This window comes from Rhodococcus sp. X156 (assembly GCF_004006015.1).
Classification (GTDB): Bacteria; Actinomycetota; Actinomycetes; order Mycobacteriales; family Mycobacteriaceae; genus X156.
The window spans coordinates 2,701,525-2,759,195 of sequence record NZ_CP034766.1; the positions used below are offsets into that span (position 1 = coordinate 2,701,525).

The 57,671-nt window shown below is 70.1% G+C and carries 48 protein-coding genes, 1 tRNA gene, 3 rRNA genes and 2 pseudogenes (2 of these 54 only partly in view); 15 read left to right on the forward strand and 39 right to left on the reverse strand.

Features of this window, described 5'->3' with window-relative positions; translation table 11 throughout:
• The 12 genes from steA to murA form a co-directional block, all read right to left on the reverse strand.
• Window positions 1-621: the 5' portion of a putative cytokinetic ring protein SteA gene (gene steA / locus ELX43_RS12780; protein WP_127783762.1), read on the reverse strand. Its footprint begins 564 nt before the window's first position; 621 of the gene's 1,185 nt are visible here — the first part of the coding sequence; it begins with the start codon at window positions 619-621; its stop codon lies beyond the left edge, outside the window.
• 78 nt (window positions 622-699) lie between these two features.
• Window positions 700-2,451 (reverse strand): DNA repair protein RecN, encoded by a 1,752-nt coding sequence (gene recN / locus ELX43_RS12785; RefSeq protein ID WP_127783763.1) that lies wholly within the window; start codon window positions 2,449-2,451, stop codon window positions 700-702.
• Between the two features lie 30 nt (window positions 2,452-2,481).
• Window positions 2,482-3,399: an NAD kinase gene (locus ELX43_RS12790; RefSeq protein WP_127784885.1), complete on the reverse strand. Its 918-nt coding sequence runs from the start codon at window positions 3,397-3,399 to the stop codon at window positions 2,482-2,484.
• Between the two features lie 53 nt (window positions 3,400-3,452).
• Window positions 3,453-4,283 (reverse strand): TlyA family RNA methyltransferase, encoded by an 831-nt coding sequence (locus ELX43_RS12795; RefSeq protein WP_127783764.1) that lies wholly within the window; start codon window positions 4,281-4,283, stop codon window positions 3,453-3,455.
• Window position 4,284: 1 nt separating this feature from the next.
• Window positions 4,285-4,491, reverse strand: a complete 207-nt coding sequence (locus tag ELX43_RS12800) for a hypothetical protein (RefSeq protein WP_127783765.1) — start codon at window positions 4,489-4,491, stop codon at window positions 4,285-4,287.
• A 38-nt stretch (window positions 4,492-4,529) separates the two neighbouring features.
• Window positions 4,530-5,525: an HAD-IIA family hydrolase gene (locus ELX43_RS12805; RefSeq protein WP_127783766.1), complete on the reverse strand. Its 996-nt coding sequence runs from the start codon at window positions 5,523-5,525 to the stop codon at window positions 4,530-4,532.
• A complete protein-coding gene (locus tag ELX43_RS12810) occupies window positions 5,522-6,412 on the reverse strand; it encodes a tetratricopeptide repeat protein (RefSeq protein WP_241248944.1) in 891 nt (296 codons plus the stop codon). The genes ELX43_RS12805 and ELX43_RS12810 overlap by 4 nt, the downstream gene beginning before the upstream one ends.
• Before the next feature lie 107 nt (window positions 6,413-6,519).
• Window positions 6,520-6,636, reverse strand: a 5S ribosomal RNA gene (rrf, locus tag ELX43_RS12815).
• Window positions 6,637-6,729: 93 nt separating this feature from the next.
• Window positions 6,730-9,873, reverse strand: a 23S ribosomal RNA gene (locus tag ELX43_RS12820).
• A gap of 314 nt (window positions 9,874-10,187) precedes the next feature.
• Window positions 10,188-11,706, reverse strand: a 16S ribosomal RNA gene (locus ELX43_RS12825).
• The 16S, 23S and 5S rRNA genes sit together here, the layout of an rRNA operon.
• Before the next feature lie 506 nt (window positions 11,707-12,212).
• Window positions 12,213-14,231: a protein meaA gene (locus ELX43_RS12830; protein ID WP_127783767.1), complete on the reverse strand. Its 2,019-nt coding sequence runs from the start codon at window positions 14,229-14,231 to the stop codon at window positions 12,213-12,215.
• Between the two features lie 156 nt (window positions 14,232-14,387).
• Window positions 14,388-15,644, reverse strand: a complete 1,257-nt coding sequence (gene murA / locus ELX43_RS12835; protein ID WP_127783768.1) for a UDP-N-acetylglucosamine 1-carboxyvinyltransferase — start codon at window positions 15,642-15,644, stop codon at window positions 14,388-14,390.
• A gap of 67 nt (window positions 15,645-15,711) precedes the next feature.
• Between murA and ELX43_RS12840 the strand changes: the two genes are divergently transcribed.
• The gene (locus ELX43_RS12840; RefSeq protein WP_127783769.1) at window positions 15,712-16,284 is read left to right on the forward strand and encodes a cob(I)yrinic acid a,c-diamide adenosyltransferase; all 573 of its coding nucleotides are present in this window, start codon (window positions 15,712-15,714) and stop codon (window positions 16,282-16,284) included.
• A gap of 126 nt (window positions 16,285-16,410) precedes the next feature.
• Here the strand turns inward: ELX43_RS12840 and ELX43_RS12845 are convergent, their stop codons facing one another.
• From ELX43_RS12845 to argS, 22 genes are all read right to left on the reverse strand, one after another.
• On the reverse strand, window positions 16,411-16,821 hold the full coding sequence (locus ELX43_RS12845; RefSeq protein ID WP_127783770.1) for a DUF2550 domain-containing protein: 411 nt from the start codon (window positions 16,819-16,821) through the stop codon (window positions 16,411-16,413).
• A 55-nt stretch (window positions 16,822-16,876) separates the two neighbouring features.
• The gene (locus ELX43_RS12850) at window positions 16,877-17,260 is read right to left on the reverse strand and encodes a F0F1 ATP synthase subunit epsilon (protein ID WP_127783771.1); all 384 of its coding nucleotides are present in this window, start codon (window positions 17,258-17,260) and stop codon (window positions 16,877-16,879) included.
• Between the two features lie 24 nt (window positions 17,261-17,284).
• Window positions 17,285-18,736: a F0F1 ATP synthase subunit beta gene (gene atpD / locus ELX43_RS12855; protein ID WP_127783772.1), complete on the reverse strand. Its 1,452-nt coding sequence runs from the start codon at window positions 18,734-18,736 to the stop codon at window positions 17,285-17,287.
• 13 nt (window positions 18,737-18,749) lie between these two features.
• Window positions 18,750-19,775 carry a F0F1 ATP synthase subunit gamma gene (locus tag ELX43_RS12860; protein ID WP_127783773.1) on the reverse strand — a complete coding sequence of 342 codons (1,026 nt, stop codon included), beginning with the start codon at window positions 19,773-19,775 and terminating at the stop codon, window positions 18,750-18,752.
• Window positions 19,776-19,784: 9 nt separating this feature from the next.
• Window positions 19,785-21,443 carry a F0F1 ATP synthase subunit alpha gene (gene atpA, locus ELX43_RS12865; RefSeq protein WP_127783774.1) on the reverse strand — a complete coding sequence of 553 codons (1,659 nt, stop codon included), beginning with the start codon at window positions 21,441-21,443 and terminating at the stop codon, window positions 19,785-19,787.
• Between the two features lie 81 nt (window positions 21,444-21,524).
• Window positions 21,525-22,325 carry a F0F1 ATP synthase subunit delta gene (locus ELX43_RS12870; protein ID WP_127783775.1) on the reverse strand — a complete coding sequence of 267 codons (801 nt, stop codon included), beginning with the start codon at window positions 22,323-22,325 and terminating at the stop codon, window positions 21,525-21,527.
• A gap of 52 nt (window positions 22,326-22,377) precedes the next feature.
• A complete protein-coding gene (locus ELX43_RS12875; RefSeq protein ID WP_127783776.1) occupies window positions 22,378-22,926 on the reverse strand; it encodes a F0F1 ATP synthase subunit B in 549 nt (182 codons plus the stop codon).
• 5 nt (window positions 22,927-22,931) lie between these two features.
• On the reverse strand, window positions 22,932-23,186 hold the full coding sequence (locus ELX43_RS12880; protein ID WP_127783777.1) for an ATP synthase F0 subunit C: 255 nt from the start codon (window positions 23,184-23,186) through the stop codon (window positions 22,932-22,934).
• Window positions 23,187-23,278: 92 nt separating this feature from the next.
• Window positions 23,279-24,076 carry a F0F1 ATP synthase subunit A gene (atpB, locus tag ELX43_RS12885; protein ID WP_127783778.1) on the reverse strand — a complete coding sequence of 266 codons (798 nt, stop codon included), beginning with the start codon at window positions 24,074-24,076 and terminating at the stop codon, window positions 23,279-23,281.
• A 163-nt stretch (window positions 24,077-24,239) separates the two neighbouring features.
• Window positions 24,240-24,692, reverse strand: a complete 453-nt coding sequence (locus ELX43_RS12890) for a hypothetical protein (protein ID WP_127783779.1) — start codon at window positions 24,690-24,692, stop codon at window positions 24,240-24,242.
• Between the two features lie 45 nt (window positions 24,693-24,737).
• Window positions 24,738-25,913, reverse strand: a complete 1,176-nt coding sequence (locus tag ELX43_RS12895; protein WP_127784887.1) for an MraY family glycosyltransferase — start codon at window positions 25,911-25,913, stop codon at window positions 24,738-24,740.
• Between the two features lie 27 nt (window positions 25,914-25,940).
• Window positions 25,941-27,227, reverse strand: coding sequence for a serine hydroxymethyltransferase (gene glyA, locus ELX43_RS12900; protein ID WP_127783780.1), 1,287 nt, complete (start codon window positions 27,225-27,227; stop codon window positions 25,941-25,943).
• Window positions 27,228-27,344: 117 nt separating this feature from the next.
• Window positions 27,345-28,001: an L-threonylcarbamoyladenylate synthase gene (locus ELX43_RS12905; protein ID WP_127783781.1), complete on the reverse strand. Its 657-nt coding sequence runs from the start codon at window positions 27,999-28,001 to the stop codon at window positions 27,345-27,347.
• A gap of 42 nt (window positions 28,002-28,043) precedes the next feature.
• Window positions 28,044-28,919 carry a peptide chain release factor N(5)-glutamine methyltransferase gene (gene prmC, locus ELX43_RS12910; RefSeq protein ID WP_127783782.1) on the reverse strand — a complete coding sequence of 292 codons (876 nt, stop codon included), beginning with the start codon at window positions 28,917-28,919 and terminating at the stop codon, window positions 28,044-28,046.
• Between the two features lie 73 nt (window positions 28,920-28,992).
• Window positions 28,993-30,063 (reverse strand): peptide chain release factor 1, encoded by a 1,071-nt coding sequence (gene prfA, locus ELX43_RS12915; protein ID WP_127783783.1) that lies wholly within the window; start codon window positions 30,061-30,063, stop codon window positions 28,993-28,995.
• Between the two features lie 132 nt (window positions 30,064-30,195).
• Entirely contained in the window at window positions 30,196-30,429 is a 234-nt protein-coding gene (rpmE, locus tag ELX43_RS12920) for a 50S ribosomal protein L31 (protein WP_127783784.1), read from the reverse strand.
• Between the two features lie 191 nt (window positions 30,430-30,620).
• Entirely contained in the window at window positions 30,621-32,912 is a 2,292-nt protein-coding gene (gene rho / locus ELX43_RS12925) for a transcription termination factor Rho (RefSeq protein ID WP_241249919.1), read from the reverse strand.
• Window positions 32,913-33,385: 473 nt separating this feature from the next.
• The gene (thrB, locus tag ELX43_RS12930; RefSeq protein WP_127783786.1) at window positions 33,386-34,309 is read right to left on the reverse strand and encodes a homoserine kinase; all 924 of its coding nucleotides are present in this window, start codon (window positions 34,307-34,309) and stop codon (window positions 33,386-33,388) included.
• 5 nt (window positions 34,310-34,314) lie between these two features.
• Window positions 34,315-35,403, reverse strand: coding sequence for a threonine synthase (gene thrC / locus ELX43_RS12935; RefSeq protein ID WP_127783787.1), 1,089 nt, complete (start codon window positions 35,401-35,403; stop codon window positions 34,315-34,317).
• Window positions 35,400-36,722, reverse strand: a complete 1,323-nt coding sequence (locus ELX43_RS12940; protein WP_127783788.1) for a homoserine dehydrogenase — start codon at window positions 36,720-36,722, stop codon at window positions 35,400-35,402. Before ELX43_RS12940 ends, thrC begins: the two co-directional genes overlap by 4 nt.
• Window positions 36,722-38,107, reverse strand: coding sequence for a diaminopimelate decarboxylase (lysA, locus tag ELX43_RS12945; RefSeq protein ID WP_241249920.1), 1,386 nt, complete (start codon window positions 38,105-38,107; stop codon window positions 36,722-36,724). The genes ELX43_RS12940 and lysA overlap by 1 nt, the downstream gene beginning before the upstream one ends.
• 59 nt (window positions 38,108-38,166) lie before the next feature.
• The gene (argS, locus tag ELX43_RS12950) at window positions 38,167-39,819 is read right to left on the reverse strand and encodes an arginine--tRNA ligase (protein WP_127783790.1); all 1,653 of its coding nucleotides are present in this window, start codon (window positions 39,817-39,819) and stop codon (window positions 38,167-38,169) included.
• A 133-nt stretch (window positions 39,820-39,952) separates the two neighbouring features.
• Between argS and ELX43_RS12955 the strand changes: the two genes are divergently transcribed.
• The 11 genes and pseudogenes from ELX43_RS12955 (at window position 39,953) to ELX43_RS18055 (ending at window position 51,854) form a co-directional block, all read left to right on the forward strand.
• Complete coding sequence (locus tag ELX43_RS12955; RefSeq protein ID WP_127783791.1) at window positions 39,953-40,897, forward strand: DUF3105 domain-containing protein; 945 nt, start codon at window positions 39,953-39,955, stop codon at window positions 40,895-40,897.
• Between the two features lie 140 nt (window positions 40,898-41,037).
• Window positions 41,038-41,682 (forward strand): DUF305 domain-containing protein, encoded by a 645-nt coding sequence (locus tag ELX43_RS12960; protein WP_241249921.1) that lies wholly within the window; start codon window positions 41,038-41,040, stop codon window positions 41,680-41,682.
• Window positions 41,683-41,772: 90 nt separating this feature from the next.
• Window positions 41,773-41,844 (forward strand) — tRNA-Arg (locus ELX43_RS12965).
• A 48-nt stretch (window positions 41,845-41,892) separates the two neighbouring features.
• Entirely contained in the window at window positions 41,893-42,846 is a 954-nt protein-coding gene (locus ELX43_RS12970) for an ATP-binding cassette domain-containing protein (RefSeq protein ID WP_164860659.1), read from the forward strand.
• Complete coding sequence (locus ELX43_RS17665) at window positions 42,843-43,727, forward strand: hypothetical protein (RefSeq protein ID WP_164860660.1); 885 nt, start codon at window positions 42,843-42,845, stop codon at window positions 43,725-43,727. Before ELX43_RS12970 ends, ELX43_RS17665 begins: the two co-directional genes overlap by 4 nt.
• 240 nt (window positions 43,728-43,967) lie before the next feature.
• Window positions 43,968-47,780 carry a multifunctional oxoglutarate decarboxylase/oxoglutarate dehydrogenase thiamine pyrophosphate-binding subunit/dihydrolipoyllysine-residue succinyltransferase subunit gene (locus ELX43_RS12980; protein ID WP_127783794.1) on the forward strand — a complete coding sequence of 1,271 codons (3,813 nt, stop codon included), beginning with the start codon at window positions 43,968-43,970 and terminating at the stop codon, window positions 47,778-47,780.
• Between the two features lie 24 nt (window positions 47,781-47,804).
• Window positions 47,805-48,012 (forward strand): annotated as a pseudogene (locus ELX43_RS18050) (DUF6104 family protein).
• A gap of 306 nt (window positions 48,013-48,318) precedes the next feature.
• Window positions 48,319-49,469 (forward strand): annotated as a pseudogene (locus ELX43_RS12990) (ATP-binding cassette domain-containing protein).
• Window positions 49,466-50,170 carry an ABC transporter permease subunit gene (locus ELX43_RS12995; protein WP_346773852.1) on the forward strand — a complete coding sequence of 235 codons (705 nt, stop codon included), beginning with the start codon at window positions 49,466-49,468 and terminating at the stop codon, window positions 50,168-50,170. Before ELX43_RS12990 ends, ELX43_RS12995 begins: the two are co-directional and overlap by 4 nt.
• Entirely contained in the window at window positions 50,167-50,910 is a 744-nt protein-coding gene (locus tag ELX43_RS13000) for an ABC transporter permease (RefSeq protein ID WP_127783795.1), read from the forward strand. The genes ELX43_RS12995 and ELX43_RS13000 overlap by 4 nt, the downstream gene beginning before the upstream one ends.
• Entirely contained in the window at window positions 50,907-51,854 is a 948-nt protein-coding gene (locus tag ELX43_RS18055; RefSeq protein WP_127783796.1) for a glycine betaine ABC transporter substrate-binding protein, read from the forward strand. Before ELX43_RS13000 ends, ELX43_RS18055 begins: the two co-directional genes overlap by 4 nt.
• A gap of 119 nt (window positions 51,855-51,973) precedes the next feature.
• On the opposite strand, the gene ELX43_RS13010 is transcribed toward ELX43_RS18055, so the two are convergent.
• Together ELX43_RS13010 and ELX43_RS13015 are read right to left on the reverse strand one after the other, a co-directional pair.
• The gene (locus ELX43_RS13010) at window positions 51,974-52,360 is read right to left on the reverse strand and encodes an excalibur calcium-binding domain-containing protein (protein WP_127783797.1); all 387 of its coding nucleotides are present in this window, start codon (window positions 52,358-52,360) and stop codon (window positions 51,974-51,976) included.
• 262 nt (window positions 52,361-52,622) lie between these two features.
• On the reverse strand, window positions 52,623-53,837 hold the full coding sequence (locus ELX43_RS13015; protein ID WP_241248945.1) for a malic enzyme-like NAD(P)-binding protein: 1,215 nt from the start codon (window positions 53,835-53,837) through the stop codon (window positions 52,623-52,625).
• 264 nt (window positions 53,838-54,101) lie between these two features.
• On the opposite strand from ELX43_RS13015, the gene rfbC reads away from it, so the two are divergent.
• A complete protein-coding gene (rfbC, locus tag ELX43_RS13020) occupies window positions 54,102-54,707 on the forward strand; it encodes a dTDP-4-dehydrorhamnose 3,5-epimerase (protein ID WP_127783799.1) in 606 nt (201 codons plus the stop codon).
• Here the strand turns inward: rfbC and ELX43_RS13025 are convergent.
• Window positions 54,704-55,039 carry a S26 family signal peptidase gene (locus ELX43_RS13025; RefSeq protein WP_346773853.1) on the reverse strand — a complete coding sequence of 112 codons (336 nt, stop codon included), beginning with the start codon at window positions 55,037-55,039 and terminating at the stop codon, window positions 54,704-54,706. The genes rfbC and ELX43_RS13025 overlap by 4 nt on opposite strands.
• Before the next feature lie 81 nt (window positions 55,040-55,120).
• On the opposite strand from ELX43_RS13025, the gene sodN reads away from it, so the two are divergent.
• Window positions 55,121-55,537 (forward strand): superoxide dismutase, Ni, encoded by a 417-nt coding sequence (gene sodN, locus ELX43_RS13030; RefSeq protein ID WP_127783801.1) that lies wholly within the window; start codon window positions 55,121-55,123, stop codon window positions 55,535-55,537.
• 119 nt (window positions 55,538-55,656) lie between these two features.
• Here sodN and ELX43_RS13035 read toward each other — a convergent pair whose 3' ends face one another.
• The gene (locus tag ELX43_RS13035; protein WP_127783802.1) at window positions 55,657-56,700 is read right to left on the reverse strand and encodes a zinc-dependent alcohol dehydrogenase family protein; all 1,044 of its coding nucleotides are present in this window, start codon (window positions 56,698-56,700) and stop codon (window positions 55,657-55,659) included.
• 127 nt (window positions 56,701-56,827) lie between these two features.
• On the opposite strand from ELX43_RS13035, the gene ELX43_RS13040 reads away from it, so the two are divergent.
• A complete protein-coding gene (locus ELX43_RS13040; protein WP_127783803.1) occupies window positions 56,828-57,466 on the forward strand; it encodes an acid phosphatase in 639 nt (212 codons plus the stop codon).
• Window positions 57,467-57,491: 25 nt separating this feature from the next.
• Here the strand turns inward: ELX43_RS13040 and ELX43_RS13045 are convergent, their stop codons facing one another.
• Window positions 57,492-57,671, reverse strand: partial view of a hypothetical protein gene (locus ELX43_RS13045; RefSeq protein WP_241248946.1) — the 3' portion only. It continues 327 nt past the right edge of the window; only the last 180 of its 507 coding nucleotides appear in the window; the start codon falls outside the window, past its right edge — the gene reads right to left on this strand; the stop codon is at window positions 57,492-57,494.

Consider the following 57,671-nt stretch of genomic DNA (forward strand, 5'->3'; position numbering starts at 1 on the left):
GCCGTACTCCTTGATGAACGGCTTGAGCCGCTTGAGGTCCTCGGCGTGGTCGTAGCCGTTGCTGACCACCACCACGTGCCGGTCACGCATCTCCACCTGGATCTCGGGCACACCGACGCCGTCCAGCAGCAGCGAGCTCTCCCGGCGGATGAACTCGATGGTGTTGCCGGAGAACGCCTCCAGCTGGTCGACCAGGCCGGTCTTGGCCTCGACCATCAGGTCGGCCACCGACTCCTGGCTCTGCTCGGAGCCCTGCGCCAGCTCCTTCTCGCCGGCGTAGAGCGAGCCCTCGTTCAGGCGCAGCTTGGCGCCGTCCTTGACCCGCCGGAACACCTCGCCGCCCACGCTGTCCACCAGCGGGATGCCCGCCCCCACCAGCACCTCGGGCCCGAGGTTGGGGTAGCGGCCAGAGATGGAGGGCGCGGCGTTGACCACCCCGGCGACCTCGGCGTTGACCAGCGCGTCAGCGGTGGCCCGGTCCAGGTCCATCTCGTCGAGGACGGCGATGTCACCCGGTCCGATCCGACGCAGCAGCCGCGGGGTGTTTCGGTCGATCCTGGCCACTCCTTCGACGCCCGGTAGGACCTCCTGGGAGCGACTGAGCAGGCCGGTGATCTTCATGACCTTGATGATGACTGGCCACTATGGCCTGCCGGTGGAGGCGCGCCGCAGCGGCAGGCCCCGCCCGACCGGCGGTTCTCAGGCGTCGCGGGCCGCGGCCGCGGTGGCCAGCAGCTCCTCCGCGTGTGCCTTGCCGGTCTCGGTGTCCTCAAGCCCGGCAAGCATTCTCGCCAGCTCGGCCACCCGCTCCGGCTGGTCGAGGGTGCGCACTCCGCTGACGGTGACGGTGCCGCCCCTGGTCAGCTTGTCCACCACCAGGTGCCGGTCGGCGAAGGCGGCCACCTGCGGCAGGTGGGTCACCACGATCACCTGGTGGGTGCGGGCCAGGCGGGCCAGCCGCTTGCCCACCTCCACCGCGGCGCGGCCACCGACGCCGGCGTCCACCTCGTCGAAGACCAGGGTGGCGGTGGTGTCGGCCTTGGCCAGCACCACCTCCAGGGCCAGCATCACCCGGGAGAGCTCGCCGCCGGAGGCGCTGCGCCCGATGGGCAGCGCGGGGGCGCCCTGGTGGGCGGCCAGCCGCAGCTCCACCTCGTCCACGCCCGAGTCCCCGGCGTGCACCCGGGCCCCGTCCACCACCAGCGCGGCCGGGTCGTTGTCGGCGGCGGGGCGCACCCCGACGTGCACGTGCAGCTCGGCCTGACCCATGGCCAGCCCGGTGAGCTCGGTGGAGACCGCCTTGGCCAGCTTGGTGGCGGCCTTGCGGCGGGCGGCGCTGAGCTTGGCCGCCGCAGCGGTCACCTCCGCGGCCAGCTCGTCGCGGCGCCGCGCCAGCTCGGTGAGGGTGTCCTCGGAGACGTCCACCTCCGACAGCCGCCGGGTGGCCTGCTCGGCCCACTCCAGCACCCCGTCCACGTCGGCGGCGTACTTGCGGGTGAGCGCCTTGAGCTGGGCCTGGCGGGTGAGCACCGTGTCCAGCTCGCCGGGGTCGGCGGGCAGCTCGGCCAGGTAGGCGCTGAGCTCGCCGCCGATGTCGGTGAGCACGGCCTGCACCGCGTCCAGCCGCTGCGCCTGGGCCTGCAGCACCTCGTCCTCGCACGCGGCCATCCGGGCGCGGGCCTGCCCGATCAGCCCCAGGGCACCGCCGGACTCGCCGTCGTCGCTGCCCATCAGTGCCGCCTGCGCGTCGGCCGAGCCCTCCCGGAGCACGTCCAGGTCGCCCAGGCGGCGCACCGCGCGGCTGAGCTCGACGTCCTCGCCGGGGCTGGGCGCGACGTCGGCGATCTCGGCCAGGCCCATCCGCAGCTGGTCGGCCTCGCGGGCGAGCTCGCGGGAGCGGCTGGTGCGCTCGGCCAGCTCGCTGCTCACCTGCAGCCACTCGGTGCGCAGCGCCCGGTAGGTCTTGAGCAGCGGTGCCACCGTGCTCTCCGCCGATCGGTCCAGGGCGGCGCGCTGCTGGTCGCTGCGCTGCAGCCGCAGCTGGTCGTTCTGCCCGTGCACCGCCAGCAGCGGCTCGGTGAAGGAGCTGAGCACCCCGGCGGGCACGCTGCGCCCGCCGAGGTGGGCGCGGGAGCGGCCGTCGGCACTGACCGTGCGCACCGCGATCACGCTGCCGTCGTCGTCGGAGTCGGCCCCGGCGCCCTCGGCGACCTCGGCGGCAGCGGCTCCGGCGGCCTCGGTGAGCAGGAAGCGGCCCTCCACCACCGCCTTGGGCGTGTCGGTGCGCACCCGGGAGGGATCGGCGCGGGCACCGCTGAGCAGGTGCAACCCGGTGACCACCATCGTCTTGCCGGCCCCGGTCTCACCGGTGAGCACCGTCAACCCCGGGTGCAGCTCCACGCTGGCCTCGGCGATGACGCCAAGGCCCTGGATACGCATCTCCGCCAGCACGCGCCCACCCTAGCCCGCGGCACCGACAGCTCAGCCCTGGTGACGTCCGCGCCAGCTCTGCACCGGCAGGCTGAACTTGTGCACCAGGCGGTCGGTGAACGAGGCGTCGTCGAAGCGGACCAGCCGCAGCGGGCGCTCGCCGCGCACCACCTCCACCCGCGCACCGGCGGGCAGCGGCAGGATGCGGCGGCTGTCGAAGCACAGCACCGCGGGCGGACCGCCGGCGTCCACCTCCAGGGCCACCACCGAGGTGGGGCTGACCACCAGCGGCCGGGCGAACAGGGCGTGGGCGTTGCTGGGCACCACCAGCAGCGCCTCCACGTCCGGCCACATCACCGGGCCGCCGGCGGAGAAGGCGTAGGCGGTGGAGCCGGTGGGGGTGGAGAAGAGCACGCCGTCGCAGCCGAAGCCGGACACCGGACGGTCGTCCACCTCCAGGACCACGTCCAGGATGCCGCCGCGGGTGGTCTTCTCCACGCTGGCCTCGTTCAGCGCCCAGCTGCGGCTGACCACGACGCCCTCCACGATGACGGCGGCGTCGAGGGTCATCCGCTCCTCCACGCGGTAGCTGCGGGAGACCACCGCGTCCAGCGCGGTCTCCAGGTCGTCGGGGTCGGCCTCGGCGAGGAAGCCGACGCGGCCGAGGTTGATGCCCAGCACGGGCACGCCCACCGACCGGGCCAGCTCCGCGGCGCGCAGGATGGTGCCGTCACCGCCGAGCACCAGCACCAGCTCCACCCCGGCGGCGGCGGTCTCCCCCGCGGCGACGGCGTGGGCGCCGAGCACGCTGGGCAGCGCCAGGTCCTCGGTCTCCTCCACCAGCACGCGGATGTGGATGCCGGCCTCGGTCAGCCGGGCTGCCACCCGTTCGGCGGGGCCGGTGGTCTCGGCGCGGCCGGTGTGCACCACCAGCAGCACCTCGCGCTCCGCGGCCGGCTCCGGCCGCAGCTGCGCGGCACCCTCCACCGTCCGCACCGCCGAGGTGCTCGCTGGGGAGGTGCTCACTGGGGGCCTGCCGCTACAGCCTGTCGCACCATGGTTTCCACCGCGTCAGTATCGACGGTGGTGGCAGCATCGGTGCAAGCGGCATGCAACCACAGGAAGAACTCCACGTTTCCCGACGGCCCGGGCAGGGGGCTGGCCACCACTCCCTTGGTCTGCAGCCCGAGGCCGGCGGCCGTGCGCGCCACGTCCAGCACCGCCTCGGTGCGCAGCTCAGGGTCGCGCACCACCCCACCGGCACCCACCCGGTCCTTGCCCACCTCGAACTGGGGCTTGACCATGGGCAGCAGGTCAGCGCCGGGGTGCACGCAGGCGACCAGCGCGGGCAGCACCAGCTTGAGCGAGATGAAGGACAGGTCAGCCACCACCAGGTCCACGCCGCCGCCGATCTGGTCGGGGGTGAGGCTGCGGACGTTGGTCCGGTCGTGCACGTGCACGCGGTCGTCGCTCTGCAGCCGCCACACCAGCTGGCCGTAACCGACGTCGACGGCGACCACCTCGCGGGCGCCGCGCTGCAGCAGCACGTCGGTGAACCCCCCGGTGGAGGCCCCGGCGTCCAGGCAGCGGCGACCCTCGATGGTCAAGCCGGCGGGGGTGAACGCCTCCAGCGCACCGAGCAGCTTGTGCGCACCACGGGAGGCCCACTGCTGCTCGTCGGCCACCTCGGTGACCAGCAGCGGGGTGCCCGCCTCCACGGCGGTGGCGGGCTTGGTGGCCACGGTGCCGGAGATGCGGACCCGGCCGGCGTTGATCAGCTCCACCGCGTGCTCGCGGGAGCGGGCCAGACCGCGCCGTACCAGTTCGGCGTCCACTCGGGCGCGCCGGGCCACGTCAGGCCTTGTCGATCGTGGCGAGGGCGGCGGCGAGGCGCTGGTGCAAAGCCTCCAGCTCGTGCAGCTGCGCCGCCGCGGGCGAGGAATCCTCGGGTGCGTGCGGCCCGTCCGGGCGAGGCTGGGAGGCGAGCACCGCATCCACGTCCGCCGTGATGGCTGCGGGGTCTACCCGGCTCGGACCGGGGCGTGGAGCCGTGCTGTTCACCGCGTCCACGCTATCGGATGGCTCTGACCGCCGACGGGCTAGGCGGTGGTGACGCCCCACGCTCGCAGCGCTGCCTCGGCGCCGGCTCCCTCGGCAGTGACGGTGACGACCGCGCCACCCTGCCAGGCCACCGGGCACGCCGCGCGGAGCCCGTCCCAGGGGTCAGCATCGGGGTCGTCGCAGGCCACGACGAGGGAGTCGCCCTCGAGGCGGGCAGCCCAGCCGTCGACCGGGCCGACGGCCGCGTCGGTGGCCGGACGGTCCAGCGCGGACAGGTCACCGGCGAGGTAGTCCGGGCGTTCCGTGGCGTCGGCGCGCAGCACGTCCAGCGCGGTGCTCACCCCGGTCATCACCAGCAGGGTGGGCAGCTCGGCGGCGCGCCCGCCGGCGATGTCGGTGTCCAGCCGGTCGCCGATCACCAGGGGGTGCTGGGCACGGGCACGTGCCACCGCGTCGCGCATGATCGGCGGGGCAGGCTTGCCCGCCACCTGGGGCTCGGTGTCGGTGGCCGAGCGCAGCACCGCGACCATCGAGCCGTTGCCGGGCAGCAGGCCGCGGTCGGAGGGCAGCGTGGGGTCGAGGTTGGCAGCCACCCACACCGCGCCGCCCCGGATGGCCAGCGCCGCCTCGGCCAGGATCGGCCAGGCGGTCTCCGGGGAGTGCCCTTGCACCACGGCTGCGGGGCCGGCGGCCAGCTCGCGCACGGGTACCAACCCCCGCTCGCGGATCTCCGCGGCCAGTGCCTCGGTGCCCACCACCAGCACGGCGGCACCGGCGGGCAGCTGCTCGGCGAGCAGACCGGCCGAGGCCTGCGCGCTGGTCACCACGTCGGCGTCCTCGGCGGGCAGGCCCAGCTCGCGCAGGTGCTCAGCCACGTCGCCCGGGGCCCGGCTGGCGTTGTTGGTGACGTAGAGGACTCGCTGCTCGCTCTTGCTCAGCGCGTCCACCGCGCCGGGAATGGCGGTGGGACCGGCGTAGACCGTGCCGTCCAGGTCGACCAGCAGGGCGTCGAAACCCGACCGCAGGGTGCTCACTGGTCCTCGTCCCCCTCCAGGTCCCCGATCTTCTCGCCGGATCCGGCGCCCTCGCCGCCCGCGCCCAGCGCAGCAGCGCGGTCCTCGGCATCGGTCTCGCCGTCCTCGTCCGCGGTGGCCGCCTGCATGAACCAGCGGATGGCGTCGTCGGTGCGACCGGCAGCCAGCAACGCGTCGGCGTAGGCGTAGAACAACCGCGCTGCTGCCGAACCCGTGCGGGTGGGATCAAGCTCCGGGGTCTGCAGCATCACCACCGCGGCGTCGAGCTGACCCAGGTCACGACGGGCACCGGCGGCCACGATGCGCAGCTCCTCGGCGGCCTCCCCAGTCAGCTGACGGGCCTCGTCGGAGCGGGCCAGCTCCAGTGCACGCTCGGGCCGCCCCAGGGCACGCTCGCAGTCGGCGAGGACGGCAACCAGGCCGGGACCGCCAGCCATGCGTCGGGCAGCGCGCAGCTCGGCGATCGCCTCGGCCCACTCCCCCGCGTGGTACGCGGCGATGCCGGCGGCCTCCCGCACCACGGCCACGCGGCCGGCCCGGCCGCGCGCGGCACGGGCGTGCAGCAGGGCTCGCTCGGGATCCTCGTCCACGAGCGTGCCTGCCATCACCAGGTGCATGGCGACCTTTTCCGCGTTGGACTTGTCCAGGCTGAGCAGGTCGCGGCGCACGTCGGGGTCGAGCAGCTTCACGTCGACGTCCTCGGGCAGCGGAGGCTCGGGGGGACGGGGGGTGCGGCGCTCGTCGGAGCCCGATCCCGGGCGTGGACGGGCGCCCCGGTCGTGGCGGGCGCCGCCTGAACCGGTGGGCCGGCCGGACGTGGACCGGTCACGACCTCCCCGCGGGCCGTCGAACGAGCGGCGTCCCGAGCTGTCGGGCGTGTTTCCCACGAGGGATTCCTTCCTGACTGTGAAACATGCGCTGTGCAGATGAGGGTCGTGAACGCACGAAAGGGGACCCCGGTTATGGGGTCCCCTTTCGTGGTGGTGCAAATGATGTTCGGCGGCGTCCTACTCTCCCACACCCTGTCGGGTGCAGTACCATCGGCGCTGGAGGGCTTAGCTTCCGGGTTCGGGATGGGACCGGGCGTTTCCCCTCCGCTATGACCGCCGTAACTCTGTGAAACAGCCACCTCGACCAACCCCGCCAAGTTGGGGTTGGGTGGTGTGTTGTCTCAGATACCGCACAGTGGACGCGTAGCATTTTTGTGGTAAGTCCTCGGCCTATTAGTACCAGTCACCTGCACACCTTGCGGTGCTTCCAGTTCTGGCCTATCAACCCAGTGGTCTGCTGGGGGCCTTACCCCCTCAAGGGGGTGGGAAACCTCATCTTGGAACGAGCTTCCCGCTTAGATGCTTTCAGCGGTTATCCCTTCCGAACGTAGCTAACCAGCCGTGCCCCTGGCGGGACAACTGGCACACCAGAGGTTCGTCCGTCCCGGTCCTCTCGTACTAGGGACAGCTTTCCTCAAGTTTCCTGCGCGCGCGGCGGATAGGGACCGAACTGTCTCACGACGTTCTAAACCCAGCTCGCGTGCCGCTTTAATGGGCGAACAGCCCAACCCTTGGGACCTACTCCAGCCCCAGGATGCGACGAGCCGACATCGAGGTGCCAAACCATCCCGTCGATATGGACTCTTGGGGAAGATCAGCCTGTTATCCCCGGGGTACCTTTTATCCGTTGAGCGACACCGCTTCCACTTGCCGGTGCCGGATCACTAGTCCCGACTTTCGTCCCTGCTCGACCTGTCAGTCTCACAGTCAAGCTCCCTTGTGCACTTGCACTCAACACCTGATTGCCAACCAGGCTGAGGGAACCTTTGGGCGCCTCCGTTACATTTTGGGAGGCAACCGCCCCAGTTAAACTACCCACCAGGCACTGTCCCTGATCCGGATCACGGACCGAGGTTAGACATCCAATTCGATCAGAGTGGTATTTCAACGATGACTCCACAACCACTGGCGTGGCCGCTTCACAGTCTCCCACCTATCCTACACAAACCGAACCGAACACCAATACCAAGCTGTAGTGAAGGTCCCGGGGTCTTTCCGTCCTGCCGCGCGTAACGAGCATCTTTACTCGTAGTGCAATTTCGCCGAGTCTATGGTTGAGACAGCTGGGAAGTCGTTACGCCATTCGTGCAGGTCGGAACTTACCCGACAAGGAATTTCGCTACCTTAGGATGGTTATAGTTACCACCGCCGTTTACTGGGGCTTAAATTCTCAGCTTCACCACCGAAGTGGTTGACCGGTCCTCTTAACCTTCCAGCACCGGGCAGGCGTCAGTCCGTATACATCGTCTTACGACTTCGCACGGACCTGTGTTTTTAGTAAACAGTCGCTTCCCACTGGTCTCTGCGGCCACACCACGCTCCCACCGAGAAAGTGTTCACGTGTCATGGCCCCCCTTCTCCCGAAGTTACGGGGGCATTTTGCCGAGTTCCTTAACCATAGTTATCTCGATCGCCTTAGTATTCTCTACCTGACCACCTGTGTCGGTTTGGGGTACGGGCCGTGTGAGAGCTCGCTAGAGGCTTTTCTCGGCAGCATAGGATCACCACATTCACCTCAATCGGCTATGCATCAAGTCTCAGGATGTGTGTGCCCCGGATTTACCTAGGACACTCCCTACACTCTTACACCAGTACTACCACTCACTGGCGCGGCTACCTTCCTGCGTCACCCCATCGCTTGGCTACTACCAGATCGGGTCCCGCGCTCCACGATCCCCGCAACCCCCCTAAGGGAGCGCTAAAGACCGCTTCGGGCGGTTAGCATCACTGGATTCACCATGGGCGCGCTCACACGGGTACGGGAATATCAACCCGTTGTCCATCGACTACGCCTGTCGGCCTCGCCTTAGGTCCCGACTCACCCTGGGCGGATTAACCTGCCCCAGGAACCCTTGGTCATTCGGCGGGGGAGTTTCTCACTCCCCTTTCGCTACTCATGCCTGCATTCTCACTCGTGTGGCCTCCACCCCTGGATCACTCCGGAGCTTCCCTGGCCACACGACGCTCCCCTACCCATCCACACGACTGCACAACACCCCATGAGGTGAAGTGAATCTATTGTGCGAATGCCACGGCTTCGGCGGTGTGCTTGAGCCCCGCTACATTGTCGGCGCAGGATCACTTGACCAGTGAGCTATTACGCACTCTTTCAAGGGTGGCTGCTTCTAAGCCAACCTCCTGGTTGTCTTCGCGATCCCACATCCTTTCCCACTTAGCACACGCTTAGGGGCCTTAGCCGGTGATCTGGGCTGTTTCCCTCTCGACTACGAACCTTATCGCCCGCAGTCTCACTGCCGCGCTCTCACTCACCGGCATTCGGAGTTTGGTTGATTTCGATAAGCTTGTTGGCCCTCTAGACCATCCAGTAGCTCTACCTCCGGTGAGAAACACGCGACGCTGCACCTAAATGCATTTCGGGGAGAACCAGCTATCACGGAGTTTGATTGGCCTTTCACCCCTACCCACAGCTCATCCCCTCAGTTTTCAACCTAAGTGGGTTCGGGCCTCCACGACGTCTTACCGTCGCTTCACCCTGGCCATGGGTAGATCACTCCGCTTCGGGTCTAGAGCATGCGACTGTATCGCCCTATTCGGACTCGCTTTCGCTACGGCTTCCCCTCGACGGGTTAACCTCGCCACACACCACTAACTCGCAGGCTCATTCTTCAAAAGGCACGCTGTCACAGGCAACACACCAAAGTGTTCACCCGCTCCAACGGATTGTAAGCGCACGGTTTCAGGTACTATTTCACTCCCCTCCCGGGGTACTTTTCACCTTTCCCTCACGGTACTAGTCCGCTATCGGTCACCAGGGAGTATTCAGGCTTATCGGGTGGTCCCGACAGATTCACAGCGAATTTCACGGGCTCGCTGCTACTTGGGTATTCATCAAGGGAGGTGACAGGTTTTCACGTACGGGAGTCTCACCCTCTACGCCGCGCCGTTCCAGACGACTTCCGCTAACCACATCACTTTCTTACTCCCCGCCAACATGACAGTGTCGACAAGACAAACCCCACAACCCCACAAGTGCAACGCCTGTCAGCTATCACACACCCATGGTTTGGCCTCATCCGCTTTCGCTCGCCACTACTCACGGAATCACTGTTGTTTTCTCTTCCTGTGGGTACTGAGATGTTTCACTTCCCCACGTTCCCTCCACACGCCCTATATATTCAGGCGTGGGTGACCCCACATCACTGGGGCCGGGTTTCCCCATTCGGAAATCCTCGGATCACAGCTCGGTTGACAGCTCCCCGAGGCTTATCGCAGCCTCCTACGTCCTTCATCGGCTCCTGGTGCCAAGGCATCCACCGTGCGCCCTTAAAAACTTGGCCACAAAGATGCTCGCGTCCACTGTGCAGTTCTCAAACAACACACGACAACCACCACGTACCTGTGCCACCAACACCCCCGAAGGAGCTGATGTGAGCACCGTGATGACTTCGCGACCAAGAAAACCCGCTCACGCGTGTTCTCTCAGGACCCAACAGTGCACCGATTTGACCCCGCACCCACCACTGAGGGTGTGTGCGGCATCCGAAGTGTCAGCGTTCCACCCTTGAGCAAACCCCGCGCCACACGCATGGTGACGACCGGGGCCACGACCACCCACACCCGAAGGCGACAGGTGGTGCTGTGAGCTCCTTAGAAAGGAGGTGATCCAGCCGCACCTTCCGGTACGGCTACCTTGTTACGACTTCGTCCCAATCGCCGATCCCACCTTCGACAGCTCCCTCCCACAAGGGGTTGGGCCACTGGCTTCGGGTGTTACCGACTTTCGTGACGTGACGGGCGGTGTGTACAAGGCCCGGGAACGTATTCACCGCAGCGTTGCTGATCTGCGATTACTAGCGACTCCGACTTCACGGGGTCGAGTTGCAGACCCCGATCCGAACTGAGACCGGCTTTAAGGGATTCGCTCCACCTCGCGGCTTAGCAGCCCTCTGTACCGGCCATTGTAGCATGTGTGAAGCCCTGGACATAAGGGGCATGATGACTTGACGTCGTCCCCACCTTCCTCCGAGTTGACCCCGGCAGTCTCTTACGAGTCCCCACCATTACGTGCTGGCAACATAAGACAAGGGTTGCGCTCGTTGCGGGACTTAACCCAACATCTCACGACACGAGCTGACGACAGCCATGCACCACCTGTACACCGACCTTGCGGGGCACCTATCTCTAGGTGTTTCCAGTGTATGTCAAACCCAGGTAAGGTTCTTCGCGTTGCATCGAATTAATCCACATGCTCCGCCGCTTGTGCGGGCCCCCGTCAATTCCTTTGAGTTTTAGCCTTGCGGCCGTACTCCCCAGGCGGGGCGCTTAATGCGTTAGCTACGGCACGGATCCCGTGGAAGGAAACCCACACCTAGCGCCCACCGTTTACGGCATGGACTACCAGGGTATCTAATCCTGTTTGCTACCCATGCTTTCGCTCCTCAGCGTCAGTATTTGCCCAGAGACCCGCCTTCGCCACCGGTGTTCCTCCTGATATCTGCGCATTTCACCGCTACACCAGGAATTCCAGTCTCCCCTGCAATACTCAAGTCTGCCCGTATCGCCTGCAAGCTCATGGTTGAGCCATGAGTTTTCACAGACGACGCGACAAACCGCCTACGAGCTCTTTACGCCCAGTAATTCCGGACAACGCTTGCACCCTACGTATTACCGCGGCTGCTGGCACGTAGTTGGCCGGTGCTTCTTCTCCTGCTACCGTCACTTTCGCTTCGTCACAGGTGAAAGAGGTTTACAACCCGAAGGCCGTCATCCCTCACGCGGCGTCGCTGCATCAGGCTTCCGCCCATTGTGCAATATTCCCCACTGCTGCCTCCCGTAGGAGTCTGGGCCGTGTCTCAGTCCCAGTGTGGCCGGTCGCCCTCTCAGGCCGGCTACCCGTCGTCGCCTTGGTAGGCCATTACCCCACCAACAAGCTGATAGGCCGCGGGTCCATCCTTCACCACTAAACGCTTTCCACCCCCCACCATGCAGCAGGAGGTCATATCCGGTATTAGACCTCGTTTCCAAGGCTTATCCCAGAGTGAAGGGCAGGTCACCCACGTGTTACTCACCCGTTCGCCGCTCGTGTACCCCGAAGGGCCTTACCGCTCGACTTGCATGTGTTAAGCACGCCGCCAGCGTTCGTCCTGAGCCAGGATCAAACTCTCCGTAAGTTTCCATACAGAAACAATGATCCAGCAAATTCAAAACTCACTGACACCCCAACAAACACAACCCGAAGGTCACGAATGAAGGAGCCAAAACAAAATAAATTGGCACTGACATTCATCGGCACACTGTTGAGTTCTCAAAGAACACACGCTCACCTGCTCCGCCAAGCTGTTCGCTTGACCTCGCCGGGGCAACCACTCTAGGTTACCAGGACCACCCCGGGGGGTGCAACTCGGTCCCGATCGAGATGATCAGATCCGGTTGAGGCAACCGTTCTAGCCTACCCGAACCGCCTGGCCTAGTGCAACCTGGCCGATCCGGGCCCCCCGGTCGTCCTCGTCCGGCCGTGACTGCACCAGATGATTTCTTGCGGGGGTGGCACCTACGTCGATGGGACAGGATCTGGGCCGTGGCCCGGAGCTTGTCGCTCTGTCGTGCGGTGCATGGAGAAAACTACGCGGCCCGCCGGGCCCCAGTCAAATCTGCTGGTCAGGGGCCCGGCGGGGGTTTACTCCGCGTTCTGCGCCGCCAGGACCACGTCCACGATCTGGTCCATGATCTCGGTCATCGCGTAGTCCTTCGGTGTGAATACCTGAGTAACGCCCTTGGCGCGCAGGATCTTTGCGTCCTCCGGCGGGATGATGCCACCCACCACCACAGGGATGTCCCCTGCTCCGGCAGCGGCGAGGCCGTCCACCACGGCGGGCACGACCTCCAGGTGTGAGCCCGACAACACGGACAGTCCGACCACGTGCACCCCCTCCTGCACCGCGGCCGCGACGATCTGGGCGGGGGTCAGTCGGATGCCCTGGTAGATCACCTCGAAGCCGCAGTCGCGGGCGCGCACCGCGATCTGCTCGGCGCCGTTGGAGTGCCCGTCCAGGCCCGGCTTGCCCACCAGCATGCGCAGGCGGCCACCGACGATGTCCTCGGCGGCCTTCACGTGCTCGCGCACCTTGGCGATCTCCGCACCGGCCTCACCGCCGGTGGAGGCCGCGGCGACTCCCGTGGGAGCGCGGTACTCACCGAAGACCTCGCGCAGCGCGCCGGCCCACTCCCCCGTGGTGACCCCGGCCCGGGCGCAGGCCATGCTCGCCGGCATCAGGTTGTCCCCGGTCTTGGCGGTGTCCCGCAGGGACTGCAGGGCTGCCTCCACCTCCTCGGCGTCACGGGAGCTCTTCCACTCCTGCAGCGCGGTGACTGCGGCCGCCTCGACGGCGGGGTCGACCACCTCGATTGCGCCGGCACCCTCGGCCTGCAGGGGGCTCGGCTCGGTGCCCTGGAACTTGTTCACACCCACCACGACGTCGTCCCCGGTCTCCATGCGCCGGCGGTGCTCCGCCAGGGACGAGACCAGCTCGGACTTCATGTAGCCGCTCTCTACGGCCGCGACCGCGCCGCCCATCTCCTGCACCTTGTCGATCTCGGCCCGGGCGCCCTGGACGATGTCGGCAACCGCCGCCTCGATCACGTGGCTGCCGGCGAAGATGTCCTCGTACTCCAGCAGGTCGGTCTCGTAGGCGAGCACCTGCTGCATGCGCAGGGCCCACTGCTGGTCCCAGGGGCGCGGCAGCCCCAGCGCCTCGTTCCAGGCCGGCAGCTGCACGGCGCGGGCCCGCGCGTCACGCGACATCGTCACGGCGAGCATCTCCAGCACGATGCGCTGGATGTTGTTCTCCGGCTGCGCCTCGGTGAGCCCGAGGGAGTTCACCTGCACCCCGTAGCGGAAGCGACGCTGCTTGGCGTCGGTGACCCCGTAGCGCTCGGCCACCAGCTCCTGCCACAGCTGGCCGAAGGCGCGCATCTTGCACATCTCCTCGACGAAGCGCAGCCCGGCGTTGACGAAGAAGGAGATGCGCCCGACCACCTCGCCGAACCGCTCCTCCGGCACCTGCCCGGAGTCGCGCACCGAGTCGAGCACGGCGATCGCGGTGCACAGCGCGTAGGCCACCTCCTGCACCGGCGTGGCGCCCGCCTCCTGCAGGTGGTAGCTGCAGATGTTGATCGGGTTCCACTTGGGGATGGTGGTGACGGTGTAGGCCACCATGTCGGTGATCAGCCGCAGGCTCGGCTCCGGGGGGAAGACGTACGTCCCGCGGGAGAGGTACTCCTTGATGATGTCGTTCTGCGTGGTCCCGGCGAGCTTGCTGAGCACCTCGTCGCGATCGAGCCCCTCCGCCTCGGCCTGCTCCTCCGCGACCACCTGGTACAGCGCCAGCAGCCACATGGCCGGGGCGTTGATGGTCATGGAGGTGTTGGCCGTCGCCAGCGGGATGTCCTGGAACAGGGTGCGCATGTCCCCCAGGTGGCTCACCGGCACCCCCACCTTGCCGACCTCACCCTTGGCGAGCTCGTCGTCGGGGTCGTAGCCGGTCTGGGTGGGCAGGTCGAAGGCCACCGAGAGGCCGGTCTGACCCTTCTCCAGGTTGCGCCGGTAGAGCGCGTTGGATGCGGTGGCCGAGGAGTGACCGGCATAGGTGCGCATCACCCAGGGTCGATCACGTTCTCGGTCGCTGGGATAGGGCACGGCAAACCTCCGCGTTGGCTGGGGACCTCAAGGGCCCGTCCGGCATAGGTGTCCATCAGACGTAACACCTAAGCCTACTGGCCAGTAGCGTTGCCGAGACAGCACGGGCGGTCTGCTCAGCCCCCAGGTCGTCGCGGCGCCCGCGACGACGGGAGATCAGTCGTGCACGCGCTCGATCTGCGCGCCGAGCTGCTGCAGCTGCTCCACGAACATCGGGTAGCCGCGGTCGATGTGGAACACGTCCCACACCAGCGTCTCGCCCTCGGCGCACAGGGCCGCCAGCACCAGGGCCGCACCGGCCCGGATGTCCGACGCCCACACCGGCGCGCTGGACAGTCGCTCCACGCCACGGACCACCGCGTGGTGGCCGTCGGTACGTGCGTCTGCGCCGAGCCGCACCATCTCCTCCACGAAGCGGAACCGCGCCTCGAAGACGTTCTCGGTGATCATGGAGGTGCCCTCGGCCACTGCGGCGAGGCCGATGGCCATCGGCTGCAGGTCGGTGGGGAAGCCGGGGAAGGGCAGCGTCACGAAGTCCACGGCGCGGGGCCGGTCCTGCTGCAACACCCGGAACCCGTCCGGGCTCTCCTCCACCACGGCGCCGGCGTTCTTCAGCTTCTCCAGCACCAGGTGCAGGTGCGCGGGATCGATGCCGGTCACCGTGACGTCACCGCGAGTCATCGCCGCGGCCATCCCCCACGTGGCGGCGACGATGCGGTCGCCGATCACCCGGTGCTCGGTGGGGTGCAGGGACTCGACGCCCCGCACGGTGAGCGTGGAGGTGCCAGCGCCGGAGACGTCGGCACCCATCTGGTTGAGCATGTCGCACAGGTCGACGATGTCGGGCTCGCGGGCGGCGTTGCCGATGGTGGTCTCCCCCTTGGCCAGCACCGCCGCCATGAGGATGTTCTCGGTGGCGCCCACCGACGGGTAGTCGAGCACCATCTCGGCGCCGTGCAGGTTCTCCGCCTCGGCCACCACGCAGCCGTGCGCGATGGCGCTCTCCGCCCCCAGCATCCGCAGCCCGGCCTGGTGCATGTCCAACGGGCGCGAGCCGATGGCGTCGCCGCCGGGCAGGGCCACCACCGCGCGGCGACAGCGCGCCACCAGCGGACCGAGCACGCAGACCGACGCCCGCAGGCGGCCCATCGCGGGAAAGTCCGCGTGGTGGCTCAGCTCGGCGGGAGTGGTGATCCGGGCGACGTCGCCGACCAGCTCGACCGTGCAGCCGAGTCCCCGCAGCACCTCCGCCATCAGGGGCACGTCGAGGATGTCGGGACAGTTGGTGATGGTGGTGGTGCCTTCAGCCAGCAGCGCAGCAGCCATCAGCTTCAGGACGCTGTTCTTTGCACCGCTCACGGTGATCTCGCCGGCCAGGCGCCCTCCACCGGACACCCGGAAATGCTCGCTCACAGGCGGTCACCCTAGCCGCTGCCGCCGGTGGGCATGAGGCCGGCTGCACTCGCGGTACCGTTCGCCCATGGCTGTGCACCTCACTCGCATCTACACACGCACCGGAGACGACGGGACCTCAGGCCTCAGCGACTTCTCCCGGGTCTCCAAGTGCGACCCCCGGCTGGTCGCCTACGCGGACACCGACGAGACCAACGCGGCGATCGGCGTGGTCCTCGCGCTGGCGCCGCCGCCCCAGGAGATCGTGGAGGTGCTGCGCCAGATCCAGAACGACCTCTTCGACGCCGGCGCCGACCTGTCCACGCCGGTGGTGGACAACCCCCAGTACCCGCCGCTGCGCATCACGCAGGCCTACATCGACCGGCTCGAGCGCTGGTGCGACCAGTACAACGCCCAGCTCGAGCCGCTGAGCTCCTTCATCCTCCCCGGGGGCACGCCGACCGCGGCGCTGCTGCACACCGCCCGGGTGGTCTCCCGGCGCGCCGAGCGCAGCGCGTGGGCCCAGGTGAACGCCTCGCCCGAGGACACCAGCAAGCTCCCCGCCACCTACCTCAACCGGCTGTCGGACCTGCTGTTCATCCTCTGCCGGCTGGCGAACCCGGACGGCGACGTCCTCTGGGAGCCCGGCGCCGGTCGCTGACCCGGCAGCTCGGAGCAACGTCCGCACAACGACAGAAGACGCCGCCGGCGCCAGGTTCGCGAACCTGGCGCCGGCGGCGTCTGTTGTCTGTCTGGTGCAGCCGTTGGCTCAGCACCGACGACCGTCTCAGTGCCTGCGCACCCGGCGGGCCCGCCCCGGGGGGCTGGACTCCACCCACGAGAGGAAGGCGGTGAGCTGGCCTCCGGTGAGCGCCAGCTCGGTCTCCTGCTCCCCGTCAGTCACGTGCAGCACCACTGTGCCGGTGGGGACCACGTCGCCCTCCGAGGCATCGGCGTCGCGACGCCCGAGGACCTCGATGCCGCAGCGCTGCAGCCTGCGGTCCGGACCGGGCCGCAGGCTGGAGACGCGGAAGAGGACCAAGTCCTCCTCCTGGTAACGCATGACCCCGTGGCGCCACCCCTTGCCGCGACCGGCGGGCAGCGCCCGGGCCACGATCTGGGTGCCACCCCGACGGAGCAGCTGCACGCGGTGGCCGGCAAAGAGCAGCACCGCCACGAGCAGGCCTATGACAGCCACGGTCGCAACGGTCTGTACCAGCTCCACCGCAGACAGTCTCTAGGCCTCGCGTCGATCAGCTGCTGCGCTCGATCGCGCGGATTCGACCCCGCGCGATGAGGGCATTGGTCTCGTCCTCGGTGGCCTCGGCGCTCCAGTGGTGCAGCGCCTCCCGAGCCTCCTCGACGTCGATCTCATCGGCCATGTCCGCAGACTCGGCCAGGACCGACACCTTGGACGCGGTGACGGAGATGAATCCGCCGTGCACCGCCGCGACCACGCGGTCACCGTCAGTCGTGTTGATGATGACGATGCCGCCCTCGACGAGCTGTCCCAGCACCGGCTCGTGCCCAGGCATGATGCCCAGCTCGCCCTCGGTGGTCTGGGCGACCACCATGCTCGCCGTGCCGGACCACACGCTGCGCTCCACCGCGACGAGCTCAACCGTCATCTCAGCCATGTCGAGCTCCTCTCCGGGCCCCGGTCACTTGCCCTGGAGCTTCTTGGCGTTGGCCTCGACGTCGTCGAGGCCACCGCAGCTCACGAAGGCCTGCTCGGGCAGGTGGTCGTACTCGCCCTTGGTGACCTTGTCGAAGGCCTCGATGGTCTCCTTGAGCGGGACGTAGGAGCCGTCCTGGCCGGTGAACTGCTTCGCGACGAAGAAGTTCTGACCGAGGAAGCGCTCGATGCGACGCGCCCGGTTGACCAGGACCTTGTCCTCCTCGGCGAGCTCGTCCATGCCGAGGATGGCGATGATGTCCTGCAGCTCCTTGTAGCGCTGCAGGATGCGGATGACCTCCTGCGAGACCCGGTAGTGGTCCTCGCCGACGATCATCGGGTCGAGGATCCGCGACGTCGAGCTCAGCGGGTCCACGGCCGGGTAGATGCCCTTCTGGGTGATCGCACGCGAGAGCTCCGTGGTGGCATCCAGGTGGGCGAAGGTGGTCGCCGGCGCCGGGTCGGTGTAGTCGTCGGCGGGGACGTAGATGGCCTGCAGCGAGGTGATGGAGTTTCCTCGCGTGGAGGTGATCCGCTCCTGCAGCTCGCCCATCTCGTCGGCCAGGGTGGGCTGGTAGCCAACGGCGGAGGGCATGCGACCCAGCAGGGTCGAGACCTCGGAGCCGGCCTGGGTGAACCGGAAGATGTTGTCGATGAAGAGCAGCACGTCCTGGTTCTTCACGTCGCGGAAGTACTCCGCCATCGTGAGGGCCGACAGGGCGACGCGCATGCGCGTGCCCGGCGGCTCGTCCATCTGGCCGAAGACCAAGGCGGTCTGCTCGATGACGCCGGACTCGGTCATCTCCTCGATGAGGTCGTTGCCCTCACGGGTGCGCTCGCCGACACCGGCGAACACCGAGACGCCACCGAACTCCTGCGCGACTCGACGAATCATCTCCTGGATGAGCACGGTCTTGCCCACACCGGCACCACCGAACAGGCCGATCTTGCCGCCCTGCACGTACGGGGTGAGCAGGTCGATGACCTTGATGCCGGTCTCGAGGATCTGCGTCTTGCCCTCGAGCTGGTCGAACGCTGGGGGCTTGCGGTGGATGCCCCACTGCTCGCCGTCGCGGCCGGTGCCCGGCGCGTCGAGGCAGTCACCGAGGGCGTTGAACACGTGGCCCTTGACGACGTCGCCGACGGGAACCGAGATCGGCTTGCCGGTGTCGGTCACCTCGGCGCCACGGACCAGGCCGTCGGTGGGCTGCATGGAGATGGCGCGCACCAGGTTGTCACCGAGGTGCTGGGCCACCTCCAGGGTCAGCTTCTTGGCCACCGTCTCGAGAGTGATCTCGGCGTGCAGGGCGTTGAACAGCTCGGGGATGGCGCCACGCGGGAACTCCACGTCGACGACCGGACCGATGACGCGGACGACGCGGCCTGCCTGGTCGGAGCCAGCCTCGCTGGCAGAGTCAAGTGTGCTTGCAGCAGTCATGTCAGTCATTCTCTCAATCGTTTTCCGCGCCAGCGGACAGCGCGTTCGCGCCACCGACGATCTCGCTGATCTCCTGGGTGATCTGGGCTTGCCGCGCCTGGTTCGCCTCGCGGCTCAACGTGCGCACCAACTCGTTCGCATTGTCGGTGGCGGCCTTCATCGCGGTTCGTCGTGCTGCCGACTCCGACGCGGCGGCGTCCAGCAGTGCCGCGTAGATCCGGGTGTTCACGTACTTCGGCAGGAGCGCCTCGAGCAGAGCCTCGGGCGCCGGCTCGAAGTCGTACATGGCCTGCGGACCGCTCTCGCGCTCCTGGACCACCTCGCCCTCGGCCATGGCCGCCTCGGCCCGCGACGGGCCGGAGTCCTCAGACTCCGACTCGTCGAGGTCGTCGACGTAGGTGACCTCGAGCGGGGCGACCCGCTTGACCACCGGCGTCTGGGTGAGCATGGACTCGAAGCGGGTGTAGACGATGTGGAGCTCGTCCACACCCTCCACGTCCACCGGCTCGCCGTCGACGCCGTCGATCTGCACGGTCTCGCCGGTGCCCGCGATGAAGCGGGCCACCATCTGCTCGCCGGCACGGGCGGCGTCCTCGTAGCCCGGCTGCTGGGAGAAGCCGGTCCAGGACGCCTCGATCTCGCGGCCGCGGAAGGTGTAGAAACCCACCCCCTTCTGGCCGAGGACGTACAGCACCGGCTGCTTGCCCTCGCTGCGCAACAGCTCCTGCAGCTCCTCGGCGGCGCGCAGCACGTTGGCGTTGTAGCCACCGGCCATGCCGCGGTCGCTGGTGACGATCAGCACCGCGGCCCGCTTGGGCTCGGACCGCTCGGTCAGCAGAGGGTGGTCCAGCGATGCCGCCGCGCCCGCGAGGGCGGACAGCACCTTGGTGATCTCTTCCGCGTACGGCTTGGACGCCTGGACCCGGGCCTGGGCCTTGGTGATGCGGGAGGTAGCGATGAGCTCCTGCGCCTTGGTGATCTTCTTGGTCGAGTTGATCGACCTGATCCGCTGGCGCAGCTCGCGTAGCTGGGCAGCCATGTCAGGCGGTCACTTCCCCGCGGAGCTGGTGGCCGGCCGCTGCTTGTTGACCTTGACCTTCTCCTGGTCGACCTCGTCCGCGTCCATGGCCTCGGCCTCGGGCTCGTTGACCACGGAGGTGCCGTCCGAGGAGGTGAACTGCTGCTTGAACTCGTTCACGACCTTGACCAGGCGCTCGGCGTTGTCGTCGGAGAGGTTCTTGGTCTGCCGGATGTCGCCGAGGATGTCGTCGTCGCTGCGACGGATGTGCTCCAGCAGCTCCTTCTCGAACCGTCGGACGTCGGCGATCGGCACGGAGTCGAAGTGGCCCTCGCTGCCGAGGTAGATCACCACGATCTGCTCGTCCACCGGCACCGGGGAGTACTGCCCCTGCTTGAGCAGCTCCACCAGGCGCGCGCCACGGTCGAGCTGTGCCTTGGACGCGGCGTCGAGGTCGGAGGCGAAGGCGGAGAACGCCTCCAGCTCGCGGTACTGAGCCAGGTCCAGACGCAGCGAGCCGGACACCTTCTTCATGCCCTTGATCTGCGCGGAGCCACCGACGCGGGAGACCGAGATACCCACGTTGACGGCGGGACGCACACCCTGGTTGAAGAGGTCGGACTCCAGGAAGCACTGACCGTCGGTGATCGAGATGACGTTGGTCGGGATGTACGCCGAGACGTCACCGGCCTTGGTCTCGATGATCGGCAGCCCGGTCATGGAGCCCGCGCCCAGGTCGTCGGAGAGCTTCGCGCAACGCTCCAGCAGGCGGGAGTGCAGGTAGAAGACGTCGCCGGGGTAGGCCTCGCGGCCCGGCGGGCGACGCAGCAGCAGCGAGATGGTGCGGTAGGCCTCAGCCTGCTTGGTCAGGTCGTCGAAGACGATCAGGACGTGCTTGCCCTGGTACATCCAGTGCTGGCCGATGGCCGAGCCGGAGTAGGGAGCAAGCCACTTGAAGCCGGCGGAGTCCGACGCGGGGGCGGCGACGATGGTGGTGTACTCCATCGCGCCCGCCTCCTCGAGGGCGGTCTTGACGCCGGCGATCGTGGAGCCCTTCTGGCCGATCGCGACGTAGATGCAGCGCACCTGCTGCTCCGGGTCGCCGGTCGCCCAGGCTTCCTTCTGGTTCATGATCGCGTCGATGCAGACCGCGGTCTTGCCGGTCTTGCGGTCGCCGATGATCAGCTGGCGCTGGCCGCGGCCGATCGGCGTCATGGCGTCGATCGCCTTGATGCCGGTCTGCAGCGGCTGCTTCACAGGCTGACGCTCGAGCACGGTGGCGGCCTGCAGCTCGAGGGCGCGGTCGCCCTCGGACTCGATCTCGCCCAGGCCGTCGATCGGCTGGCCGAGGGGGTTGATGACGCGACCGAGGAAGTTGTCGCCCACGGGCACGGAGAGCACGGCGCCGGTGCGCCGGACCTCCTGGCCCTCCTCGATGCCCTCGTAGTTGCCCAGGATGACCGCGCCGATCTCGCTCGCGTCGAGGTTGAGCGCCACTCCGAGGATTCCACCAGGGAACTCCAGGAGCTCGTTGCTCATCGCCGAGGGGAGACCGCTGATGTGGGCGATACCGTCACCGGTGTCCGTCACCAGGCCGACCTCCTCGCGGGAGGCCTCCGGGGAGTAGCTCGAGGTGTAGTTCTCGATCGCACTACGAATCTCGTCGGAGGAGATCGTCAGCTCCGCCATGTCACTGTCCTGCTCTCAGTAGTCGTGCCACTGTCTCGTTGCGCTCGTTCACAAAGGTAATGCTCCGCTGCTGCGGCCGATTCAGCCAGCCAACCTGCGGCGAAGCTCGTCCACGCGGCCGGCAATGCTGCCGTCGATGACCTCGTCACCAACCTGCACGACCATGCCGCCGATGAGCTCCGGGTCGACCTCGACGTGCAAGGTGACCTCGCGGCCGTAGGTCCGACCGAGGCTGGCCGCCAGCCGCTCCTCCTGCTGAGCACTGAGTGCAACTGCAGAACGAACGTGGGCGACCGATCTCTCCCGAAGCGTCGCGGCGAGCGCGGCGAGGGAGTCGAGGCCGTCGGCCGGCTCCTCGCGGTGCCGGGCCACCAGCTGGTCCACCAAGATCTTGGTGGTGTTGGTGGCCTTGCCGGACAGCAGGTTGTCCATCAGCTCGCGCTTGCCGGCGGCATCTGCCGTCGGGTCGCCGAGCACCCGCTCCAGCGCGGGGCTGCCCGCAACGATGCGTCCGAGCCGGAACAGCTCGTCCTCCACCGCGTCGAGCTCACCAGTCTGGTGGGCGTGGCGCAGCCGCAGCTCGCGGGCGAGCAGCTGCAGCGAGTCCACCAGGTCACGCGGTGAGGACCAGCGCTGCTCGGCCGCGGCCTTGACCACGTCCAGGGCTCCGTCGCTGATCTGGTTGCCGAGCACCCTGGAGACCAGGCTGACCCGGCCGGATGCCTCGGTGGAGGCGTCGGCCAGCGCCCGCCGCAGAGCGCGCTCGCCGTCCAGGAGCCCGACGACGGCAAAGAGGTCCTTGCCTACTTGTTCGGCGTCGGCGGCCGAGGCGGGGAGGTTCTCCCGCACCGCGGCCACGGCCTCACGACTTGCGGCGTACATCAAGACTCCCGTCGCGTAGCAAGGACTCCGGCGCGGGCGCCGGCCGGGTCCGTCATCGTGACGAGCTCATCGCGTCGAGCTCGTCGAGGAAGCGGTCGACCGTGGCAGAGCGCTTGGAGTCGTCCGCGAGGGACTCCCCCACCAGGCGCTCGGCCAGGTCCACCGAGGTGCGACCCAGGTCGGAGCGCAGCTCAGCGATGATCTGCTGGCGCTGCGCGGTGAGCTGGTTGTGACCCTGCGTCACGATGCGCTCGCTCTCCTGCTGAGCCTGCACGCGCATCTCGTCGATGATCTGCTGGCCCTGTGCACGGGCGTCGTCGCGAATCCGGGCCGCCTCGCCGCGGGCCTCGGCCAGCTGCGCGTTGTAGCGGTCCAGCGCGGCCTTGGCCTCGGCCTGAGCCTGCTCGGCCTTGGCGATGCCACCCTCGATCTTCTCGGTGCGCTCCTGCAGGACAGCCTGGAAGCGGGGCAGGACGTACTTCCAGAACGCGATGCCGATGATGATGATGCAGACGGTGGACCAGACGATGTCGTAGGTCGCCGGAAGGAGCGGGTTCTGCTCCTCCGTCGTCTCCGCGGCCAGTAGTGCGATCGGCGTCATCGGAATCAGAAGATGAAGCCGGCGACGAGGCCGATCAGCGCGAGGGCCTCGGTGAAGGCGATACCGAGGAACATCGTGGTGCGCAGCTGGCCGGCCATCTCGGGCTGGCGGGCCATGCCCTCGATGGTCTTGCCGACGACGATGCCGATGCCGATGCCCGGGCCGATGGCCGCGAGGCCGTAGCCGATGGCACCGTAGCCGGTGGCCTTGGTCTCCGTCGCCTGCGCGAGGACGTCTGCAGCTTGAAGCGCGACACTCATGTGGAGTCCCGTTACCTTTCTGTTGGCCGGACCCGGTGTCGGTACCGGGTCAGGTCGTCTGGTGCCGGAGGTGCCCGGCTAGGTGGAGCAGATCAGTGTTCGGCGGCGAGCGCCAGGTCAATGTAGACCGCGGCGAGCAGCGCGAAGATGTACGCCTGCAGGAAGATCACGAGCATCTCGAAGAGCGTGAAGAGGAAGCCCATGACCAGGCTGGGAAGGCCGAAGAGCTTCAGCGCTCCGCCGCCGTCGAAGAGGAAGTAGCTGGTCGCGCCGAAGAACAGCACCAGCAGGATGTGGCCGGCCAGCATGTTGGCCAGCAGTCGCACCGTGAGGGTGAACGGACGCAGCAGGAAGGTCGAGACGAACTCGATCGGGATCACGATCAGCAGCAGCGGCTTGGGCAGGTTGGGGACGACGAGGCTGTCCTTCATGTGCCCGCCGAAGCCCTTGGCCTTGATGCCGGCGTAGTTGAACACCACGTAGGTGAGCAGCGCCAGCACCAGCGGCATGCCGATCAGCGCGTTGGTGGAGATGTTCAGCAGCGGGATGACACCGGTCGCGTTGAGCGTGAGCACGGTGAAGAAGATGACCGCGATCACCGGCAGGAACCGGCGGCCGTTCACCTTGCCGAGGATCTCGTCGGCGATCTGGATGCGGACGAAGTCCAGCGCCAGCTCACCGAAGTTCTGCACGCCCCGGGGCACGATCTGCGGCTTGCGCATCGCGATGTAGAAGAACAGGACGAGCAGCAGCGAGAACGCCACCCTGATCAGCATCAGCCGATTCATCTCGAAGGGCGTGCCGTCGAAGAGGACGGAGGATGGGTAGAAGTCGTCCAGCGACGGCGGGTGGTACTCGCCGTCGGAGGCGGCCGTGACGATGACGCTCAGCGGTCTCTCCCGTGATCGGGCGGGGAGTGTTGACCCCGGTGCCTACGGATGTGAACAAGTGCAGCCTGACTCCGTGCCCAAGATGCTGGGCGAGTCACGACCCTGGATGCGGGCCTGACCTTACCAAGTCATTGGACAGGATCGCACCAGCGGGGCTGCGGCGCTAGGCGGCGTCCTCGGAGTGGGGCGCCACGTAGGGCACGTTGGTGCTCAGCACCGCCCGCGTCTCCAGCGCCAGCACCGCGATCGCCTCGATCGCGATGACGATGACGAACGTTGGGTGGCTGTAGAACTCGAGGTCCCGCAGCACGGCGACGACGCCGATGAAGACGAGGATCTTGAGCAGGAACGATCCCAGCACCGCCGCCCCCATCACGGTGGGCTCGCTGCGGGCGGTGAGGAGCACGACAATGGCCGTGATCACGACAAATCCCCCACCCACTGCAGCGCCCAGCAGCGCGCCCCACAGGCCCTCCAGGCCCGCTATGGCGGAGGCGACGGCGGCCGCGACGACCGTCAGGACCAGCAGTCCGAGGACGCCCTGGCGCACGGCGGCGCGCAGCGCGGCCGTCGGGTCGGAGGACGTCGGGCGGGGGGTGGGGTTGTCCGTGCTCACGGCACACAGGGTACGGGGACGCCATCCCTGGGCGCACGGGCCCGACTAGCCCTCTGCGCGCCTGCGGGGGTCGCGCAGCCGCGGGATCGCCGAGCCCAGGAGGGCGACTGCCAGCCCCACCACCATCACCAGCGCCACCACCCGGACGTCGAAGATCGTGGTGGCCACCGCGCCGAAGGCGATCACCCCGGTCCAGAAGTAGATGAGCAGCACCGAGCGGCGGTGCGAGTGGCCAAGGCTCAGCAACCGGTGGTGCAGGTGCATCTTGTCCGGGGCGAACGGGCTGCGCCCGGCCCTGGTGCGGCGGACGATGGCCATCAGCAGGTCGAGCACCGGGACGAAGCTCACGGCGCCGACGACCAGCAGCGGGGTGAGCAGGGCGACCAGGTCACGGCCGCCGTAGGCGATCGGCGACACCTTGCCCGACGCGCTGGTGGACACCGCGGCGAGCATCAGCCCGATGAGCATGGAGCCGGAGTCACCCATGAAGATGCGGGCCGGCTCGAAGTTGTGCGGCAGGAACCCCAGGCACACCCCGGCGAGCACGGCGGCGATGAGCGCGGGCGGGTAGTTGCTGACGTCTCCCCCGGACCGGTCGAGCAGGCCGAGGGAGAAGGCACACATGGCCAGCGCCGCGATCAGCCCGATGCCGGCCGCGAGCCCGTCCAGGCCGTCGACGAAGTTCATCGCGTTGACCAGCAGCACCGTGACCCCCACGGTCACCAGGCCGGACTGCAGCTGGTCGAAGACCAGGATGTTGTTGCCCGCGCCGAGGGGGAAGTACACCTGCAGCCACTGCAGCCCGAGCAGCACCAGCACCCCGGCGGCGGTGACCTGGCCGGCGAACTTGGTGAGCGAGTCCAGCCCGAACCGGTCGTCGATGGCGCCGACCAGCACGATCACCAGCCCGGCCCACAGCACCGCGGTGACGTCGGAGCTGTAGTCGAAGCCGCGGGTCAGCGCCGGCAGCTGCGCCGCCAGCAGCATGGCCGCGAGCACACCCAGGTACATCCCCACCCCGCCGAGTCGCGGGGTGGGGGTGACGTGGACGTCGCGGTCGCGGGGGTAGGCCACCGCGCCGATCCGGATGGCGACCACCCGGATGATCCCGGTGGCCAGGAAGGTGACGACGGCAGCCGTCAGCCCGACCAGCGCCAGCTCCCGGATCGGGACGCCGGTCCCGCCGGGGGCGATCAGCGCGACAGTCTCCCCCCGTTGCAGCGGCACGGTGTCAGCCGGGCCTCAGCCTCAGCTGCGCGGAGCTGGGTAGGCGGGGTTGAGCGCGACCAGCTCGCCCACGGCCTGGGCGACCTGGGCCAGCTCGGCGTCGCCGGCCGTGGTGCCGTGCTCGGCCTTGACCGCGCGGGCGATGAGCGAGGCGACCTCGGCCATCTCCGGCTGTCCCATGCCCTGGGTGGTCAGTGCCGCCGAGCCCACCCGGATGCCCGAGGCGACCATCGGCGGTGCCGGGTCGTAGGGGATGGCGTTCTTGTTCAGCGTGATCCGGGCTGCGTCGCACCGGGCCTCGGCGTCGGCACCGGTGACGCCGAGCTCGCGCAGGTCCAGCAGGGCCAGGTGCGTGTCGGTGCCGCCGGAGACCGCCCGCATGCCCTCGGCCTCCAGCGCCTTGGTCAGCGCCGAGGCGTTGCCGACGACCTCGCTGGCGTAGCTCTGGTAGCTGGCCTGCGAGGCCTCCTTGTAGGCCACGGCCTTGGCGGCGACGGCGTGCATGAGCGGGCCGCCCTGGGTGAACGGGAAGACCGCCTTGTCCAGGGCCTTGGCGTGCTCGGCCTTGGACAGCAGCATGCCGCCGCGGGGGCCGCGCAGCACCTTGTGCGTGGTGGCGGAGACGACGTCGGCGTAGGGCACCGGGGAGGGGATCGCCTTGCCGGCGACCAGGCCGATGAAGTGTGCGGCGTCGACCCAGAGGATGGCGCCGACCTCGTCGGCGATCTCGCGGAACGCGGCGAAGTCGATCAGCCGCGGGTAGGCGGTGGCGCCGGTGACGATCATCTTCGGCTTGTGCTTGCGGGCGAGGTCACGGACCTCGTCGTAGTCGATCAGCTCGGTGTCCTTGCGCACGTGGTACGGCACGGGGTTGAACCACTTGCCGGAGAAGCTGACCTTGGAGCCGTGGGTCAGGTGGCCGCCGTGCGGCAGGCTCATCGCCAGCACCGTGTCGCCGGGCTGGCAGAAGGCGGCGTACACCGCGAGGTTGGCGTTGGCGCCGGAGTGCGGCTGCACGTTGGCGTGCTCGGCGCCGAAGAGCGCCTTGGCGCGGTCGATGGCGATGACCTCAGCCTTGTCGACCTCCGAGCAGCCGCCGTAGTAGCGGCGCCCCGGGTAGCCCTCGGCGTACTTGTTGCTCAGCGTGGAGCCCAGGGCCGCCAGCACCGCAGGACTGGTGAGGTTCTCGCTGGCGATCAGCTGCAGACCGCCGCGCAGCCGCTCGAGCTCGGAGAGGAGCACACCTGCGATCTCGGGGTCCTCGTGCTCGAGCGCGTTGAAGTCAGGTCCCCAGAACGGCGTGCTCACGCTGTGTACTCCTCGTTGGGCTTGCTGGGCATCATGGTGCTGCCACGGTAGATGAGACGTGCGAAGTCTATGCGACGCCGACCTGGCCCCTTTCGGAGTGCGGGCCGAGCTGGCAGGTCAGCGGCGGAGGACGTCCTCCGGCGGGACCCCGAGCACCTCGGCGACGGTGGTGGTGGCCACCGCACCCTCGCGCAGCACCCGCGGCCGGTCACCGGTGAGGTCGACGATGGTGGAGGCGACCGCGGACGCGCACGGACCGCCGTCGAGGTAGACGCTGACCGACGCACCGAGCTGCTCGCGGGCCTGCTCGGCGGTGGTGGCCGGGGGCTGGCCGGAGACGTTGGCGCTGGAGACCGCCATCGGTCCGACCTCGCGCAGCAGCTCCAGGGCCACCGGGTGCAGCGGCATCCGCAGCATGACCGTGCCGCGGGTGTCGCCCAGGTCCCAGCTCAGCGAGGGGGCCTGCTGGACCACCAGGCTGACGGCCCCGGGCCAGAACGCCTCCACCAGCATCCGAGCCTGCGGAGTGACGTCGAAGGCCAGGCCGTGGATGGTCTGCCAGGAGCCGACCAGCACCGGCACGGGCATGTCCCGGCCGCGGTTCTTCGCCCGCAGCAGGCTCTGCACGCCCACGCTGTCGAAGGCGTCGCACCCGAGGCCGTAGACGGTGTCGGTGGGCAGGACCACCAGCCGACCACCGCGCAGGGCGGAGGTCGCGGCCGTCAGGCCCTCGGCGCGGGTGTCGGGACGGGTGCAGTCATACGTGGTGCTCACGACCCTCATCCTCGCAGGGCCGGCGCGGGCGGTGCGGGCGGGTCAGCGCGCGGAGGAGACGCGGCGTGCGGTGGTGAAGCGGGGACGGCCAGCCAGGTCGGGGTGGCTGACCACGTCGGTGAACACCCGGCGCGAGCTGAACAGCTCCGCGACGACCTCACCGTGGCTGTCGTCGTGCTCGACGCCGATGACCCCGCCCACCTGCAGCAGCTGCGCGGCGTTGCGGATCAGCGGGCGGATGACCGAGAGGCCGTCGTCGCCGGCGAACACGGCCATCGCCGGGTCGTGCTCGGCGACCTCGGTGGACACCTCGGTGCCGGCCGGGACGTAGGGCGGGTTGGCCACCACCAGGTCGACCTTGCCCTCCAGCTGGGTCAGCAGGTTGGGGTCGGTGACGTCGCCGTGGTGCAGCCGCACCGGGGTGTCCCCCGCCGTGCGCCGCGCCTCCACGTTTCGCCGCGCCCACGCCAGCGCGGTGGAGTCGGCCTCGACGGCGTGCACGGTGGCGTCCGGGCGCGCGTTGGCCAGCGCCAGCGCCAGCGCCCCGGAGCCGGTGCAGAGGTCGAGCACGAGCGGTGCCTGCACCCCCTCGAGCTGGGCCAGCGCCCAGCCCAGCAGCAGCTCGGTCTCCGGGCGCGGGATGAACACCCCTGGACCCACCTCGACGGTGATGGCGCCCATGGCCGACCAGCCGGTGAGGTGCTGCAGCGGGATGCGCTGGGCACGCTGCTCGACCAGCCGGCGGTAGGTCTCGATGGTCAGCGGGTCGACCAGCGGCACCATGGCCAGCTTGGTGCGCGGGATCTCGACCACGTGGGCGGCCAGCATCTCGGCGTCGGCACGCGGGCTTCCCACGCCGGCCTCGGTCAGCAGCTTGGTGGCCTCGACGATCGCGAGGCGGAGAGGTTGACGGCTCACGCGGTCAGCGTGCCACGTCGTGGCGCAACGAGATTCACGCGGATGGTCATTGGGCTCATCACTCGGGGCCCGCTCACTCTGCGGAGACCCGTTCCGCGCGCTCGGCCGCCATCAGCGCGTCGAGCAGGGCGTCCATGTCACCGTCGAGCACCGCGTCGAGGTTGTAGGCCTTGTAGCCGATGCGGTGGTCGGCGATGCGGTTCTCCGGGTAGTTGTAGGTGCGGATGCGCTCGGAGCGGTCGACCGTGCGCACCTGGCTCAACCGCTCTGCCGAGGCCTCTGCCGCCGTGGAGGCCTCCGCGGCGGCCTTGAGCCGGGCGACCAGCACCTGCATGGCCCGCGCCTTGTTCTGCAGCTGGGAGCGCTCGTTCTGGCAGGAGACCACCGTGTTGGTGGGCAGGTGGGTGATGCGCACCGCGGAGTCGGTGGTGTTCACGCCCTGCCCGCCCTTGCCGGAGGAGCGGAACACGTCGATGCGCAGGTCCTTCTCGTCGATCGCCACCTCGGCAGCCTCCTCCACCTCGGGGTAGACCATGACCCCGGCAGCGGAGGTGTGCACCCGGCCCTGCGACTCGGTGACCGGCACCCGCTGCACGCGGTGCACCCCGCCCTCGAACTTCATCCGGGCCCAGACCCCGATCGGGTCGTCGCCCCGGGACTTCACCGACAGGGTGGCCTCCTTGTAGCCGCCGAGGTCGGAGGTGGCGGCGTCGAGCACCTCGATGCGCCAGCCGTGGCGCTCGGCGTAGCGCAGGTACATGCGCACCAGGTCGGCGGCGAACAGCGCCGACTCCTCGCCGCCCTCCCCCGACTTGACCTCCAGCACCACGTCGTCGCCGTCGTGCGGGTCCCGCGGGGCGAGCAGGTCGGTGAGGGCCACGTCCAGGCGCTGCACCTCCGCGGCCAGGGCGTCGGCCTCCTCCCCGAAGGCGGAGTCCTCAGCGGCGAGCTCACGGGCGGCCTCCAGGTCCTCGCGGGCCTGCACCAGGCGGTCGTGGGTGGCGACGACGGGGCCGAGCTCGGCAAAGCGCTTGCCCACCTTCCGCGCGGCCGCGGCGTCGGCGTGCAGCTCTGGGTCGGACAGCTGTTGCTGCAGTCCGGCGTGCTCGGCGAGCACGTCGTCCAGCGCTGAGGGCTCGTTCATCGATCTCCGCCTCGTGTGGTGACTCGTGTGGTGACCAGCGGTGCTCGCGCGGTGGGCGCGGACGCTGGGAGGACTCCCCCCTGCACGCCACAGCGCCCGCCCTGCGGTGCAGGACGGGCGCTGGGAGTGGAGCTACTTGGCGTCTTCGGCTGCCTTGCCGGCGCGCTTGCCGTAGCGGGCCTCGAAGCGGGCGACGCGACCGCCGGTGTCCAGGATCTTCTGCTTGCCGGTGTAGAAGGGGTGGCACTGCGAGCAGACCTCGACGTTGATCTGACCGCTCGCCTCGGTGGTGCGAGTGGCGAACGTTGCCCCGCAACCACAGACGACCTGGGTCTCGGTGTAGACGGGGTGAATTCCTGACTTCATGGTGCCCTCTCCTCGTGGCCGCCGGGTCGCCCTCGACGAGGGCGTGAACCGGAACCGGACTCAGCCGCTCAGTGTGCCAGAGCGGCTGCTGGTTGGTCCAACCACCGGGGTGGGGTTGATGTTCCCCGTCCCGGTGGTCGGTGTGGTGCTCGTGCGCAGGCGCGCGAGCGGACGCGCAGGGTTCGCGGGGCCTACGTCTCGCGGACGTGGTCGCTGACCATGCCCGGCGCCGTCTTGGCCACCTGCATGAGGAACTCCGCGTTCGAGCCGGCCTTGCGCAGCCGGTCGATGAGCAGGTCGATGGCCTGCTGGGAGTCCAGCCCGGAGAGCACGCGGCGCAGCTTGAGCGCCACCTGGTACTCGTCCGGCGCCATCAGCAGCTCGTCCTTGCGAGTGCCGGACGGGTTGACGTCCACCGCGGGGAACACCCGGCGCTCGGCGATCTTGCGGTCGAGCTTGAGCTCGGCGTTGCCGGTGCCCTTGAACTCCTCGAAGATCACCGTGTCACCGGTGGAGCCGGTCTCCACCATCGCGGTGGCGATGATGGTCAGCGACCCGCCGTGCTCGATGTTGCGCGCCGCACCCAGGAACCGCTTGGGCGGGTACAGCGCCGTGGAGTCGACACCACCGGAGAGGATCCGGCCCGAGGCGGGCGAGGAGTTGTTGTACGCGCGGCCCAGCCGAGTGATGGAGTCCAGCAGGACGACGACGTCCATGCCGCCCTCCACCAGGCGCTTGGCCCGCTCGATGGCCAGCTCGGCCACCGCGGTGTGGTCGCCCGGCGGCCGGTCGAACGTGGAGGCGATGACCTCGCCGTTCACCGACCGCTGCATGTCGGTGACCTCCTCCGGACGCTCGTCCACCAGGACGACCATCAGGTGGCACTCGGGGTTGTTGACCGAGATGGCGTTGGCGATCGCCTGCAGCACGCTGGTCTTGCCTGCCTTGGGCGGGCTGACGATCAGTGCACGCTGCCCCTTGCCGATGGGCATGACCAGGTCGATGATCCGCGCGGTCATGGCCTGCGGGGTGGTCTCCAGGCGCAGGCGCTGGTTGGGGTACAGCGGGGTGAGCTTGTTGAACTCGGGGCGCTTGCGCGCGGCCTCGGGGTCGGCACCGTTGATGGTGTCCACCCGCACCAGGGGGTTGAACTTGGCTCGGGCGCCGCCACCGTTCTGCTCGCCCTCGCGGGCGATGCGCACGGCGCCGGTGACCGCGTCGCCGCGGCGCAGGCCGTGCTTGCGCACCAGGCTCATGGAGACGTAGACGTCGTTCGGCCCGGCCAGGTACCCGGAGGTTCGGACGAACGCGTAGTTGTCCAGCACGTCGAGGATGCCGGCCACGGGCTGCAGCACGTCGTCGTCGCGCACCTCGATGTCGCGCTCGTTCTGCCCGCCCTGGTCGGCGCCACGGTCGCGGCCCCGACGACGCTCGCGGAAGCGACGGCCCCGGCGGCCGCGGCCGTCCCCGTCGTCGTCGTTGCCGTCGCGGTCGTTGCGCTGGTTCTGCGGGCCGTTGTTGCCACCCTTGTTCTCACCGCGGTTGTTGCCCTCGCCGCGGTTGCTGTTCTCGCCGCGGTTGTTCTCACCGCGGTTGTTCTCACCACGGTTGCTCTCACCACGGTTGCTCTCGCCGCGGTTGTTGCCCTCGCCGCGGTTGTTGCGGTTGCCGCGGCCGCCCTGCTGGCGCTCGCCACGCTCGCCCTGCTGGCGCTCACCCTGCTGGTTGGCCTCGCTGCCGCCGGACTCGCCGTCCTGCTTGGGCTGGCCGTTCTGCTTGCCGCGCGTGTCCTCGGTGCGAGCGTCCTCAGTGCGGGTCTCGGCGTTGCGGGACTCGGCGTTGCGGGACTCGGCGTTGCGGGACTCGGCGTTGCGGGACTCGGCGTTGCGGGGCTCGGCGTTGCGGGGCTCGGCGTTGCGGGGCTCGGCGTTGCGGGGCTCGGCGTTGCGGGACTCGGCGCCGTCGCCGGCCTGGGAGCTCTGCTCGCTGGACGCCTCGGGGGCACCGGCCGCACGGGCCGCGCCACGGCGCTGCCGGGAGCGGCGGTTCTCCACCGGCGCCTCGGCGGTGCCGGCGTCGCCAGTCGCCTCGGCGCTGGGGGCGGAGGCGGCCGGCGCATCAGTGCGCTCGGCGTGCTGCGAGCCGGCGCTGGCCTGCTCGGCGGGTGCGTCCTGCGCGACGGGCTCGGCGGGCGCCTGGGTGGTGGCGCCGCGCTCGGTGGTGGCTCCACGCTTGCGGGAACCGTTGTCGGCGACGGTCGACGCCTTGTCTCCAGCGGGCTTGTCAGCAGCGCTGCCGCTGCCCGCCTGACGCTGCTTGATGGCGACGATCAGGTCGCCCTTGCGCATGCCGGCGGTGTCGCTGATGCCCAGCTCCCCCGCCAGCGTGCGCAGGTCTGCGAGCACCATCCCAGTCAGACCGCCCCGACGACGCGGCGCGGAGGCCGCTTCCTGGGTGGGGTCCTGGGCTGAGCTGGTGATCAGGTCCGTATCGGTCACGGATGTCCTTTCCTTCCCTGGCTCTGCGCATGCAGCACCAAGGGTTCGAACCGGGATCCGACGACAGTGGTCGGACTCGGGGGTTCCGCCATAGCCACGACGGAAGAGCGGAAGTTGTCCATCGACGTGGGCCCTGTGCCCGCTGTGCAGCGACTCGACCAACGCAAGATATAGCGAGAAAGGTCGTCCCGAACAAGGTTCGGGCAAAGCACCGGCATCAACGCTCACGGTGACTAGACAATTTGAGGGTAGCCCCACCGTCCACGCCCGGCAACTACCACCCCCGTGCCGCGCTGACCAGCGTGTCGGCGGAGGAGCCCAGCGGTGCCGGCACGCGCGACGACCGCCCGCCGTCACCCGATCAGCATCGACCCCGCGTCAGCACGAGGGCACCGGGGAGAAGGCCGAACAGCCCAGCGGGCCACGAAAGCCCGGCTTCCCCACCGGTGCTGGCGGTCTCAGCAGACCTGCACGCCAGGAGCCACCGCGAGGTCGAGCACCGCCAGGCCGTAGTCCTCGGCCTGCGCCCGCAGCTCGGGTGCCAGCCCACCCACCGTCAGCGCCAGCACCGTCGGGCCGGCGCCGGAGATGGTCGCCGCCACTCCCGCCGCGCGCAGCTTCTCGATCCAGGCGGCGGTGACCGGCATTGCCGGTGCGCGCTGGGCCTGGTGCAGGCGGTCCTCGGTGGCGTCCAGCAGCAGGTCGGGCCGCTCGGTGAGCGCGAGCACCGCGAGCGCGCTGCGCCCGGCGTTGAAGGCGGCGTCGCAGTGCGGCACGGTCGCGGGCAGCATTCCCCTGGTGAGGGCGGTGGAGGACTGCTCGGCGGGCACCAGCGCCACCGGCAGGATGTCCGGGTGCACGCGCAGGCTCACCGCTTGGTAGTCGGCCGAGCCGTCGGGCAGGGGGCGCGTCCAGGAGACGACCGCACCGCCGAGCACGCTGGCCGAGGCGTTGTCCGGGTGGCCCTCGAACTCCGAGGCGCGCTGCACCAGCACCTCGTCCGGCACCTTGACGTCGCACAGCGCGCGGGCAGCCGCGAGGCCGGCCACCACCGCGGACGCGGATGATCCCAGTCCGCGGGAGTGCGGGATCTGGTTGTGGCACTGCACCTGCAGGCCCTGCTCCGCCGCGTCAGCTGCGCTGAGGCCGCACAGCTGCAGGCCGGCCCGGATGGCACGCACCACCAGGTGCGAGTCACCGAGGGGCACCTGTCCGGCACCCTCGCCCTGCACGGTGACCGTGGTGGCGGTGTCCACGGCACGCACGCTGACCTCGTCCCAGAGGTCCAGCGCCAGGCCCAGGCAGTCGAACCCGGGGCCCAGGTTGGCCGAGGAGGCCGGCACGCGGACCGTCGCCTCCCGTCCGGAGGCCAGCACGCCCACGTCGGTCAGGCCAGCTCGAGCGCGCGGGCGACCGCGACCGGGTCGACGCCGATGGGCTCGACCTCGACCATGCCCAGCAGTGCCGTGGCGGGGTCCTTGAGGCCGTGGCCGGTGACGGTGCAGACCACCAGCGAGCCCGGCTCCAGCCAGCCCTCGGCGTGCGCGGCCAGCAGGCCCGCCACGCTGGCGGCGGAGGCCGGCTCCACGAAGACGCCCTCACGGGCGGCGACCAGGCGGTAGGCGGCGAGGATCTCCTCGTCGGTGGCCGCGCGGAACATGCCACCGGACTCGTCCTTGGCCGCCATCGCACCGTTCCAGGAGGCCGGTGAGCCGATGCGGATGGCGGTGGCGATGGTCTCCGGGTCGCTCACCGGGGCACCGTTGACCAGTGGGGCGGCACCGGCGGCCTGCACGCCGAGCATGCGCGGCAGCGTCGCGGTGATGTCCTCGGCGCGGTACTCGCGGTAGCCCTTCCAGTAGGCGGTGATGTTGCCGGCGTTGCCCACGGGCAGGCAGTGCACGTCGGGCGCGCGCCCCAGGGCGTCGCACACCTCGAAGGCAGCGGTCTTCTGGCCCTCGATGCGAGCCGGGTTCACCGAGTTGACCAGCGCGATGGTCTCGAACTCGGCGGTGGTCTTGCGGGCCAGCTCCAGGCAGTCGTCGAAGTTGCCGCGCACCTGGACGATCTTGGCGCCGTGCATGACGGCCTGGGCCAGCTTGCCCATGGCGATCTTGCCCTCGGGCACCAGCACCGCCGACGTCATTCCCGCGCGGGCGGCGTAGGCCGCGGCCGAGGCGGAGGTGTTGCCGGTGGAGGCGCAGATCACGGCGCGCTGGCCGCGGGCCCACGCGTCGGTGATCGCCATGGTCATCCCGCGGTCCTTGAACGAACCCGTGGGGTTGGCGCCCTCGACCTTGAGGTGCACCTCGCACCCGGTCAGCTCGGACAGGTGCGCGGCGTGCACCAGCGGGGTACCACCCTCGTGCAGGGTGATCACCCGGGTGCCCTCGGGCAGCCCCATCCGCGACCGGTAGGCCTCGATGACACCCGGCCACGGGCGGTGCACTGCGGTCGGACGGTCGAGCTCGATCATGGGGTTCCACCTTCTACCCGAAGAACACTGGTCACCGCGGTCACGAACGGCGCATCGCTGAGCGCCGCAACAGTATCGGCCAGCGCGGCGTCGCTCGCGGTGTGCGTGACCACCACGAGGGAGGCGCCCTCGCCGTGGCCGATCTGGCGCACCACCGAGATGCTCACGTCACGCTTGGCGAACTCGCCGGCCACCGCGGCCAGCACGCCGGCACGGTCGGGCACGTCCAGGCTCACGTGGTAACGGGTGGGCGTCTGCCCCATGTCCGCGACCTCGAGCTCGGCGTAGGTGGACTCCCGGGGGCCCCGCCCGCCGTGCACCAGGTTGCGCGAGACCGACACCAGGTCGCCCAGCACCGCAGACGCGGTGGGGGCGCCGCCGGCACCCTGGCCGTAGAACATCAGCCGACCGGCGGCCTCGGCCTCCACCACCACCGCGTTGAACGCGCCGTCCACGGCGGCCAGCGGGTGCGCGCGCGGAACCATCGCCGGGTGCACCCGGGCGGAGACGCGCTCGACGCCGTCCTCGCCCACCACGCGCTCGCACAGCGCGAGCAGCTTGACGGTGCAGTCCAGCGCCTTGGCCGCGGCGATGTCCGAGGCGCTGATCGCCCGGATGCCCTCGCGGTAGACGTCGGCGGCGGTCACCCGGGTGTGGAAGGCGAGGCTGGCCAGGATGGCGGCCTTGGCGGCAGCGTCGAAGCCGTCGACGTCGGCGGTAGGGTCGGCCTCGGCGTAGCCCAGCCGGCCCGCCTCCTCCAGCGTCTCCGCGTAGCCCGCGCCGGTGGAGTCCATCGCCGACAGGATGAAGTTGGTGGTGCCGTTGAGGATGCCCACCACCTTGGTGATGCGGTCACCGGCCAGGGACTCCCGCACCGGGCGCACGATCGGGATGGCCCCGGCGACCGCTGCCTCGAAGTACAGGTCGGCACCGGAGGCATCAGCGGCCTCGGCCAGCTCGGCGGTGTACTCCGCGAGCAGCGCCTTGTTGGCGGTGACCACGGACTTGCCCGCGCGCAGCGCCGTCAGCAGCAGGGTGCGCACCGGCTCGATGCCGCCCACCACCTCCACCACCACGTCGACGTCGTCGCGGGCCACCAGGGCCGCGGCGTCGGTGGTGAGCAGCTCGGCGGGCACGTCCCGGTGCCGGTTGGCCCGGCGCACGGCGATGCCGCGCAGCACGATGGGCGCCCCGATCCGGGCGGTCAGCTCGGCGGCCTGCGACTCCAGCAGCCGCACCACCTCCGAGCCCACGGTTCCGCAGCCCAGCAGGGCCACTCCGATGCAGCGCTCGTCCCCGCTGTTGCGGTGTTGGTTCATCACGCTTCCAAGCTCAACAGGTCGGCCATGGTCTCTCTCCGCAGGATCACCCGCGCGACTCCTTCTCGGACAGCAACCACAGCGGGTCGGGTCAGCATGTTGTACCGACTCGACATCGAGTAGCAGTACGCCCCGGTGGCCGCGACGGCCAGCAGGTCCCCGGCCGCCACGTCGCCGGGCAACCAGGTGTCGCGCACCACGATGTCACCACTCTCGCAGTGCTTTCCCACCACCCTCGCCACCACGGGGTCGGCGGCGCTCGCGCGGGAGACCACGGAGCAGGTGTAGCTGGCGTCGTAGAGCGCGGTGCGCAGGTTGTCGCTCATCCCGCCGTCGACGCTGACGTAGCGCCGGGTGTTGCGCCGGGCCTCGCTGCCGCCACCGAGGCGCACGTCCTTGATGGTGCCCACCTCGTAGAGGGTGAGCGTGGTGGGGCCGACGATGGCGCGACCGGGCTCCACGGCGACGGCCACGTCGGGCAGGCCGACTGCGGCGCACTCCGAGGCGACGATGCTGCGCAGGCTGGCGGCCAGCTCGCGCACCGGCGGGGGGTCGTCGGAGGCCAGGTAGGAGATGCCCATGCCGCCCCCGAGGTCGAGGGTGGTGAGGTTGGACAGCCGCTCGGCGCCGTGGGTGTCGACCAGGGTGCGCAGCAGCCCCACCACGCGGTGCGCCGCCACCTCGAAGCCGTCCACGTCGAAGATCTGCGAGCCGATGTGGCTGTGCAGGCCCACCAGGCGCAGGTGCTCGGCCGCCAGCACCCGGGCCGCTGCGTCGGCCGCCACGCCGCCGGCGAGGGAGAAGCCGAACTTCTGGTCCTCGTGCGCGGTGGCGATGAACTCGTGGGTGTGCGCCTCCACGCCGACGGTGACGCGGATGAGCACGTCCTGCACCGTGCCGTGCTCGGCGGCGACCTCGTCGAGGCGGTCGATCTCCTGCAGGGAGTCGATGACCACCGAGCCGACGCCGGCCTCCACCGCCGCGGCCAGCTCACCGCGGGACTTGTTGTTGCCGTGCATGGCGATGCGCTCGGCCGGGAAGTCCGCGTAGAGGGCCAGGGCCAGCTCACCGCCCGAGGCGACGTCCAGCGACAGCCCCTCCTGGGCCACCCAGCGGGCGATCTCCCCGCACAGGAAGGCCTTGGCGGCGTAGTGGACGTGCTCGGGGCCGCCGAAGGCCTCGGCCATCTCCCGGCAGCGGGTGCGGAAGTCGTCCTCGTCCACCACGAACAGCGGGGTGCCGTGCTCGGCGGCCAGCTCGCGGACGTCGACGCCGGCGACCCGGAGCACGCCGTCCTCGCCGCGGTGGGCGTTGCGCGGCCACACCGCGGCGGGCAGGTCGTTGAGCTCGGCGGGGGTGCTGGGCCGCTCGGGCAGGTTGCCCAGCGAGACGTGGCCGGAGCCGCCGTCGCCCTCGCCGTGGCGCGGCCCGGCCGGATGCGCCCTCACATCCGCTCCGGGGCGCTCACGCCGAGCAGCCCCAGGCCGCTGGCGAGCACCTGACGGGCACCGGCGCACAGGGCCAGCCGGGCAGCGTGCAGCGGGGTGGGGTCCTCGTCACCCTGCGGCAGCACGCGGCAGGAGTCGTAGAAGCGGTGGTAGGTGCCCGCCAGCTCCTCCAGGTAGCGCGCCACCCGGTGCGGCTCGCGCAGCTCGGTGGCGCTGGCCAGCACCCGTGGGTACTCCCCCAGCGTGCGGATGAGGTCACCCTCCCGGGCGTGGGTGAGCAGGCTCAGGTCGGCGTCGGCGAAGTCGATGCCCAGCGCCGCCGCGGAGCGGGCCAGCGCGGACAGCCGGGCGTGCGCGTACTGCACGTAGAACACCGGGTTGTCGTTGGTCTGCCGGGCCAGCAGGTCCAGGTCGAGGTCGATGTTGGAGTCCACCGAGGAGCGGATCAGCCCGTAGCGGGCCGCGTCCACGCCGACCGCCTCCACCAGGTCCTCCAGCGTCACCACGGTGCCGGCGCGCTTGCTCATCTTCAGCGGCTTGCCCTCGCGCACCAGGTTGACCATCTGCCCGATCATCACCTCCACGGTGTCCGGGTCGTCACCGAAGGCGGCAGCTGCGGCCTTGAGCCGGCCGATGTAGCCGTGGTGGTCAGCGCCGAGCATGTAGATGCACAGGTCGAAGCCACGCGCGCGCTTGTCCTGGAAGTAGGCGATGTCACCGGCGATGTAGGCGGACTCGCCGTTGCTCTTGATGACGACGCGGTCCTTGTCGTCACCGAACTCGGTGGAGCGCAGCCACCAGGCGCCGTCGGCCTGGTAGAGGCTGCCGGACTCCTTGAGGTGGTTGACCGCCCGCTCGACCGCGCCGGACTCGAACAGCGACTTCTCGTGGAAGAACACGTCAAAGTCGGTGCCGAACTCGTGCAGGCTGCGCTTGATCTCGGTGAACATCAGGTCGACGCCGACGCGGCGGAACACCTCGTCGCGCTCGGCCTCGGGCAGCGCCATCGCGTCCGGGCGGGCGTCGGTGACCTGCTTGGCGATGTCTGCGATGTACTCCCCGGCGTAGCCGTCGGCCGGGGCGGGCTGGCCCTGTGCGGCCGCGACCAGCGAGCGCACGAAGCGGTCGATCTGCGCCCCGGCGTCGTTGAAGTAGTACTCGCGGGTGACGTCGGCGCCCTGGGTGGTGAGGATGCGCCCCATCGCGTCACCCACCGCGGCCCACCGGGTGCCGCCGATGTGCAGCGGCCCGGTGGGGTTGGCGGAGACGAACTCCAGGTTGACCTTGGTGCCGGCCATCAGCTGCCCGGCCCCGTACGCGGCGCCCTCGGTGAGCACGCGCCGAATGATCGCCCCCTGGGCGGCGGCGTCGAGGCGGATGTTGAGGAAGCCCGGCCCGGCCACCTCGGCCGAGGCGATGCCCTCGACCGCGGACAGCGCGGAGGCCAGCCAGCCGGCCAGCTCGCGCGGGGGGACACCGACCTTCTTGGCCACCTGCAGAGCCACGTTGGTGGCGTAGTCGCCGTGCTCGGGGTTGCGCGGGCGCTCCACGGTCAGCGTGGCAGGCAGCACCGCGGTGTCGAGCTCGCGCTGGGCGAGCACCTCGGAGGTGGTGGCGCGGAGAAGCTCGGCGAGGTCGGCAGGGGTCACGGCAGACCATCCTAGGTTCCGGCCGCCCGGAGCAGAGCAGCGGTGCTCAGGATGCTCGTACAGTGGTACGGACCGCAGGAACCACCCAGATCGCGCCGGTGCCGGTAACCGGACAAGTGAGGACAACCCACCGATGCCCAGTGGCAAGAGCAACCGCCCGCAGTCGAGCAGTGCAGCCAAGTCGGCCAAGGCTCTGCAGGCGGCAAAGAGCAAGAGTCGCAGCAGCAGCAAGTCGGTGGTCAAGGATCGGCAGATCCCCTGGCTGTCGGTGGGCGCCGGCGTCGTCGTCCTGGCGCTCGTCGCCACCATCGCCGCCTACCTGGTGCCCAAGTACCAGGAGCGCGCCGACGCGCAGCGCTTCGTGCCCAGCGCCAGCAACACCGATCCCTCGACCGGGATCGACGGTGTGATCAAGATCGACTACGCGGCCGGCCAGCACATCCAGGCCAACCAGCGAGTGGCCTACGACCAGACCCCGCCCTTCGGCGGACCGCACGACCAGGTGTGGGCCACCTGCCTGGGCAACGTCTACCCCAGCGCCATCCGCACGGAGAACGCGGTGCACTCCCTGGAGCACGGCGCGGTGTGGATCACCTACAACCCGGACGTGCTCGCGGCGGACCAGGTGGACACGCTCAAGGCCAAGGTCGAGGGACAGCCGTACCTGATGATGTCGCCCTACCCGGGCCTGGACTCGGCCTTCTCGCTGCAGTCGTGGGGTCACCAGCTCAAGCTCGACGACGTCAACGACGAGCGGGTGTCGCAGTTCATCAGCGCGCTCAAGGTGAACCCGAACACCTACCCCGAGGTGGGTGCCAGCTGTGACGCCGGTGAGCCGAGCCTGTTCGACCCGGAGAACCCGCCGGCCTTCGACGCCAGCGCCCCCGGCCCCACCGCGGTGCCGATGAACGGTGCCGGCACGGAGTCCGCGCTGACCAACGGCCAGGAGCCCGCCCCGTCGGCCGCCCCGGCCGCGCCGGCTGCCCCGGCCGCCCCCGCACCGGCACCGGCTCCGGCCGCACCTGCCCCCGCCGCTCCGGCTCCGGCTCCCGCCGCGCCCGCACCGGCAGGTAGCTGACCCGCCACGCACCCACCCGAACCCGACCGACCAAGGACACCGTGACCAGCGAGCACACCACCCCAGACCCGACCGTCACTGACCGCGCCGGCGCCCCCGTCGGCACGCAGCAGGCGCCGCCCCGGCGCAGTCAGCGGGTCGTGGTGCTGGCGCTCGCGCTGGTGGCGGTGCTGGCGGTCGGGTTCGGGCTGGGCGCGACGCTCGGGCTGCCCTCCAGCGGGGACAACCTGAGCGTGCCCGCCGCCGACTCGGTGGACGTGGGCTTCGCCCAGGACATGACCGTGCACCACCAGCAGGGTGTGCAGATGGCCACGGTGGCCTACACCGGTGCCGTGGACCCCTACGTGCGCAGCCTGGCGTTCGACATCATGACCAGCCAGCTGGCCCAGGTCGGCCAGATGCAGGGTTGGCTGTCGCTGTGGGGTCGGCCACTGGCTCCCAGCGGCGCCTACATGACCTGGATGAGCGACGCGGGCGGGCACCACGGCGCCGCCAGCAGCAGCTCCGGCGCGGGTGCGGCCACGATGCCCGGCATGGCCAGCGCCGCGGAGATCTCCCAGCTGCGCGCCGCCACCGGCCCCGAGCTGGACACGCTGTTCCTGCAGCTGATGCTGCGCCACCACCAGGGCGGGGCCGAGATGCTCAGCCACGCCGCCGACCGCGCGGTGGAGCCGGTGGTGCGCAACCTGGCCAAGCAGGCCGCCGCCACGCAGCAGGCGGAGTCCACCTACCTGAGCGATCTGCTCACCCAGCGCGGGGCCACTCCCCTGCCCCTGGGCAACTAGCCCCGGGGCGGACCGTGGTCGGCAGCCCGACCACGGTGCGCTAGTCTCGTCAGGCCGTCACGGCACGACGGTCCGCACGCGGACTGTCGGGCCCCCGTAGCTCAGGGGATAGAGCGCCGCCCTCCGGAGGCGGAAGCGCAGGTTCGAATCCTGCCGGGGGCACCCAACCATCCTGAACCCGCTCGCGCAGGTCAGCAGGAAGGAACCACCGTGACCCGGAGCCTCAGCGCCGGCCGGTCGGCTCCTCCCAGCGTCACCGTCCAGGTGCAGAGCCTCAGCAAGACCTTCCGCGCCGGCCCCGCCGTGCGCCAGCTCTCCTTCGCCGTGCACCCAGGCACCGTCTGCGCCCTCGTCGGCCCAGCAGGCAGCGGCAAGTCCACCACCGTGCGCGCCCTCCTCGGGCTCGTCACCCCCACCTCCGGCAGCGTCACCCTCACCGGCGCCCCGGTCGGCGCGCTGCCCCGCCCCGGTCGCACCGTCGGCGCGGTGCTCGACCCCCGCGGCATGCGTGCCGGCCACACCCTGCGCCAGCACCTGCTGGTGACCGCCGCGGCGATCGGGGTGCCCGACCGGCGGGTCGAGGAGGTGCTGGCGACGGTGGGCCTTGCCCCGATGGCCTCGCGCCGCGTCGGGCCGCTTCCCCCGCCGGGCCGGCTGCGCCTCGCCCTGGCGGCAGCGCTGCTGGGCGACCCGCCGCTGCTGGTGCTGGACGAGCCGCTGCGCGAGCTGCCGCCGCCGGAGCAGCGATGGCTGACGGGCGTGCTCCGCACCCACGCCGCCGGTGGCGGCACGGTGCTGCTGACCGCCGAGCGCGCTGCCGGGCTGGAGCAGGCCGTCGACCAGCTGGTGGTGCTGCACGACGGCGCCTGCACCTTCCAGGGCAGCACCCGGCAGCTGCTGGCCGGGATGGGCAGCCGGGTGCTGGTGGCCAGCTCCAACGCCGCTGGACTGGCCCGAGCACTGGTGCACCGCGGCGTCACCGACGTGGTGTGGGTGCCCGACGGCCGCATCGCGGTGCGCGGGGCCCGTGCCGACGACATCGTGGCGGTGGCCAGGGACGCGGGCATCACCGTGCGACACGTGCAGCAGGAGCACCCCGACCTGGACCAGGCCGTGCGCGCTCACCTGGACAGCGGCTCCCCCGCGCCACGGCGCACGGCATGAGCAGCGTCGCCGGCCATCCCGCTGCGACGGGCCACGACCTCGACGCCCTCGGCCTGGCGCCGCTGCGCGCGGAGCTGCGCAAGATCCGCTTCGGCATGCTGTGGTGGCTCCTGCTGATCCCCGCGGTGGTGGTCAGCTACCTCATCAGCGTGGCCGGTGGGGCCATCGCCGGCCTCGCCGACACCGAGACCCTGCGCCAGCTCGGCGGCAGCTTCCCGTCCCTGCTGGGCGTCAGCCTGTCCTACAGCGCGGGGGTCACCTCGGTGTTCACCCTCTGCCTGGGGGTGACCGCCTACGCCGGTGAGGTGCGGGCCGTGACGCTGGGCGCCACCTACGTGGCCACCCCCTCCCGCGGGGCCGTGCTGGCGGCCAAGCTCGTCGCCTACGGCGGGCTGGGCCTGGTCTACGGCGTCGCACTGATGCTCGCGGCCACCCTGGGCGGGCTCACTGCCGGCGGCTGGGCAGCCTTCCCGCCCTTCGGGGAGTTCCTCGCGGTGGCGGTGGCGGGCACCGCTGTGGTCACCCTGTGGACCCTCATCGGCGTGGCCTTCGGCGCGCTGGTGCCCCTGGACGTGCTCGCTCTGCTGGCGGCGCTGGCACTGCGGCTGGGCGTGGGCCCGCTGGCCGACGCGCTGCTCGGTCGAGTGGGCGCGCAGCCGTTGGCCGACCTGCTGCCCGGCTCCGCCAGCGGCACCCTGGTCAGCCGCCTCGCCACCGACCTCGTGGTCGGCCGGGCACCGCTGCGCTCCCGGTCGGCCTTCGAGGAGGTGCTGCCGGCCGGGGCCCTGCCGTGGTGGGGCAGCGGCGCGGTGTTCGCGCTGTGGGTGCTGGTGGCCTGCCTGGCCGGGTGGTGGGCGGTGCGGGAGCGCGACATCTCCTGACCGCAGCCCCTGGACGGGTGGCGGAACACGAAGGACGCGCGGAGCCGTCGGCACTCACGGGTCCCCTGCGTCGCCCGCTGAGAGGCCGGTGACCGAACCTCGCCGTGAATCTCCACGTAGGCGCAGTGCCACGCGCACGATGCCAGCGCGCGTCCGGAAGCGTGGCGAATATCCGATGAGGCTAACCTGCATGTAGCGGTGTGTTGCCAAGACGAGCATGGAAAAGAGGGGAACGCCTCCGTGTCGAGCGGTTCAGCGTCCGAGTTCGGGCCCAACGAGTGGCTAGTTGACGAGATGTACCAGCGCTACCAGGACGACCCGTCGTCCGTGGACGCGTCGTGGCACGAGTTCTTCGCCGACTACAGCCCCACGAGCAACGGTGCGGCTGAGGGTGACTCGGCCGGGAGCAGCGCGGCTGCGCCAGCCAGGGCCGCAGCCTCCGGGGAGAAGTCTGCCGGTTCCTCCTCCGGTGGTGGCACCACCACCAAGACGAAGCCGGCCCCTCGCGACGAGAAGCCCGAGGCTCCCAAGAAGGCCGACTCGCCCAAGCCTGCCGCCGGCAACGGTTCCAACGGCGGCGCCAACGGCAAGGCCGCTCCGGCCAAGCCGGCCGCGAAGGCCCCCAGCAAGGACGGTGCGGGCAAGAACGGCGCGAGCAGCACCGACGCCGACGCCGAGCCCACCGAGCAGTCCAAGGTCCTCCGCGGCGCCTCGGCCGCCGTGGTGCGCAACATGACCAGCTCGTTGACGGTCCCCACCGCGACCAGCGTCCGGGCCATCCCCGCCAAGCTGATGTTCGACAACCGCATCGTCATCAACAACCACCTCAAGCGCACCCGCGGCGGGAAGATCTCCTTCACCCACCTCCTCGGCTACGCCCTGGTGCGGGCGCTGGAGTCCTTCCCCGGGATGAACCGGCACTACGCGGAGATCGACGGCAAGCCGCACGTGGTCACGCCGGCGCACGTCAACCTCGGCCTGGCGATCGACCTGCCCGGCAAGGACGGCAACCGCTCGCTCGTCGTGGCCTCCATCAAGGCCTGCGAGAACATGAGCTTCAACCAGTTCTGGTCCGCCTACGAGGACCTCATCAAGCGCGCCCGCAACGGCAAGCTCACCGGTGAGGACTTCGCCGGCACCACCCTCTCGCTGACCAACCCTGGCACCATCGGCACCGTGCACTCCGTGCCCCGCCTGATGGCCGGGCAGGGCGCGATCATCGGCGCGGGCGCCATGGAGTACCCCGCCGAGTTCCAGGGCGCCAGCGACCAGCAGCTGGCCAAGATGGCCGTCAGCAAGATCCTCACGCTGACCTCCACCTACGACCACCGCATCATCCAGGGCGCCGAGTCCGGCGACTACCTGCGCGTGGTGCACAACCTGCTGCTGGGCGAGAACAACTTCTACGACGACATCTTCCAGTCCCTGGGCCTGCCCTACGAGCCCGTGCGGTGGCGCCAGGACATCCCGGAGAGCGCCGTCGACAAGAGCACCCGGGTGCTGGAGATCATCGAGGCCTACCGCAACCGCGGACACCTCATGGCCGACACCGACCCGCTGCACTACGGCCGGCGCCAGCACCCCGACCTGGACGTGCTCAGCCACAACCTCACGCTGTGGGACCTCGACCGCGAGTTCCCCGTCGGCGGCTTCGGCGGCAAGGAGCGGATGAAGCTGCGCGACGTCCTCGGCGTGCTGCGCGACTCCTACTGCCGCAGCGTCGGCGTGGAGTACATGCACATCCTGGAGCCGGAGCAGCTGGCCTGGATCCAGTCCCGCGTGGAGGTCCCGCCGAGCAAGCCCAGCCTGGGCGAGCAGAAGTACATCCTCAGCCGGCTCAACGCCGCCGAGGCCTTCGAGACCTTCCTGCAGACCAAGTACGTCGGGCAGAAGCGGTTCTCCCTGGAGGGCAGCGAGTCCGTCATCCCGATGATGGACACCGTGCTGGACTCCGCCGCCGAGCACGGCATGGACGAGGTCGTCATCGCCATGCCGCACCGCGGCCGCCTCAACGTCCTCGCCAACATCGTCGGCAAGCCCTACTCGCAGATCTTCACCGAGTTCGAGGGCAACCTGAACCCGACGCAGGCGCACGGCTCGGGCGACGTCAAGTACCACCTGGGTGCCGAGGGCAAGTACATCCAGATGTTCGGCGACGGCGAGACCAGGGTCTCCCTCACCGCCAACCCCTCGCACCTGGAGGCCGTCGACCCGGTGCTCGAGGGCATCGTCCGGGCCAAGCAGGACCTCATCGACCGCGGTGAGGAGGGCTTCACCGTGATGCCGCTGATGCTGCACGGCGACGCCGCCTTCGCCGGGCAGGGCGTGGTGGCCGAGACGCTGAACCTGGCGCTGCTGCGCGGCTACCGCACCGGCGGCACCGTGCACATCGTGGTGAACAACCAGGTCGGCTTCACCACCGCTCCCGAGCACGCCCGCAGCACCGAGTACTGCACCGACGTGGCGAAGATGATCGGCGCGCCGATCTTCCACGTCAACGGCGACGACCCCGAGGCCTGCGTGTGGGTGGCCAAGCTGGCCGTGGACTACCGCCAGGCCTTCGGCAAGGACGTGGTCATCGACCTCATCTCCTACCGCCGCCGCGGCCACAACGAGGGTGACGACCCCTCGATGACCCAGCCGAAGATGTACGACGTCATCGACACCAAGCGCAGCGTCCGCAAGAGCTACACCGAGGCCCTGATCGGTCGCGGCGACCTCTCCATGAAGGAGGCCGAGGACGCCCTGCGCGACTACCAGGGCCAGCTGGAGCGGGTCTTCAACGAGGTGCGCGAGCTGGAGAAGTACGCCGTCAAGCCCAGCCCGTCGGTGGAGTCCGACCAGGTGGTCCCGACCAGCCTGGTCACCTCGGTGGACGCCTCGGTGCTGGAGCACATCGCCGACGCGCACGTGAACCTGCCCGAGGGCTTCACCGTGCACTCCCGGGTCAAGCCGGTGCTGGAGCGGCGCGCCAAGATGGCCCGCGAGGGCAAGATCGACTGGGCCTTCGCCGAGCTGCTGGCCTTCGGCTCGCTGGTGATGGAGGGCCGCAACGTGCGGCTGTCCGGCCAGGACTCCCGCCGTGGCACCTTCACCCAGCGCCACTCGGTGGTCATCGACCGCAAGACCGGCGCGGAGTACTCCCCGCTGAGCAGCCTGGGCGAGGAGGGCGAGACCGGCAAGTTCCTGGCCTACGACTCCGCGCTCAGCGAGTTCGCCGCGGTGGGCTTCGAGTACGGCTACTCGGTGGGCGACCCCGAGGCGCTGGTGCTCTGGGAGGCGCAGTTCGGTGACTTCGTCAACGGCGCGCAGTCGATCATCGACGAGTTCATCTCCTCCGGCGAGGCCAAGTGGGGCCAGCGCTCCAACGTGGTGCTGCTGCTGCCGCACGGCCACGAGGGCCAGGGTCCCGACCACACCTCCGGCCGCATCGAGCGGTTCCTGCAGCTGTGCGCCGAGGGCTCGATGATGGTGGCCGTCCCGTCCACCCCGGCCAGCTACTTCCACCTGCTGCGCCGCCACGCCATGGACGGCGTGCAGCGTCCGATGGTGGTGTTCACGCCCAAGTCCATGCTGCGCTCCAAGGTGGCGGTCAGCTCGGTGGAGGACTTCACCAAGGGTCGCTTCCTCTCCGTCATCGACGACCCGACGTTCGAGGACACCGAGGCCGCCAAGCGTCGCGAGGAGGTCACCAAGGTGGTCCTGTGCAGCGGCAAGCTCTACTGGGAGCTGGCGGCCAAGCAGGCCAAGGACGAGATCACCGACACTGCGATCGTCCGGGTGGAGCAGCTGTACCCGGTGCCCCGCAAGCGGCTGGCCGCCGCGCTCGACCGCTACCCCAACGTCGAGGAGGTGCGCTGGGTCCAGGAGGAGCCGGCGAACCAGGGCGCGTGGCCGCACTACGGCCTGGCGCTGCCCGAGCTGCTGCCGGAGTACTTCGACCGGCTGCGGCTGCGTCGGGTGTCCCGCCGGGCCATGGCGGCTCCCTCGGCCGGCTCGTCCAAGGTGCACGCGGTGGAGCAGGCCGACCTGATCGACGCCGCGTTCGCGTGAGCGCCGACCAGTCGCGGAGCGCACGTGTACTTCACTGATCGCGGGATCGAGGAGCTCGAGGAGCGCCGTGGCGAGGAGCAGGTGAGCCTGTCCTGGCTGGCCCGGCCAGATGCGGGTGTTCGTCGACCTCTACCCCGAGTTCGAGAACGCCACGGATCGGTTGGCGACCTTCCTGGCCCGGGACGGACTCCGACGACCTCTGAGTCGCCCCGGTCCGAGTGACCGACCCTGAGGGGGACCAGCGTCCGCGGACGCTGGTCCCCCTCGTCGTGCGCTCCCCGGGGGCCGCGGCACCAATTGTGAGCAGCGTCAAGTCACGTTTGGGTCCTCATCGGGCCCTCTCGACCGCCGTGACCCGGTTAGATGGTCCCGGCCCGAGCAGCGTTCAGCCATGCCGGCGGGCTCGCCGCCATCGGCAGACCCCGTCCGTGAGCTGCAACCCGTCGTTTGCCCGGCGCCAGTGGCTGCGTGCGACTGGCGCCCCGGCGGTCGCACACACGTGCGCACCTGGTGTGCGCCCAACGGAAGTGATCGTCTGATGATCCGGTTCGACTCCGTGACCAAGACCTTCCCCGACGGCACCACCGCCGTCGGTGGCCTCAGCCTGACGGCTCCCTCCGGACAGATCACCGTCCTGGTGGGCCCGTCCGGCTGTGGCAAGACCACCTCGCTGCGGATGGTCAACCGGATGGTGGAGCGCACCAGCGGCACCATCTGGCTGGACGAGCGCGACACCGCCGACATCGCCCCCACCGAGCTGCGCCGCGGGATGGGCTACGTCATCCAGGAGGCCGGGCTGTTCCCCGCACCGCACCGGTGCTGGACAACGTCGCCTCGGTGCCCATGCTGCTGGGGGTGCGCCGGCGCCAGGCCCGCCTGGACGCGGCGGAGCTGTTGGAGCGGGTGGGCCTGGACGCCGGGTTCGGCGGCCGCTACCCCGCCCAGCTCTCCGGCGGCCAGCGCCAGCGGGTGGGCGTGGCCCGGGCCCTGGCGGCCGATCCCCCGGTGATGCTGATGGACGAGCCGTTCAGCGCCGTGGACCCGGTGGTGCGCGAGCAGCTGCAGCAGGAGTTCCTGCGGCTGCAGGGTGAGCTGGGCAAGACCATCATCTTCGTCACCCACGACATCGACGAGGCGATCAAGCTGGGCGACCAGGTGGCGGTGCTGCGGGTGGGGGCGCGCCTGGCCCAGCTGGGCCTCCCCCGCTGAGCTGCTGGCCCGCCCGGCCGACCCGTTCGTGGCCGGCTTCCTGGGCCGCGACCGCGCGGCTACCGGGCGCTGGGCTTCGCCGCTGCCGGCGAGCTGGCCCTCACCGAGGAAGCCGTGGTGGCCCTGGGCGCGCCCACGGCGGCGGCCCGCGACAGTGCCCGCGACGGCTGGGTGCTGGTGACCGACGAGCAGGGACGCCCGCAGGGCTGGCTGGACGTGCGCACCACCCACACCACCACCGTCACCGCCGACCTGCTCAACCTCAGCGGCACGCTGGCCACCCCGTCGGCCACGCTGCGCGAGACCCTGGACGCGGCGCTGTCCTCCCCCAGCGGGCGCGGCGTGGTGGTCGACGGCGACAGCCGCCTGCTCGGCACGGTGACCACCTCCGAGGTGGTGGCGCGCATCGAGGAGCAGACCCGGAGCCGTGCCGCCGTCGACCGGCAGGGCTGTGCCGACCAGGCGATGACCGCCCCGTGACCACCCACGAGGTGAGCGCCGCGGGCCCCGGGTCCTCGCCGCTGCAGTTCTGGAGCTACTTCACCGACCACCGCCCGGAGGTGCTGGGCTGGCTGGCCGACCACGCGTGGCTGTCGGTGCTGCCGGTGGTGGTGGGCCTGCTCGTGGCGCTGCCGCTGGGGTGGCTCGCCCAGCGCTACCGCTGGCTGTACACGCCGCTGCTGACCACGACGGGGCTGTTCTACACCATCCCCTCCATCGCGCTGTTCGTGCTGGTGCCGCCGCTGCTGGGCCTGCAGAGCCTGGACCCGCTGCAGGTGCCCATCGCGCTGTCGGTGTACTCCACCGCCCTGCTGGTGCGGGTGGTCGCCGACGGGCTGCGCTCGGTGCCCGAGGAGGTCAACCTCGCCGCCACCGCCATCGGCTACGGCCGCGCCCGCCGGCTGGCCACCGTGGAGCTGCCCATCGCCGCACCGGTGATCATCGCCGGCCTGCGGGTGGTCACGGTGTCCAACGTCAGCATGGTGGCCATCGCGGGCACCATCGGCATGGCCAACCTGGGCCAGCTGTTCGTGGTCGGCTTCCAGCTGTCCACCCCGGACCCCTACTACCCACCCATCGTGCTGGGCATCGGGCTGTGCGTGCTGCTCGCCCTGGCCCTCGACGCGGCGCTGGTGCTGCTCACCCGCGTGCTCACCCCGTGGCGGAGGGCGGTCGCATGATCGGCGACGTGCTCACCTGGCTCAACGACCCGTCGCACTGGCGCGGCACCTACGCGATGACCGGCATCACCGACCAGCTGGTCGCGCACGTGCGCTTCTCCGTGATCGCCGTGGTGATCGCGCTGGTCGTGGCGCTGCCGCTGGGGCTGGCCATCGGCCACACCGGACGGGCCACCTGGCTGGTCACCGCGGCCAACGCCCTGCGGGCCCTGCCCAGCGTGGGGGTGCTGGTGCTGCTGACCATCGTCATCTCGCCGCACTTCCAGGGCCGCACCGACACCGGCTTCGTCATCCCCACCGAGATCGTGCTGGTGCTGCTGGCGGTGCCCCCGATCCTGTCCAACACCTGCGCGGGCGTGCAGAGCGTCAGCCCCGCCGCCCGCGACGCCGCCGTGGGCATGGGCATGACGCCCTGGCAGGTGCTGCGGCAGGTGGAGCTGCCGTGCAGCCTGCCGCTGATCTACTCCGGGCTGCGCGCAGCCACCCTGCAGGTGATCGCCACCGCGACCATCGCCTCCTACGTCACCCTGGGCGGGCTGGGCCGGTTCATCTACGACGGCCTGGCCCAGCAGGACTTCCCGCAGATGATCAGCGGCGGCGTGCTGGTGGCCGCGCTGGCCCTGCTCGCCGAGCTGCTCCTCACCCTGGTGCAGCGCTGCACCGTCTCCCGCGGCATCTCCGGCCGGTTCCGCCGCACCCCCACCACCCGCACGTCCGTCCTCACCACAGGAGAGCAATGAAACGCACCATCCTCGCCACGACCGCTGCCGTCGCCCTGGTCTCGCTGGTCACCGCCTGCGGCGCCGACAGCTCCACCGACGATCCCGCCGCCGCCCCTGGCGCGTCGGACACCATCGCCAGCACCATGATCCTGGGCGGGCCGGCGGAGTTCCAGACCCGCAGCGACGGCGTGCCCGGGCTGGCCGAGACCTACGGCGTCTCCTTCGCCAAGTACCAGGTGACCGACACCGGCGGCCCGGTGACGATCAACCAGCTCAAGAACGGCCAGATCGACGCCGCCGACCTGTTCTCCACCGACCCCTCCATCGCGGCCAACGACTTCGTGGTGCTCGCCGACCCCAAGAACAACTTCGCCGCGGAGAACGTCGTCCCGGTGATCAACAAGAACAAGGTCACCCCCGGCGTCTCCAGCACCCTCAACGCCATCTCCGCCAAGCTGGACACCGAGGGGCTCAGCGCCGCGCTGGCCAAGGTGGTCACCGACAAGGCGAACCCGGCGGACGTGGCCAAGGAGTGGCTGCGCAGCAACGGTCTGGACAGCACCGGCACCGCCGCCCAGGGCACCAACCTCACGGTGGGCTCGGCCAACTTCCCGGAGAACGTGCTGCTGGCCACCATCTACACCCAGGCGCTGCAGGCGCAGGGCGCCGACATCAGCACCAGCTTCAGCATCGGCAGCCGGGAGAAGTACTTCCCCGGCCTGCAGGACGGCTCCATCGACCTGATCCCGGAGTACACCGGCTCCGCGCTGTCCTACCTGGACAAGGACGCCACCGCCACCAGCCCGGACGAGGTGTACGCCGCGCTGCAGAAGGCGCTGCCCGCCAGCCTGCAGGTGCTGGAGAAGTCCGCCGCCCAGGACGCCGACTGCATCGTGGTCACCCGGGCCACCGCGGAGAAGCACAACCTCAAGACCATCGCCGACCTGGCCAACAAGAAGTAGCACCACGCCGAACCCGAGCCGGGGGCTGCGCGAGATCGTCGCGCAGCCCCCGGCTCGAGTGGTCTCCAGGCCCTCGCCCGGGTGCTGGTCACCCAGTCGCAGGACTGGGCGCCGGCACCCTAGCGCGGCGCTCGGGTGGGCTGAGGCTGGGTGTCACACGCCCTTCCGTCCCGGTCGATGTCCAGGTCGGCACGGTAGGACGGATCCTTGCCCCGGATGAGGGGAGCCACGCCCTCGGCATAGACGTCGGCGCAGGTCCGGAACGTCGGCTTGGCCGGCACCGTGACGAACACCGTCGTCGGGCTCGGCGTGGGCTGAGCGCTCGGGGCCGGCGCCGGGGTGCTGCTGGCCAGGGGAGCCGGAGCGGGGCTGTGCGGCTCCTGCGCCGCGAGCAGGCCCACCACCACCAGCCCAGCAACGACGGTGGCCCCCAGAGCCAGCCAGCGCTTGCGGGGCGTCCGCGGCGTCCACCTCGTGCGTGGTCGGGCGGCGTGCTTGGCAGTCATGGTCAGCCCCTCCGTGCAGCGGTAGCGCCGGTCTCCCGCACATCCTCCCTGCCCTTTTTGCGCTCAGCAATCGCTTTGCCCATTACCGCGAGTCCATTGTGACTATTGGTAATTAGCAGTGACCTGTGTGTATTTCCAGGCGCCGATCGAGCCACTGCGACCACCCTGCGCAATGGTCAGTGAGCACCCCTCGCCATGGAAAAAGCAGCGTGAGCGACAACCATTCACCGGTGCCGGTGCCGGTGGACTCGGGACGGGTGGTCTAGGACACCGGTGCCGGGGCGACACCCTCGGCGATCGCCGCAGCAGCCACCGCGGCGGCCACGGCCGGCGCCACCCGGGGGTCGAGCGCGCTGGGCACGATGTGCTGGGCGTCCAGGTCGTCCCCGAGCACGTCGGTGATGGCCTGGGCGGCCGCGAGCTTCATCCCCTCGGTGATGCGCCGCGCACCGGAGTCCAGCGCCCCACGGAACACGCCGGGGAAGGCCAGCACGTTGTTGATCTGGTTGGGGAAGTCGCTGCGGCCGGTGGCGACCACCGCGGCGTGGCGGGCGGCCACGTCGGGGTGGATCTCCGGGGTGGGGTTGGACAGCGCGAACACGATCGCACCGGGGGCCATGGTGGCCACCAGCTCCTCGGCGACGGTGGCCGAGGACAGCCCCAGGAACACGTCGGCGCCGTGCAGCGCCTCGGCCAGGCCGCCAGTGCGCCCGGACGGGTTGCTGCGGACGGCCAGCCCGGCCTTGACCTCGTTCAGGTCGGTGCGACCGGGGTGCACGATGCCGCGCGAGTCGATGACCGTGACGTCGTCGATGCCCGCGGCCAGCAGGATCTCCGCGCAGGCGACGCCGGCGGCGCCGGCACCGGAGATGACCACCCGCAGGCTGGTCAGCTCCCGGTTGGTGGCGCGGGCGGCGCCGCGCAGGGCAGCCAGCACCACGATGGCGGTGCCGTGCTGGTCGTCGTGCATGACCGGGCAGTCCAGCGCCTCGACGAGGCGGCGCTCCAGCTCGAAGCAGCGCGGGGCGGAGACGTCCTCGAGGTTGACCGCGCCGAAGCTGGGGCGCAGCCGCACCAGCGTCTCCACGATCTCGTCGACGTCGGTGGTGTCGAGCACCAGCGGGATGGAGTTGAGGCCGGCGAAGCTCCTGAACAGCGCCGACTTGCCCTCCATCACCGGCAGCGACGCGCGGGGGCCGATGTCGCCCAGGCCGAGCACCGCGGTGCCGTCGCTGACCACCACGACCAGCCGCGACGCCCAGGTGTAGCGGTTGACCAGCTCAGGGTCGGTGGCGATGGCGCTGGACACCTTGGCCACGCCCGGGGTGTAGGCGATGGACAGCGAGCGGGCCGAGTCCAGCGGGGCGGTGGTCTGCACCGAGAGCTTGCCGCCCTCGTGCGCCAGGAAGATCTCCTCGTCCGTCACTACCTGCGTTCCCTGCTGGTCGGCGACGGGTGGGACAGAGGTGGTGGACACGGCGGGGCCTCCAGCAAGAGATGGCTGACAAGTGCACCTGCAGCTCAGTGGTGCCCCGTGCACCGGGTAGCGGCACGGGCAGCACGAGCAAGTGGCGATCGGCCAGTCGCGCAGGCGGCGCGGGTGCCGGGGACGGTCAGCCCACGATTGCGCCATTGTGGCACCGCCGCCACGGACGCCGCCAAGGGGCGGCGCGCACTGTGCAGTGCCTCACCCGGCGCGCGGCTGGGCGGTGCTGCAGCACCCGGCCGCTAGATTGAGCGCGTGAAGTCACGCGAGCTGCCCGTTGCGGGCGCATGGGAGTTCGAGCCCCCGGTGTTTCCCGACGACCGCGGGCACTTCGTGGCCCCGTTCCAGGCGGAGGCCTTCGTGGAGGCCGTCGGGCACAGCCTCACCGTCGCCCAGACCAACCACAGCGTCTCCCGCCGTGGGGTGGTGCGCGGTGTGCACTTCGCCGACGTGCCCCCGGGCCAGGCCAAGTACGTGTACTGCGCCAACGGCAGCCTGCTGGACGTGATCGTGGACGTGCGCACCGACTCCCCCACCTTCGGCCAGCACACCGCGGTGCTGCTGGAGGCCCGGCGCGGCAACGCGGTGTACCTCAGCGAGGGGCTGGGCCACGCCTTCGTCGCCCTCGACGACGACACCGCGATGGTCTACCTGTGCTCCACCGGCTACAACCCCACCGGCGAGCGCGGCGTGAACCCGCTCGACCCCGCGCTGGCGCTGCCGTGGCCGGCCGAGCTCGACCTGGTGCTCTCCGACAAGGACCGCGACGCCCCGACGCTGGAGCAGGCGCGCGCCGCCGGCGAGCTCCCCACCATGGCGGCGTGCGCACAGCGGCGCAGCGACCTGCTCGACCGGGCCTAGCCCCGCGGCTGCCCCGCCCGCAGCCGCTGCGGGCGGGGCCACAGCCGCACCGGCACCGTCCCCACCACCCGCGCGGGGCCGAGGGCGCGGGAGTCGGTGGATCCGTAGGAGTTGTCGCCGAGGACGTGCCAGGTGCCGTCCGGCAGCCGGGTGCGGGCCCGCTTGACCGACAGCTGCTCCGGACGGGCGTCCCAGCGCACCAGCACCACCATCCCTGGGCGGGCCCGGGCGCCGAGGCGGGCCAGCACCACGTCGCCGTCGGCGAGCGTCGGTGACATGGAGGGCCCGCGCACCAGCACCCGACGCGGAAGCCAACCCGGTAGTGCCGTCACTGAGCGGCTTCCTTTCTGCTGCTTGTTGATCGCGCGAGTAAGGTTTGTCCGGTCGAAGCATCACAAACTCTAGGAGGACACATGGGTTTCCTGTCCCGTCTCGTCCGCCCCGCACTGGAGGCCACCGCACACTGCGACCTCCCGTGTGGTGTGTACGACCCCGCGCAGGCTCGCATCGAGGCCGAGTCGGTCAAGGCGATCCAGGAGAAGTACCAGGGCAACGACGACCCGTCGTTCCGTGAGCGCGCGCTGCTCATCAAGGAGCAGCGGGCCGACCTGGTCAAGCACCACCTCTGGGTGCTCTGGACGGACTACTTCAAGCCGCCGCACTTCGAGAAGTACCCGGAGCTGCACGAGCTGTTCAACAAGGCCACCAAGAAGGCGGGCGGCGGCGCGGGCGGCGTCAAGGCGTCGAACGACCCCACCACCGGCCAGGAGCTGCTCGACCAGATCGCGGAGATCGACCGCATCTTCTGGGAGACCAAGCAGGCTGCTTGATCCTGGGCGGGTCAATCCCGCCCGGTGAGCACACGGCCCCGACCCGCGCACACGCGCGGATCGGGGCCGTCGTGCGTCCGCGGACCAGCAGGTCGGCAGGCCCCGGCGGGCCGGGGTCGCTAGGACCGGCTCAGCACCACCTTGAGCGCTCCCGTCTCCTCCGGCCGGGAGAACACGTCGTAGGCCGCCATGAACTCCGACATCGGGAAGCGGTGGGTCACCATCTCGGTCACCCCGAGCCTGCCGTTCTCGAGCAGCCGCAGCAGGGTGGGGGTGGAGTAGGCGTCCACCAGGCCCGTGGTGATGGTGACGTCCTTGATCCACAGGTCCTGCAGGGCCAGGGACACCGGTGAGCCGTGCACCCCGACGTTGGCCACGTGCCCGCCGGCGCGCACCAGCTGGGTGGCCAGCTCGAAGGTCGCCGGCACGCCCACCGCCTCCACGGCGACGTGCGCGCCGAGCCCGTCGGTGAGCTCCAGCACCCGCGCGAGCGCGTCCTCGGTACCGTTGTTGATCACCTCGTCGGCACCGAAGCGCCGGGCGGCCTCCAGCCGGGTGTCAGCCAGGTCGAGAGCGATGATGCGCGCGGGGCTGAGCAGCCGCGCCCCGAGGATGGTGGCCAGCCCGATGGGTCCGGCGCCCACCACCACCACGGTGTCGCCGGGGTTGACCTGCCCGTTGAGCACGCCGACCTCGTAGCCGGTGGGGATGATGTCGGCCAGCATCAGCAGCTGTTCGTCGGTGACGCTGGGCGGCGCCGAGTAGGTGGAGGTGTCCACGAAGGGCACCCGCAGCAGCTCCGCCTGGGTGCCGTCGATCTTGTGGCCCAGGATCCACCCGCCGCCCCCGAGGCACTGCCCGTAGCGGCTCTGCCGGCAGTACGGGCACACCCCGCAGGCGGTGATGCAGGAGACCAGCACCCGCTCGCCAACCTTGGTGTTGCGCACCCCGGGGCCGACCTCCACCACCGTGCCGACGGCCTCGTGCCCGAGGATGCGCCCGTCCACCACCGCCGGGACGTCACCGCCGAGGATGTGCAGGTCGGTGCCGCAGATCGTGACGGTGTCCACCTGGACGATCGCGTCCCCGTCGGCTCTGATGGAGGGTGCCTCCGCCTCCTCCCACGCCTTCTTGCCTGGACCGTGGTAGACGACTGCGTACATCCCGACCTCCTCTGCCCCGCCCCCGTCACCTCGAGGGTAGGTCGGCTCGGCGAGGGCCCGCGCCGCTGGCGAGCGCCGTGCGCGGTCCCGGTCCGCGAGCACCGACCGGGCACGGCACCATGGGGCCATGAGCCCGCCGGCACCCCCCTCTTCCCCAGCCGCTGCCAGCGAGCCGCAGGAGGGCGGCCCTGGACAGGTCTTCCTGCTCCGGCACGGACAGACCGAGTGGTCGGAGTCGGGCCAGCACACCGGGCGCACCGACGTGCCGCTCACGGACGCCGGCCGCGAGCAGGCGTCGCGCCTGGTGGGGCTGCTGGCCGCCCAGCACCTCACCGACCCGTTCGTGATGTCCAGCCCGCGTCGACGCGCCCTGGACACCGCACGGCTGGCCGGGCTCACCGTGGCGGAGACGACCCACCTGCTGGCCGAGTGGGACTACGGCGACTACGAGGGCCGCACGTCCGAGGAGATCCAGCAGGAGGTGCCGGGCTGGACGCTGTGGACCCACGACACCCCCGCCGGCGAGCGTCCCGGTGCCGTGCAGGAGCGCGCCGACGCGGTGCTGGCGCGGGCCCGGGAGCTCATCACGCACCGGGACGTGGTGCTGGTGGGTCACGGACACTTCTCCCGCGTGCTCATGGCCCGCTGGATCGGGCTGCCGGTGACCGCCGGCGTGCACTTCGCGCTGTCACCCGGCGGGCTGGCCATCCTCGGCCACGACCACGGCTATCCCCGGCTGGCGGCGATGAACGTGACCCCGCCCTGAGCGTCGGGGGCGGGCGGGACGTTGCTCAGTCGTCCTCGTGAGCCAGCCCGAACTGCTCGGCCGACCACGCCTGGGAGGGTGCGCACAGCAGCAGCGCGAGGGTGCCCAGCACCACCGCGCCGAGGACCAGGCCGAGCGCCACCTGGTGGGAGTCGGTGAGCAGCGACCAGGCCACCGGCAGCAGCAGCACCTCCATGACGATGCC

What these genes read in the sequence shown, in the direction of transcription:
- ELX43_RS13035 (WP_127783802.1), bottom strand. Translation starts at nt 56,700, where the DNA reads ATGTACGCAGTCGTCTACCACGGTCCAGGCAAGAAGGCGTGGGAGGAG.
- ELX43_RS17665 (WP_164860660.1), top strand. Translation starts at nt 42,843, where the DNA reads ATGAGCAGCGTCGCCGGCCATCCCGCTGCGACGGGCCACGACCTCGAC.
- ELX43_RS12870 (WP_127783775.1), bottom strand. Translation starts at nt 22,325, where the DNA reads ATGTACGCCGCAAGTCGTGAGGCCGTGGCCGCGGTGCGGGAGAACCTC.
- atpD (WP_127783772.1), bottom strand. Translation starts at nt 18,736, where the DNA reads ATGACTGCTGCAAGCACACTTGACTCTGCCAGCGAGGCTGGCTCCGAC.
- ELX43_RS12850 (WP_127783771.1), bottom strand. Translation starts at nt 17,260, where the DNA reads ATGGCTGAGATGACGGTTGAGCTCGTCGCGGTGGAGCGCAGCGTGTGG.
- ELX43_RS12840 (WP_127783769.1), top strand. Translation starts at nt 15,712, where the DNA reads ATGGCTGTGCACCTCACTCGCATCTACACACGCACCGGAGACGACGGG.
- ELX43_RS13040 (WP_127783803.1), top strand. Translation starts at nt 56,828, where the DNA reads ATGAGCCCGCCGGCACCCCCCTCTTCCCCAGCCGCTGCCAGCGAGCCG.
- ELX43_RS13000 (WP_127783795.1), top strand. Translation starts at nt 50,167, where the DNA reads ATGATCGGCGACGTGCTCACCTGGCTCAACGACCCGTCGCACTGGCGC.
- ELX43_RS12860 (WP_127783773.1), bottom strand. Translation starts at nt 19,775, where the DNA reads ATGGCTGCCCAGCTACGCGAGCTGCGCCAGCGGATCAGGTCGATCAAC.
- rpmE (WP_127783784.1), bottom strand. Translation starts at nt 30,429, where the DNA reads ATGAAGTCAGGAATTCACCCCGTCTACACCGAGACCCAGGTCGTCTGT.
- ELX43_RS12940 (WP_127783788.1), bottom strand. Translation starts at nt 36,722, where the DNA reads ATGAACCAACACCGCAACAGCGGGGACGAGCGCTGCATCGGAGTGGCC.
- ELX43_RS12955 (WP_127783791.1), top strand. Translation starts at nt 39,953, where the DNA reads ATGCCCAGTGGCAAGAGCAACCGCCCGCAGTCGAGCAGTGCAGCCAAG.
- ELX43_RS13010 (WP_127783797.1), bottom strand. Translation starts at nt 52,360, where the DNA reads ATGACTGCCAAGCACGCCGCCCGACCACGCACGAGGTGGACGCCGCGG.
- sodN (WP_127783801.1), top strand. Translation starts at nt 55,121, where the DNA reads ATGGGTTTCCTGTCCCGTCTCGTCCGCCCCGCACTGGAGGCCACCGCA.
- ELX43_RS12880 (WP_127783777.1), bottom strand. Translation starts at nt 23,186, where the DNA reads ATGAGTGTCGCGCTTCAAGCTGCAGACGTCCTCGCGCAGGCGACGGAG.
- thrC (WP_127783787.1), bottom strand. Translation starts at nt 35,403, where the DNA reads ATGATCGAGCTCGACCGTCCGACCGCAGTGCACCGCCCGTGGCCGGGT.
- ELX43_RS12875 (WP_127783776.1), bottom strand. Translation starts at nt 22,926, where the DNA reads ATGACGCCGATCGCACTACTGGCCGCGGAGACGACGGAGGAGCAGAAC.
- prfA (WP_127783783.1), bottom strand. Translation starts at nt 30,063, where the DNA reads ATGAACGAGCCCTCAGCGCTGGACGACGTGCTCGCCGAGCACGCCGGA.
- ELX43_RS18055 (WP_127783796.1), top strand. Translation starts at nt 50,907, where the DNA reads ATGAAACGCACCATCCTCGCCACGACCGCTGCCGTCGCCCTGGTCTCG.
- atpA (WP_127783774.1), bottom strand. Translation starts at nt 21,443, where the DNA reads ATGGCGGAGCTGACGATCTCCTCCGACGAGATTCGTAGTGCGATCGAG.